Annotated in this window: 50 protein-coding genes, 1 other RNA gene, 1 pseudogene and 2 riboswitches; of the genes and pseudogenes, 32 read left to right on the top strand and 20 right to left on the bottom strand. The window is 46.4% G+C overall.

The window, feature by feature from the left end; translation table 11 throughout:
* Positions 1-814 (top strand): sodium:calcium antiporter (locus ON063_RS04855; protein WP_274664414.1); only part of this gene is annotated, 814 nt, incomplete at its 5' end.
* A 91-nt stretch (positions 815-905) separates the two neighbouring features.
* Positions 906-1,967: a bifunctional glycosyltransferase family 2/GtrA family protein gene (locus ON063_RS04850; RefSeq protein ID WP_274664413.1), complete on the top strand. Its 1,062-nt coding sequence runs from the start codon at positions 906-908 to the stop codon at positions 1,965-1,967.
* Between the two features lie 23 nt (positions 1,968-1,990).
* Here ON063_RS04850 and ON063_RS04845 read toward each other — a convergent pair whose 3' ends face one another.
* Together ON063_RS04845 and ON063_RS04840 are read right to left on the bottom strand one after the other, a co-directional pair.
* Positions 1,991-2,557 carry a 3'-5' exonuclease gene (locus ON063_RS04845; RefSeq protein WP_274664412.1) on the bottom strand — a complete coding sequence of 189 codons (567 nt, stop codon included), beginning with the start codon at positions 2,555-2,557 and terminating at the stop codon, positions 1,991-1,993.
* A 61-nt stretch (positions 2,558-2,618) separates the two neighbouring features.
* Positions 2,619-2,951 carry a four-helix bundle copper-binding protein gene (locus ON063_RS04840; RefSeq protein WP_074033158.1) on the bottom strand — a complete coding sequence of 111 codons (333 nt, stop codon included), beginning with the start codon at positions 2,949-2,951 and terminating at the stop codon, positions 2,619-2,621.
* A gap of 259 nt (positions 2,952-3,210) precedes the next feature.
* Between ON063_RS04840 and ON063_RS04835 the strand changes: the two genes are divergently transcribed.
* Both ON063_RS04835 and ON063_RS04830 read left to right on the top strand, forming a co-directional pair.
* Positions 3,211-4,074, top strand: coding sequence for a GRP family sugar transporter (locus tag ON063_RS04835; RefSeq protein WP_274664411.1), 864 nt, complete (start codon positions 3,211-3,213; stop codon positions 4,072-4,074).
* 206 nt (positions 4,075-4,280) lie between these two features.
* Positions 4,281-4,703: an SRPBCC family protein gene (locus tag ON063_RS04830; RefSeq protein ID WP_274664410.1), complete on the top strand. Its 423-nt coding sequence runs from the start codon at positions 4,281-4,283 to the stop codon at positions 4,701-4,703.
* A 963-nt stretch (positions 4,704-5,666) separates the two neighbouring features.
* Here ON063_RS04830 and ON063_RS04825 read toward each other — a convergent pair.
* The 3 genes from ON063_RS04825 to ON063_RS04815 form a co-directional block, all read right to left on the bottom strand.
* Complete coding sequence (locus tag ON063_RS04825; protein WP_274664409.1) at positions 5,667-6,188, bottom strand: DM13 domain-containing protein; 522 nt, start codon at positions 6,186-6,188, stop codon at positions 5,667-5,669.
* A gap of 100 nt (positions 6,189-6,288) precedes the next feature.
* Positions 6,289-6,813, bottom strand: a complete 525-nt coding sequence (gene msrA / locus ON063_RS04820) for a peptide-methionine (S)-S-oxide reductase MsrA (protein WP_274664408.1) — start codon at positions 6,811-6,813, stop codon at positions 6,289-6,291.
* Positions 6,814-6,881: 68 nt separating this feature from the next.
* Positions 6,882-6,981: riboswitch (SAM riboswitch) on the bottom strand.
* 44 nt (positions 6,982-7,025) lie between these two features.
* Positions 7,026-7,187, bottom strand: a complete 162-nt coding sequence (locus ON063_RS04815; RefSeq protein WP_274664407.1) for a hypothetical protein — start codon at positions 7,185-7,187, stop codon at positions 7,026-7,028.
* A 113-nt stretch (positions 7,188-7,300) separates the two neighbouring features.
* Here ON063_RS04815 and ON063_RS04810 point away from each other — a divergent pair, with 113 nt between their 5' ends.
* Both ON063_RS04810 and rlmN read left to right on the top strand, forming a co-directional pair.
* Positions 7,301-8,707 carry an amidase family protein gene (locus ON063_RS04810; protein ID WP_274664406.1) on the top strand — a complete coding sequence of 469 codons (1,407 nt, stop codon included), beginning with the start codon at positions 7,301-7,303 and terminating at the stop codon, positions 8,705-8,707.
* A 65-nt stretch (positions 8,708-8,772) separates the two neighbouring features.
* Positions 8,773-9,834: a 23S rRNA (adenine(2503)-C(2))-methyltransferase RlmN gene (gene rlmN, locus ON063_RS04805; RefSeq protein WP_214692573.1), complete on the top strand. Its 1,062-nt coding sequence runs from the start codon at positions 8,773-8,775 to the stop codon at positions 9,832-9,834.
* 182 nt (positions 9,835-10,016) lie between these two features.
* Here the strand turns inward: rlmN and ON063_RS04800 are convergent, their stop codons facing one another.
* A complete protein-coding gene (locus tag ON063_RS04800) occupies positions 10,017-10,472 on the bottom strand; it encodes a class I SAM-dependent methyltransferase (RefSeq protein ID WP_274664405.1) in 456 nt (151 codons plus the stop codon).
* Between the two features lie 148 nt (positions 10,473-10,620).
* Here ON063_RS04800 and ON063_RS04795 point away from each other — a divergent pair, with 148 nt between their 5' ends.
* The 7 genes from ON063_RS04795 (at position 10,621) to ON063_RS04765 (ending at position 16,545) form a co-directional block, all read left to right on the top strand.
* A complete protein-coding gene (locus tag ON063_RS04795; protein WP_274664404.1) occupies positions 10,621-11,502 on the top strand; it encodes an SMP-30/gluconolactonase/LRE family protein in 882 nt (293 codons plus the stop codon).
* Positions 11,503-11,514: 12 nt separating this feature from the next.
* Positions 11,515-11,781: a hypothetical protein gene (locus ON063_RS04790; RefSeq protein ID WP_214748911.1), complete on the top strand. Its 267-nt coding sequence runs from the start codon at positions 11,515-11,517 to the stop codon at positions 11,779-11,781.
* Positions 11,782-11,892: 111 nt separating this feature from the next.
* Positions 11,893-13,092 (top strand): GTP-binding protein, encoded by a 1,200-nt coding sequence (locus ON063_RS04785; RefSeq protein ID WP_274664403.1) that lies wholly within the window; start codon positions 11,893-11,895, stop codon positions 13,090-13,092.
* Positions 13,093-13,151: 59 nt separating this feature from the next.
* Positions 13,152-13,252: riboswitch (TPP riboswitch) on the top strand.
* A gap of 82 nt (positions 13,253-13,334) precedes the next feature.
* Positions 13,335-13,925 carry a YkoF family thiamine/hydroxymethylpyrimidine-binding protein gene (locus ON063_RS04780; RefSeq protein ID WP_274664402.1) on the top strand — a complete coding sequence of 197 codons (591 nt, stop codon included), beginning with the start codon at positions 13,335-13,337 and terminating at the stop codon, positions 13,923-13,925.
* On the top strand, positions 13,918-14,493 hold the full coding sequence (locus tag ON063_RS04775; RefSeq protein ID WP_074034359.1) for an ECF transporter S component: 576 nt from the start codon (positions 13,918-13,920) through the stop codon (positions 14,491-14,493). The genes ON063_RS04780 and ON063_RS04775 overlap by 8 nt, the downstream gene beginning before the upstream one ends.
* Positions 14,486-15,829, top strand: a complete 1,344-nt coding sequence (locus tag ON063_RS04770) for an ABC transporter ATP-binding protein (protein ID WP_274664401.1) — start codon at positions 14,486-14,488, stop codon at positions 15,827-15,829. The genes ON063_RS04775 and ON063_RS04770 overlap by 8 nt, the downstream gene beginning before the upstream one ends.
* The gene (locus ON063_RS04765) at positions 15,811-16,545 is read left to right on the top strand and encodes an energy-coupling factor transporter transmembrane component T family protein (protein ID WP_274664400.1); all 735 of its coding nucleotides are present in this window, start codon (positions 15,811-15,813) and stop codon (positions 16,543-16,545) included. The genes ON063_RS04770 and ON063_RS04765 overlap by 19 nt, the downstream gene beginning before the upstream one ends.
* 14 nt (positions 16,546-16,559) lie before the next feature.
* Here the strand turns inward: ON063_RS04765 and ON063_RS04760 are convergent, their stop codons facing one another.
* Both ON063_RS04760 and ON063_RS04755 read right to left on the bottom strand, forming a co-directional pair.
* A complete protein-coding gene (locus ON063_RS04760; protein ID WP_074035263.1) occupies positions 16,560-17,150 on the bottom strand; it encodes a DUF1643 domain-containing protein in 591 nt (196 codons plus the stop codon).
* A gap of 28 nt (positions 17,151-17,178) precedes the next feature.
* Positions 17,179-17,862 (bottom strand): lytic transglycosylase domain-containing protein, encoded by a 684-nt coding sequence (locus tag ON063_RS04755; protein ID WP_251125600.1) that lies wholly within the window; start codon positions 17,860-17,862, stop codon positions 17,179-17,181.
* Between the two features lie 86 nt (positions 17,863-17,948).
* Here ON063_RS04755 and ON063_RS04750 point away from each other — a divergent pair, with 86 nt between their 5' ends.
* Positions 17,949-18,578 (top strand): CPBP family intramembrane glutamic endopeptidase, encoded by a 630-nt coding sequence (locus tag ON063_RS04750; RefSeq protein WP_274664399.1) that lies wholly within the window; start codon positions 17,949-17,951, stop codon positions 18,576-18,578.
* Here ON063_RS04750 and ON063_RS04745 read toward each other — a convergent pair.
* Positions 18,554-19,477 carry an alpha/beta hydrolase gene (locus ON063_RS04745; protein ID WP_074034369.1) on the bottom strand — a complete coding sequence of 308 codons (924 nt, stop codon included), beginning with the start codon at positions 19,475-19,477 and terminating at the stop codon, positions 18,554-18,556. The genes ON063_RS04750 and ON063_RS04745 overlap by 25 nt on opposite strands.
* 179 nt (positions 19,478-19,656) lie before the next feature.
* On the opposite strand from ON063_RS04745, the gene ON063_RS04740 reads away from it, so the two are divergent.
* Positions 19,657-20,067: a hypothetical protein gene (locus ON063_RS04740; protein ID WP_274664398.1), complete on the top strand. Its 411-nt coding sequence runs from the start codon at positions 19,657-19,659 to the stop codon at positions 20,065-20,067.
* Here ON063_RS04740 and ON063_RS04735 read toward each other — a convergent pair.
* The 5 genes from ON063_RS04735 to ON063_RS04715 form a co-directional block, all read right to left on the bottom strand.
* Complete coding sequence (locus ON063_RS04735; protein WP_214748942.1) at positions 20,057-20,695, bottom strand: ABC transporter ATP-binding protein; 639 nt, start codon at positions 20,693-20,695, stop codon at positions 20,057-20,059. The genes ON063_RS04740 and ON063_RS04735 overlap by 11 nt on opposite strands.
* Positions 20,692-21,705, bottom strand: a complete 1,014-nt coding sequence (locus ON063_RS04730; RefSeq protein WP_274664397.1) for an ABC transporter permease — start codon at positions 21,703-21,705, stop codon at positions 20,692-20,694. The genes ON063_RS04735 and ON063_RS04730 overlap by 4 nt, the downstream gene beginning before the upstream one ends.
* Before the next feature lie 68 nt (positions 21,706-21,773).
* The gene (locus tag ON063_RS04725) at positions 21,774-23,120 is read right to left on the bottom strand and encodes a sensor histidine kinase (RefSeq protein WP_274664396.1); all 1,347 of its coding nucleotides are present in this window, start codon (positions 23,118-23,120) and stop codon (positions 21,774-21,776) included.
* Positions 23,117-23,782 (bottom strand): response regulator transcription factor, encoded by a 666-nt coding sequence (locus ON063_RS04720; RefSeq protein WP_274664395.1) that lies wholly within the window; start codon positions 23,780-23,782, stop codon positions 23,117-23,119. The genes ON063_RS04725 and ON063_RS04720 overlap by 4 nt, the downstream gene beginning before the upstream one ends.
* 70 nt (positions 23,783-23,852) lie before the next feature.
* The gene (locus ON063_RS04715; protein WP_214782836.1) at positions 23,853-24,746 is read right to left on the bottom strand and encodes a hypothetical protein; all 894 of its coding nucleotides are present in this window, start codon (positions 24,744-24,746) and stop codon (positions 23,853-23,855) included.
* Positions 24,747-24,915: 169 nt separating this feature from the next.
* Here ON063_RS04715 and ON063_RS04710 point away from each other — a divergent pair, with 169 nt between their 5' ends.
* Positions 24,916-25,323 carry a hypothetical protein gene (locus ON063_RS04710; RefSeq protein WP_214782839.1) on the top strand — a complete coding sequence of 136 codons (408 nt, stop codon included), beginning with the start codon at positions 24,916-24,918 and terminating at the stop codon, positions 25,321-25,323.
* A gap of 94 nt (positions 25,324-25,417) precedes the next feature.
* On the top strand, positions 25,418-26,866 hold the full coding sequence (locus ON063_RS04705) for a S8 family peptidase (RefSeq protein WP_274664394.1): 1,449 nt from the start codon (positions 25,418-25,420) through the stop codon (positions 26,864-26,866).
* Positions 26,867-26,910: 44 nt separating this feature from the next.
* Here the strand turns inward: ON063_RS04705 and ON063_RS04700 are convergent, their stop codons facing one another.
* Complete coding sequence (locus tag ON063_RS04700) at positions 26,911-27,315, bottom strand: hypothetical protein (RefSeq protein ID WP_214692531.1); 405 nt, start codon at positions 27,313-27,315, stop codon at positions 26,911-26,913.
* A 120-nt stretch (positions 27,316-27,435) separates the two neighbouring features.
* Between ON063_RS04700 and rnpB the strand changes: the two genes are divergently transcribed.
* The 8 genes from rnpB to ON063_RS04660 all read left to right on the top strand — a co-directional run bounded on the left by rnpB (position 27,436) and on the right by ON063_RS04660 (position 33,686).
* Positions 27,436-27,803, top strand: an RNA gene (gene rnpB / locus ON063_RS04695) — RNase P RNA component class B.
* A 125-nt stretch (positions 27,804-27,928) separates the two neighbouring features.
* On the top strand, positions 27,929-29,095 hold the full coding sequence (locus ON063_RS04690; RefSeq protein WP_274664393.1) for a THUMP domain-containing class I SAM-dependent RNA methyltransferase: 1,167 nt from the start codon (positions 27,929-27,931) through the stop codon (positions 29,093-29,095).
* 115 nt (positions 29,096-29,210) lie between these two features.
* Positions 29,211-29,393: a hypothetical protein gene (locus ON063_RS04685; RefSeq protein WP_074034388.1), complete on the top strand. Its 183-nt coding sequence runs from the start codon at positions 29,211-29,213 to the stop codon at positions 29,391-29,393.
* A gap of 53 nt (positions 29,394-29,446) precedes the next feature.
* The gene (locus tag ON063_RS04680) at positions 29,447-30,349 is read left to right on the top strand and encodes a Gfo/Idh/MocA family protein (protein WP_274664392.1); all 903 of its coding nucleotides are present in this window, start codon (positions 29,447-29,449) and stop codon (positions 30,347-30,349) included.
* A gap of 59 nt (positions 30,350-30,408) precedes the next feature.
* Positions 30,409-31,827: an alanine/glycine:cation symporter family protein gene (locus ON063_RS04675; RefSeq protein WP_274664391.1), complete on the top strand. Its 1,419-nt coding sequence runs from the start codon at positions 30,409-30,411 to the stop codon at positions 31,825-31,827.
* Between the two features lie 148 nt (positions 31,828-31,975).
* Positions 31,976-32,731, top strand: a complete 756-nt coding sequence (locus ON063_RS04670) for a YihY/virulence factor BrkB family protein (protein WP_274664390.1) — start codon at positions 31,976-31,978, stop codon at positions 32,729-32,731.
* A gap of 79 nt (positions 32,732-32,810) precedes the next feature.
* The gene (locus ON063_RS04665) at positions 32,811-33,365 is read left to right on the top strand and encodes a hypothetical protein (RefSeq protein WP_274664389.1); all 555 of its coding nucleotides are present in this window, start codon (positions 32,811-32,813) and stop codon (positions 33,363-33,365) included.
* Between the two features lie 15 nt (positions 33,366-33,380).
* A complete protein-coding gene (locus tag ON063_RS04660; protein ID WP_083600139.1) occupies positions 33,381-33,686 on the top strand; it encodes a hypothetical protein in 306 nt (101 codons plus the stop codon).
* Between the two features lie 63 nt (positions 33,687-33,749).
* Here the strand turns inward: ON063_RS04660 and putP are convergent, their stop codons facing one another.
* Both putP and ON063_RS04650 read right to left on the bottom strand, forming a co-directional pair.
* The gene (gene putP, locus ON063_RS04655) at positions 33,750-35,231 is read right to left on the bottom strand and encodes a sodium/proline symporter PutP (protein ID WP_214874429.1); all 1,482 of its coding nucleotides are present in this window, start codon (positions 35,229-35,231) and stop codon (positions 33,750-33,752) included.
* 337 nt (positions 35,232-35,568) lie between these two features.
* On the bottom strand, positions 35,569-36,540 hold the full coding sequence (locus tag ON063_RS04650; RefSeq protein WP_274664388.1) for a D-alanyl-D-alanine carboxypeptidase family protein: 972 nt from the start codon (positions 36,538-36,540) through the stop codon (positions 35,569-35,571).
* A 193-nt stretch (positions 36,541-36,733) separates the two neighbouring features.
* Here ON063_RS04650 and ON063_RS04645 point away from each other — a divergent pair, with 193 nt between their 5' ends.
* The 5 genes from ON063_RS04645 to ON063_RS04625 all read left to right on the top strand — a co-directional run bounded on the left by ON063_RS04645 (position 36,734) and on the right by ON063_RS04625 (position 42,134).
* Complete coding sequence (locus ON063_RS04645; protein WP_274664387.1) at positions 36,734-38,266, top strand: FAD-dependent oxidoreductase; 1,533 nt, start codon at positions 36,734-36,736, stop codon at positions 38,264-38,266.
* Between the two features lie 74 nt (positions 38,267-38,340).
* Complete coding sequence (locus ON063_RS04640) at positions 38,341-39,792, top strand: carboxypeptidase M32 (protein ID WP_274664386.1); 1,452 nt, start codon at positions 38,341-38,343, stop codon at positions 39,790-39,792.
* Complete coding sequence (locus tag ON063_RS04635) at positions 39,789-40,496, top strand: glycerophosphodiester phosphodiesterase (protein ID WP_274664385.1); 708 nt, start codon at positions 39,789-39,791, stop codon at positions 40,494-40,496. Before ON063_RS04640 ends, ON063_RS04635 begins: the two co-directional genes overlap by 4 nt.
* A 248-nt stretch (positions 40,497-40,744) precedes the next feature.
* Positions 40,745-41,542 carry a DUF4397 domain-containing protein gene (locus ON063_RS04630; protein ID WP_274664384.1) on the top strand — a complete coding sequence of 266 codons (798 nt, stop codon included), beginning with the start codon at positions 40,745-40,747 and terminating at the stop codon, positions 41,540-41,542.
* Between the two features lie 34 nt (positions 41,543-41,576).
* Positions 41,577-42,134 (top strand): class F sortase, encoded by a 558-nt coding sequence (locus tag ON063_RS04625; RefSeq protein ID WP_274664383.1) that lies wholly within the window; start codon positions 41,577-41,579, stop codon positions 42,132-42,134.
* Positions 42,135-42,227: 93 nt separating this feature from the next.
* On the opposite strand, the gene ON063_RS04620 is transcribed toward ON063_RS04625, so the two are convergent.
* A complete protein-coding gene (locus ON063_RS04620; RefSeq protein WP_074034413.1) occupies positions 42,228-42,665 on the bottom strand; it encodes a MarR family winged helix-turn-helix transcriptional regulator in 438 nt (145 codons plus the stop codon).
* A gap of 88 nt (positions 42,666-42,753) precedes the next feature.
* The gene (locus tag ON063_RS04615) at positions 42,754-43,812 is read right to left on the bottom strand and encodes a GTP pyrophosphokinase (RefSeq protein ID WP_274664382.1); all 1,059 of its coding nucleotides are present in this window, start codon (positions 43,810-43,812) and stop codon (positions 42,754-42,756) included.
* A gap of 84 nt (positions 43,813-43,896) precedes the next feature.
* Here ON063_RS04615 and ON063_RS04610 point away from each other — a divergent pair, with 84 nt between their 5' ends.
* Entirely contained in the window at positions 43,897-44,115 is a 219-nt protein-coding gene (locus ON063_RS04610) for a hypothetical protein (protein ID WP_214782883.1), read from the top strand.
* Positions 44,116-44,203: 88 nt separating this feature from the next.
* Positions 44,204-44,524, top strand: a complete 321-nt coding sequence (locus ON063_RS04605; RefSeq protein ID WP_214782886.1) for a general stress protein — start codon at positions 44,204-44,206, stop codon at positions 44,522-44,524.
* A gap of 27 nt (positions 44,525-44,551) precedes the next feature.
* Here ON063_RS04605 and ON063_RS04600 read toward each other — a convergent pair.
* Positions 44,552-44,888 (bottom strand): annotated as a pseudogene (locus ON063_RS04600) (SDR family oxidoreductase); the annotation flags it as partial.

Below are 44,888 nucleotides of genomic sequence, written 5' to 3'. Positions count from 1 at the left end.
CATGATTGACAATCCGGACATCGCCATCGGAAACATGCTCGGGTCTAACTTGTTCAATATTTTTATTTTAGCGATGTTCGACCTTTATTTCCGTCAAAAGCAACTCTTCAACTATGCGAGCCGTGATCATCTATACACGGCAGGACTTGGGCTGTTGCTGACCGTGACGACGTTGGTCGCCTTAATTGTCCGAGTCGATATGACCTTCATCGGAATTGGTGTCGACGCACTTTTAATTGCCCTTCTTTACGGGATCGGGATTTACTATATCGGGAAGCAACCGAAAGAGCCGGTCGCTGAGCATGAAGTGGAAGAAGAGGTCGTCGTCAGTAAGTATGAAGACATCACGTTGAAACGAGCTGGATTCGGGTTTCTAATTGCCGCTGTCGTCATCATGGCAGCCGGAACGGCACTCTCCATCACAGGAGATCAAATCGCCGTCGTCACGGGACTCGGTTCTAGTTTCGTCGGGAGCTTTTTGATTGCCGCATCGACATCATTACCTGAGGCAGTCGCCGTGTTTATGGCGCTCAAACTTCGAAACGTCAACTTGGCATTCGGTTCGATTCTCGGAAGTAACATCTTCAACATGCTCATTATCGCCATGTCGGACGTCTTCTATCGAAACGGTTCGATCTTGGCAGACGTATCGACGTCACACCTTGTTTCGGCGGTCGGGATTACGATTCTATCGATTCTCGTGATGTATAGCGTCCTGCGTCAAAACGTCACATCGAAGGTACGTTACGTCATTCCTTCGCTGCTCGTCGTTGTCGTGTACTTTGTTTCGTCATACTTGATCTTTATCGGGTGAGTTCATGCATCAGTCTCAGGACTGGTGCATTTTTTAATTGAGAATGCGAATCCGTTGCTTCGGGTATAAGGGAATTGAAGGAGGGGTGGCGATGCAAGTGCAAGAAGTAGAAAAACGTCAAGCGTATACAATTTTGATTCCGGCCTACAACCCTGACGATGCACTCGTCACACTCGTGGAAAGGCTGAGGGCGAGTGGGTTTTCGACCATCGTTGTGGTCAATGACGGTAGTGATGAGTCGACGGTAGGCATATTTGAAAAGGTGGCATCATTTGTTGACCAAGTGCTAACGCACGAACAGAATCAAGGAAAAGGGGCAGCTCTGAAGACTGGACTACAGCATATTGCAGAGACCTATCCCGACAAGTTAGGTGTCATCACAGTTGACGCCGATGGACAACATTTACCTGAGGACGTCGTCAATGTGTATGAGGAGGGGGTGAGTAAGCCGCATCATCTGATCATGGGTTGCCGTGACTTCAGTGGGGATAAGATTCCGCTCCGAAGTCGATTCGGCAATCAGGCGACACGACTCGTCATGTTGATCGGGAGTGGATTGAAGTTAAAAGATACTCAGACAGGACTTCGTGCCATCCCGATGCGATACGCACGACAACTGATTGACATTCCGGGGAATCGATATGAGTTCGAGATGAATATGCTGACGTTCACAAAGCGGTTACAGGTTCCGATTCAACAGACGACCATCCAGACGGTATATGAAAACGAAAACGTATCATCCCATTTTAGACCGATTTTAGATTCGATTTTAATCTATCGTATGTTTTTGATGTATTCGGCATCGTCCGTCGCTTCATTTCTTGTCGACGTTGGGATGTATGCAGGTTTTATCTTTTTATTATCGCCGTACTTCGATACGGCTCACGTCGTCATCGCGACGGTCGTCGCTCGAATTATCTCCTCTCTATTCAATTATTTCGTCAATCGGAAAGTCGTCTTTCATTCAAAAGCGCGACGATCACTTTCCAAATATTTTTCGCTCGTCGTTCTCCAGATGGTAACCTCGGCATTGTTGGTCTATCTTCTTTTTCTTTTATTTAGACAAGGAGAAGTCATCCTAAAAATTATCGTCGACAGCTTTCTCTTTTTTGTCAGTTACTATGTCCAAAAACGATGGATTTTCAAAAAATAACCGGTCATGGGCTCATGACCGGTTTAATATGCGAGTGTTCCTGTTTTGACGGACGTATAGCGATGTAGCTCTCTCGAGCTTGTAATGCCGGTTTTCTGCATCATATCACGCATGAGTAGAGCGCATACGCGAGCGTCTTCTGCTGCATCATGATGAATAAAAGGCACGTTCAGGTATTCTGCCATCGTGTTCAACTTGTGGTTCGGGAGTCCAGGATACAGTTTACGTGACAATTTGACAGTGCACCCGTACTCAATTGTAGGGAAATCGAATAGATCATATTTCAAAATTGCCTTTCTTAAGGCACCCATATCAAATGAGGCGTTATGTGCGATGACGAGGTCGACTTCTCGTAAAATCGGGTAAAGAGAGGCAAGTACTTCCGGTAACGCAGGGGCATCCCATACGTCACTCGGACGAATGCCATGAACCCGTATGTTCCCCATATCAAAGTCTTCCTCTGGATTGACGAGTCGTTGATCAGTTTCAATCACTTCTCCATTTTGCAGGATGCTCCACCCGACAGAGCAGATGCTAAGGCTATCTCGATTAGCGGTCTCCACATCGAGAGCGAGAATGGTATGATTCATAATTTACCTTCTTTCTTTTGCAATAAAAAAAGTCTAACAGAAAGTTAGACGAATGTCGTGCTTAAGCGGCGACGAGGGTACGGCAAGCTTCGGCACAGCGCTCGCACGCTTTTGCACAAGCCTGACAGTGGTCATGCAAGTGACGGCCACATTCGACGGCACATGTATCACATACCTGAGCACACAAGGCAACGATTGGTTTAGAGAAGGCCGAATCTGTTTCTAAAGCATTTAAAGCCAACGTACAAATGTCTGAGCATTCTCGTGTCAGTCGAATGCATTCGGTAAACATGTGTAAATCCTCTTCTTGTAAACTTTTTGAGAAGCAATGGTTGCATGCGCGCATACATTCAATTACGCTCGCCAATGTTTCTTCTACAGATGTTCGTTCCATCAAAATTCCCCCTTATATAAAAAAGTCTATCTTTCATTACCCGTTCATATAAAGGTTGAATCGCACCATACCAATAAAAAAGTAACACGACCTCTACGCTGCCAGCGTAGCGCTCTCCCAGCTGAGCTAATGCCCCGTTCGAAATCATTATATCATCGTAGTATTCGACATGGCAATTCCCTTTTGCAATTTAGGTTTATAAAATTGGAGACGTGGGAATTTCATGTTAGACGTTATATTAAGAAAGCAGGTGTGCTTTATGGAAATGATTCTTTTGGCACTCTTACCGGCACTCATGTGGGGAAGTATTCCACTCATCGTGTCGAAAGTGGGAGGAAAACCGATTCAGCAGTTAATCGGAACGACCATCGGGGCGATGATCATGGCGGCCGTGATTGCCCTCGTATTCCGACCGGAGTTCACGACACTCGCCATCGTGACCGGATTTATCTCAGGGGCGTTCTGGGCGCTCGGTCAATATTTGCAGTTCCAATCGTTCCAAATCCTAAGCGTCTCCAAAGCGATGCCAATTAGTACAGGAATGCAGCTTGTCGGAACGTCACTCTTTGGGGTCATCGTTCTCGGGGACTGGCAGACGACGACAGAGCTGTGGTTAGGGTTCTCAGCGCTCGTCTTGATTATCATCGGGGCGACGATGACATCGTATCAACAGAAAAAAGACAAAGATAGCGCCGGTGCGTTGAAGAAGGGATTACTCGTCTTATTCGTTTCAAGTATCGGTTACGTCACATATGCGGTCTTAACGAACTATTTTGAAGTAGATGGTATCACGGCAATTCTTCCACAATCCGTCGGAATGTTCATCGCGGCTCTTCTTTTCAGTCTCCGTGAGAAGGACGTGAAGAAAATCGATCCACGTACGTTTAAGAATATTTTAGCCGGGATTGCCTGGGGGATCGGGAACTTCGGTCTCTTCGTCTCGAGCGGAGAAGTTGGGATTGCGACTTCGTTCGCTTTATCTCAATTGAACGTCGTCGTGGCGACACTCGGTGGGATCTATCTCTTGAAAGAAGAGAAGACGACAAAAGAGCGCGTCTATGTCTTTATGGGAATTGGTCTGATTGTCGTTGCCGGATTTATGCTTGGGATTGCCAAGAGCTAAATTTCGATTATGAAATGATAAGAACCCTGAATGAGCACTCATGCTAGCGTGCCATTCAGGGTTTTTTTGATTAGCGATATTAAGGGAGAGCAGGAGATGATGTGACAGATAGGGAAGTAATGCCTACTCATGTAATCTACATGGTACAGGGTACGTACCACATTCATGATTGCTCGGAAAATTGCAGAGTAAAGGGGAAACGAATTATGGAATCAAACGTAGTGACGATATCAACGGTCGTCGATGCACCAATCGACACTGTCTGGAAACTGTGGACAGACCCAGATCATATTAAACAGTGGAATCATGCGTCTGACGATTGGCATACGACCGAAGCGGAAAACGACTTACGGATTGGCGGCAAATTTCGAAGTCGGATGGAAGCAAAAGATCAAAGCATGGGCTTTGATTTTGAAGGAGTGTATGAAGAAGTTAAAGTAAATGAGCTCATTCAGTATCGTCTTGACGATGAACGGAGAGTTAGAATTTCATTTGCTTCAGAAGGGAATCAGACGAAAGTGATTGAGGTATTTGATACAGAATCGATGAATCCGATTGAATTGCAACGACAAGGCTGGCAGGCAATTCTCGATAATTTCACCCGATATGCGAATGGATCTAATAAGTAGGTCGAATAATTTAAACTAAATATCGGCAGGGTCCATGTTGAAGTTGATATGGATTCTACCGATTGTCATTATAAACATCCAAAATTACTCATTACATAGAGGGTGAAAACTCTAAGTTTAAAGAGGGTGTATGACAGTTTGAAGTTTCTGTAGGATATCAATTATTAGAGAAAATTTTAATAGATAGTTTAAGATCGATTCTTCATTTTTACATATAAAAGGATGAATTCATTTATCACAAAAAAGATAAAAGCACTAAACACTCCCGTTACAGTTGCAAAATTAATGGTTCCTTCTGTAAATACTGACAAATCGAATATAAGGCCGTAAGGGAAAACGAAAAAGGCACCAAACATCAAGTGCATCAAAAATGAAGTTATTTTTTTGATTTTGAATGTCATACGTTGACTTAGAAACTCCGAAAAAATAGAGGTCATTATTCCATAAGTGAAAATAATAGGTGAGGCATAAAACACATACATAAAAACATTCTGAAAATAAGTAAAATCTTCAAACACAGGCATGAAGACTGGAAGAGAAAAACTCAGAACAATTGAAGATAAACAGGCTACCATCAATTTTGGAACAATCATTTTCTTCTCCATACGAAAGAAATGGCAAACGCAGTAAAGCCTCCGATTACAACAATATAGAATAGCGAGTAGAAAACAAACTCGCCGATATCTTCAAGACTCTTAAACGTGTTCTCTACAATCATTGGTTCAGATAAAATCCCAATCGTCACGATCGGCAGAAAAAGAATCCAAAACCGTTTCCAAAAATATGAGCTGTATGATGTCGATTGATGTGAAGTCAAATAAAAACCCTCCTTATAAAAAGTTCCATACTTTACCATATTGTAACACGTGAATTGCATGAATAAATAGATAGAACTGATAGAAATAATTTTTCTAATACAAAAAAACAGCGAGGACGTCAAACGTCCAGGCTGTTTGATATCAGTTATTCATTCGATGCGCTTAATTCACCCGTCCCGAACGTCGCGCTGAACGCACGGCACCAGATGACGACTGTGTTGTACTCTTCTAGATTCACATCCGCAGGGACTAAATAATTTTGATTCCCGATGTTTCCTTTTAACGATCCTAGACTGACGCCTTCGGTTGTCTCTTGTCCTGGCTTCGTCAAATAGACGAATAAGTCAGGTCCGTTCGTTGTTTCGAACTCTTCAAATCGTAGATACGTCCCGTCTTCTGCCTCGACGGAGCGTATCGTGCCCGTCGTCTCATAATTTTTCTCCCCGTCCATGAACACACCCGCTACTTCGGTTTGACTCGGTTGTGCTTCCGGTGTCTCAGTTGTCTCTTCCTCTGTTTCTTCTTCTGAAGCAGGCGTCTCAACAGCTGTCGGTGGTAGTCCTTCATCGACGGTCTCTGTCAAGAAAAGCGGTGAGATGAGCCACCAGGCGACGGCGATCACGGCTACGCCGATCACACCGATGATGAGTTTCGTACTTGTTTTCATGTATGAGTCCTCCTTTTCGGATGTATGAACCATTAATACCCTTTTCCCGATTATTGGGCTTATAAAAGACGCGAATGTTAAAATTCGCGTCTGATAATCGTTATACGGTTTCGGTCCAGTTCTCTTCGATGAACGTGTCTCGTCCTGAGATGGCTCGGTCTTCTTTATAATGTTTCGGATTCTTTTTATGGTAATCCTGGTGATACTCTTCCGCTTCGAAGAATGTCGTCGCCGGAGTGATTTTTGTGACAATCGGTGCCGTGAAGCGACCACTTGCTGCTAATACGTCTCGACTCGCTTCAGCCGCGATTCGTTGTTCCTCCGTGTGATAGAAGATGGCTGGGGCATACTGAGGCCCACGGTCTTGGAATTGACCACCTTCATCGGTCGGGTCGGTCTGAATCCAATATAGCTCGAGGAGACGCTCATATGAAAACAGAGATGGGTCATATGTGATTTGAACGACTTCTAAATGACCAGTCGTTCCCGTTTTGACTTCTTCATACGTCGGATTGTCGATCTGTCCGCCCATATAGCCGGATACGATTCCTTCAATCCCTGGTAGTTCTTCAAAAGGTGTTACCATGCACCAAAAACAGCCACCTGCAAATGTTGCTTTTTCCATCTTGTCGTTCCCTCCAAATCGTATTTCAACAAAAAAAGCGCTCACGTCGGATGACATGAGCGCTCTCGTCATATCGTCCAAGGTTTCCCTTGCTGGTCGTAGCACCTTGCCTGTGGCAGGTTGCTGTGAAGTCATGGAGCCAGATCTCTCGTTCACTCTTGATATCGATATGTAGTTGGTGAGAGCATCATACCACCCTCAAAATACTTTCGTCAATGATTCGGTTTTCGTTTTAACTGAAAAATCGTCAAGACGATGATGAATCCGATCAACCCGATGGAAATGAACGGACCATAAGGCACATTCTCGCCGTATAACTGCAAGAAAAATAGACCGAACACAGCCAGCAACACAAACACATAGGAGCGTGTCATAGGAACCTCCTGTTTTTTCTTAAGTGTAACAAGAACACATCGACTTGGCGATACGAAAAGGAAATCAGGCATAGAGCACGAATAGAGTGGGAGAGATAAAGGAGGAATGTAGGATGGAACAAATCCAATTACATGAACTGACGATTGAACGTGCACATCGTGGGTATAAAGAAGGACAATTCACGGCACGAGACATAACTGCGTATTATCTTAGAAGGATTGCTGCATATAATGAGCGACTTCATGCCGTCATCCAGGTGAATCCGGACGCCCTGTTCGAGGCAGAGGCGGCAGACCGGGCCTATAAAAAAGGAGTACGCAAACCGCTCCTCGGCATCCCCGTCTTAATTAAGGACAATATCGAGACATCCGGTCTGATGCGTACGACAGCGGGTGCCGCCGCCATGCGACATCATTTTGCGGGTCGAGATGCCGAACTCGTGAAACGATTACGGGATGACGGGGCCATTATTCTTGGGAAAGCGAACCTGTCCGAGTGGGCGAACTTTTTGACTGAAGATATGCCGAACGGTTGGAGTGCTGTTGGCGGACAAACGAAGAACCCTTATGGCGACCAATTAGATGTCGGGGGATCGAGTTCTGGATCGGCTTCGGCGGTTGCGGCAAACTTGACACTCCTTGCCGTTGGATCTGAGACGAGCGGCTCGATTGTACACCCGAGTGTGCATAATAGTATCGTCGGAATCAAGCCGACCGTCGGCTTGATCAGTCGTTCAGGAATCATTCCGATCTCACGTTCTCAGGATACGGCTGGACCGATGGCGCGTACCCTTCGTGATGCGGTCGTTGCCTTGCAGACCATGTGTGGTGAAGATTCGGCTGATCCTGCGACATGGGAAACTCCAGTCGGACCGCCTTATGTGACGTGTCTCGATGTCCGTCAAGCGGTCGGGATGCGTGTCGGATTTATCAAGCCAACTATTTCAGACGAAGAAATCGGTTTGTATGAACAGGCACTTCGATTGTTGCGTCAAGCCGAAGTTGAACTCGTCGAAATCACGTTACCGAAACACGATGCATTAGAACAGGCAGATATTTTGTTTGATGAATTCAAGCTTGGGATTGAGGCGTATCTTGCGAACACAACTGTGCCATTTAAGACGCTTTCAGACTTGATCGAATGGAACGCGGACCATCCCGAATCGATTCCGCACGGGCAGACCATCTTTGAACAGTCAGATGCACGTTCAGGGCGTCTCGTCGAAGCTAGTTATCTCGACCGTCGGATTGATGATGTTCATTTCGCAAAAGTGGACGGAATGGATGAGCTATTAAAAGGGCAAAAACTGGACGCGATTGTCCTGCCACATGACATGAACTATGACATGGCTGCGAAAGCAGGACACCCGACAATCACGGTCCCTTATAAACGAAAAGAGAGCGGGACCCCGTTCGGTCTATCGTTCACGGGAACGAGCTTCGCGGAACGAGATTTGATTCGTGTCGCTTATGCGTTCGAACAGTTCATCACACGACCGACGCCTCCAGATTATTCGTAAGTTGCACCCGTCTCTGACGTCCGCTACAATGGTACGTATGCGGATTAGAGAAAGGACAGGTTAGAATGAAATCATCTATATACGGGTTGACGTTCGATCAGCTCACAAACGAGTGCACGGAAGCAGGATATGGTGCCTTCCACGCACGCCAAGTCTGGGACTCGCTCTACATCGATCGAGTCAAATCGATGGACGCGCTGAACGTCCGTGACGAAGTACGCGATTACTTAACTGAGAAATATGTCATCTCGACACAAGAACTGTTCGTCAAACAAGAAGCGGGAGATGGAACGGTCAAATTCTTACTTAAATTGCATGACGGTCACTATATCGAGACTGTGCTCATGCGTCATAAATATGGTCGCTCGGTCTGTGTGACGACACAGGTCGGTTGTAACATCGGCTGCAGCTTCTGTGCGAGCGGCTTGTTGAAAAAGACACGTGATTTGACGGCTGGTGAGGTCGTTGAGCAGATCATGACTGTCCAACATTTCCTCGATGGAGAAGGAGAAGGGGACCGTGTCAGTCATATCGTCGTTATGGGAATCGGTGAACCGTTCGATAACTTCGATAACTTGGTCGACTTCTTGCGCGTCGTCAAAGATGAGCGTGGTCTTGCAATCGCCCCACGTAAAATCAACGTGTCGACGAGTGGTCTTGCGGACAAGATTTATAAGTTTGCGGACCTCGACTTACGCATCAATTTGGCGCTATCTCTGCATGCGCCAAACGATGAATTACGTACACGCATCATGAAAATCAACCGGGCGTTCCCGCTTGATAAACTCATGCCATCGATTCGCTATTACGTCGAGAAGACGAATAAGCGAATCACATTCGAGTATATCCTGCTCTCGAAAGTGAACGATTTACCAGAACATGCGGAAGAACTCGCGGACTTGATTGAAGACATCAAGGACAAGTCTTACATCAACTTGATTCCATACAATCCGGTCAACGAGCATATTCAATATGAGCGAAGCACACCGGAAGATATCATGGCGTTTTATGATATCTTGAAAAAGCGTGGCGTCAATACGGGTGTCCGTCTCGAACACGGGACAGACATCGATGCAGCTTGCGGTCAGCTCCGCAGTAAGCATATGAACGTCGAAGGCGCGAAGTAATCAAATGGCCTCTCCGAATTTTCGGGGAGGCCATTCGCTTATCGTTTTTGTCCGACATATTGAATCACAGCTGATTCACCGTGATGCAGTCTTCCTTCTTCTCGCCATACGACATTCTCATTTAAAACGAGAGGAATGAAATTGTCTTCGAGTTGGTGAAACATCTTTTCAGTGTATAGAAGTTAGAGGTCTTTTGGTCCACCTGTCCTGTAGGCGAGTTGATGTGTAGAGTACACCTCGGTCAGGAATACGCCACCAGGTCGCAGTGTTTTTTGAATACCGGCGAGCACCTTTTCTCTGACATGTGGAGGAAAGTGGCCGAAGATGCAGATAACTAGGTCATACGTTTCTTGCGACCAGACCGCTTCATTCAAGTCAATCTGCTTCGTCTGAAGGGAGACGTTTCGTGAAGTCGCCAAGCGCTTCGCTTTTTCGAGTCCCACTTTCGAAGCGTCCCACATCTCGACGTCGAAGCCGAGCGTGGCGAGCCAGACTGCGTTTCGACCTTCCCCCTCAGCGATGGCCAATACACGTTTTCCTTCAATCTGATGAGAGGTGATCCATTTTTGTAAAAACTCGTTCGGATCTGTCCCATACACATAATCCTCCGAGCTAAATCGTTCATCCCATTTAGACAAGACATTCACTTCCTCTCTACTTTTCTTTCACTATAGCAAATCGAACGGACAACGGTGAAAATCCATCACGATTTTCTGAATTCATGCATAGTCGAGATGGGAGAAGGGAATAGATTTCTGAACTAATGGATAGAGTGGAGGCTAAGTAATGGAGAAAGTAGATGCGTCGTTATGGATTCGGGTACGAAATACGCTTGGTGAAGGTCCTTGTTGGGATGCTGAGTTAAAGCGTTTTTATTGGGTAGATATCGAAGGTCATACGTTATGGTGGTATGACGAGCGAGAAGACGAGATTTCTTCATTCGAGGTCGGAAAACAGGTCGGTTTTGTCATACCAAAAGTGACGGACGGTGTCGTCCTTGGATTGAAAGATGGAATCTATGAATGGGATGAAATCAATCGAGATCTAAATAAGATTGTTGAGTTGGATGACCCGGATGGTCGATTACGTTTCAACGATGGGAAAGCCGATCCATATGGTCGTATTTTTGCAGGTACGCTCCATCTTGAGGATGAAGAAAACCAAGCGACATTGTATCGAGTCGATCGAGATGGAACGACAACATCACTCATGGATGAATTGACACTTTCGAACGGGTTGACATGGTCGCCTGACCATTCCGTTTTTTATCATATCGATACACCGACTGAAAAAATTCGGAAATATGATTTTGATTTGAAGTCAGGTACGTTATCAAATGGAAAGGTCGTCATCGATTTCGCGGACGAGGATGGCTTCCCGGATGGTATGACATCAGATACGGAAGGATGTTTATGGATTGCACATTATGCTGGTGGACGAGTGTCACGTTGGGACCCATCGACAGGTAAAAAATTATTGGAAGTGCATGTTCCTGCGCCGAATGTCACTTCATGTGCCTTTATCGGGGATGGACTGAATCGATTAGCCATCACGACGGCTCGTGAAGGAATGGATGAAGAGGCGCTTTCCGAATACCCGGATGCGGGATCGGTATTTATTATAGACACAGAAGTGAAAGGGATGCCATTGTATCGTTTCGGTCGCTGAGGAGGAAATACGATGGTGAAACGACTGTTGGTTCGAGCAGGTATTGGGTTGGCAGTTGCTGCAGCAGTTAAGATGGGGATTCAAAAGATTCAAGAAAATCGAGCACGTGAAGAAGATCATTCGTACCTCGACCCGAAGTGGGATGAGGTGCCGAGCGTCGATTCAGACAAAGATGAGGATGAAGTCGGATTGACTCAACTCGACTCGATTTATCGGGCTGAATGGCAGGCGAATGCTTACCCGCGTTCAGAGGCAGAACGAAGAGCGTTGGAAGAATGATTATACTTTCTTCGAAAACACGTCCGTGTGGCGTGTTTTTTTGTTGACAAAAAGATGTTACCATTCCATTATATAAAAAGTAATCATTACGATTTAAATGGAGGATATATCATGAAACGAATTCCAATTACGGTACTCTCGGGGTATCTTGGTAGCGGCAAGACGACGCTGCTTAACCACATCTTACATAACCGAGATCACAAGAAATATGCCGTCATCGTGAACGATATGAGTGAACTGAATATCGATGAGAAGTTGATCGAGCAGGGAGGATTCTCCCGGACGGATGAAAAGCTAGTCGAACTTTCGAACGGATGTATCTGTTGCACGCTTCGCGAAGATTTGTTGACAGCCGTCTATGAATTAACGAAAGATCGTGAGCTCGACGGCATCATCATCGAGTCTTCTGGTATCTCTGAGCCGATTCCTGTTGCGCAGACGTTCACGTATGCCGACGACGCGCTCGGGATCGATTTGACGAGCCGTGTCTATATCGATGCGATGGTCACCGTCGTTGATGCGTACCGCTTCTTCAAAGATTTCAATTCCGGTGAATCGCTTATGGAACGCCAACAAGCCGTCGATACAGGTGACGTACGTGAAGTCGTCGACCTTCTCGTCGACCAAGTCGAGTTTGCGGACATCATCGTATTGAACAAGGCGGACAGGGTATCTGAAGAAGAACTGCAGGAAATGAAGGGCTTACTGAAAACGCTCAATCCGAGTGCTAAGTTGTTGACGTCGACCTACTCGAATGTGGGGTTAGACGACCTGCTTGACGTCCGGTTGTTCGATTTTGACCAAGCGATGCACGCTGCAGGTTGGATTCAAGAACTCGAGTCGGAAGAACATACACCGGAAACAGAAGAGTATGGCATCAGTTCGTTCGTTTACCGTCGGCGTAGACCTTTCCATCCTGAGCGTTTGATGAATTGGATGGAACATTACCCTGAAGAAATCGTTCGTGCCAAAGGTTTCTTATGGATTGCGACACGAAACGACCTCGCTTGTCTGTTTTCACAAGCTGGGTATGCATCAACGCTCGAACATGCGGGGCGTTGGTTAGCGACACTTCCGGAGAGCGAACGAGAGGGTATGTTTGCAACCGAACCGGAACTGCGCGAAGACTACATCGAACCGTACGGAGACCGACAGAACGAATTGGTCCTCATCGGTCAACGAATGGACCGTGAGACGGTCGAGCGGTCACTTGACGCTTGCTTGTTGACGGATGAGGAGATGGAAGAATCGTGGGATTCGTTCCATGACCCGCTCCCTGGTACAGGTCAATTCGTCACATATTCAGATTGACCGTTTACAAAGCTTCGAAACATCGCTATACTGTGACTGCATAAGTAACCGCATATTAATGACTGCACTAGGGGTGCTTCGGCTGAGATGAGAGCACGGCTCCGATCCCTTATAACTCGATCCAGATAATACTGGCGTGAGGAAGTGCGGCACTTTCTCTATGCAAGTTTGTATAGATTTTGCTGCTGCATTCTCATGAATGCGGCTTTTTTTATGCAAACACATTTAGAGGGGGAAATAGAATGAATGAATCATGTGGTACGAGTCCGATTGTCGGGTTTCGATTCACACTAAGCCCGATGACAGACGATTTTGTCGGGACAATCAAAGGTGCACTAGAACGAACGGATCTGTCAGGTGTGTGGAGACATACGGATGACGTGTCGACGGTCATCCGTGGACAAGTCGAGCATGTGTTTGACGTCGCTCGAACGGTCTTGAGTCTTGCTTCGGAAGAAGGGAAGCATGTCTCAATGAGCGGAACGTTCTCTGTCGGTTGTCCAGGGGATTCGGCGGGAGATGAGGTACTCAAGGCTCCGAGCGAACCATTAAACGGTGCATCAAGAGACCAGTATGTGTCATCGCAGTTCGCACTCTATCCGATGGGTGCTGACGATTACATGGAGCTTATCTATGAGGAAATCGAACAAGCAAAACAGGCTGGTGTCTATAACGAGTCGATGCATTATGCATCAGGCATCCATGGGAACTTAGATGACGTGTTCTCATACTACGAGGCGGCCTTTAAGCGGACGCGCGAAAAGAACCGACACGTTGTCATGACGGTGACGTTCAGCGTAAATAGTCCGTCACATGGAGGGCGACATGCTTAAATCGTGGAAATTGAAAGAAGTCGTCCTTGTCTCCGTACTATCTGTTGTCTTCGCGGTCGTCTATTTATTGTTCGTTCATATCGGTAACTTGTGGGCAGGGTTGATCGGTCCCATCGCCTACGAGTGGATCTTTGGCATCTGGTTTATCGTATCGATTATCTCCGCATACATCATTCGTAAACCGGGGGCGGCATTCATCTCAGAAGTGATGGCCGCAACGATTGAGATGTTGATTGGCAATGCCATTGGGCCACGCATCATCTTGGTCGGCATCGTTCAAGGTTTAGGGGCAGAAGCCGTCTTTGCAATGACGGGCTATAGACGTTATGAGCTATGGGTACTCATGCTTGCCGGATTTGGGTCGGCTGTCACGAGTTTCGTCTATACATATTTCATGAGTGGGTTCGCGATGTTAGAGCCAGGCTATGTGGCGACGATGTTCGGGCTGAGAGCCGTCAGTGGGATGGTCATCGCTGGAATCGGTGGGAAGTTGCTCAGTGACCTATTGCTGAAGACAGGATCACTTCGCGGTTATGCGATTTCACGAAGTGGGAACGTCCATGGTTGAGACAGAGTCACTTCATTTTCGATTCCCAGAGAGTTCTGAGGCGATTCTTGAAGACGTGACCGTTTCAATCCGTCAAGGTCGTACGATTCTTAGTGGGGCGAGCGGAAGCGGGAAATCGACGCTTCTCGCGCTATTCAACCGTCTCTATCCGGAGAATTGTGACGGAATCCTTGATGGTAGACTCGAACTACTTGGACGATCATACGACGACTATGCACCTGGCGAGATCAATCAGCAGGTCGCAACGGTGTTTCAAGACCCGGATACGCAATTTGTCATGGAGCGGGTGGAAGAAGAACTGATTTTCACACTTGAGAACTTGTCGACACCTGTCTCAGACATCGAACAACGCGTGACGGAAATCCTCGAATCGTTACAGTTGAGTGATTATCGAAACCGCAAAATTGATTCGTTGTCAGGCGGACAGAAACAGCGGATCGCTGTCGCTTGCGCTTTAGTCGGAAGGCCTCAGTGGCTACTGCTCGATGAACCGTTGACGCATCTAGACCCAGTGACCGCGCAAGAATTTGTAAAATGGCTCGACAAGATGAAAGATTTGAATGTCATTGTCGTCGAGCATCGTCCTCATCTATGGGGGGATTACTTTGACTGGCATATTGAGTTAGAGCGAGGGTGTATCGTTAGGCATGAATCATTCCGTCCGGTCGAGGATTTTGCATTCGTGAAGTCGAACGCGTCACTCTCAGCTATTCAACGCTACAAGGTTAAAGAGGTCAGACGTGATTCGTTTCAGCTTAAGGAAACGTTACTTCATGTCCGGTCAGGAGAAGTGATTGCCGTTCTCGGACCGAATGGGAGCGGGAAGTCGACATTTTTGAGAAGCTTAACAGAACACGATCATCGGGTCGGACTCGTGCCACAATCACCAGAACATCTATTTTTTATGAACTCCGTTGAGCGAGAGTTGCAGTTTGGTCACGAAACATCAATTGAGACCGTGTTATCTGACATGGAGCTTCATAATCAGAGATTCCTCCATCCGTTATCCCTTAGCCATGGTCAAAAACGAAGGCTCGCAGTTGGAATCCAGTCGCTATCGAATAAGCAATTGCTTGCATTCGATGAACCGACTGCAGGTCAGGACGAAGCGTCACTCCATGCACTCGAGGCGCTGATGAAGCGGCATGCGGAACAAGGGCAGACCATCCTGTTCGTAACCCATGACCTATCGTTCGCCAATATCGCCAATACGTTCTATTTGATGAAGGACGGGGAACTTTCGGGACCGTTCGGGGATGAACTATGGCAGAACACAGAGATGCTCCTTGATTATCGATTGCAAGGGAGGGGAGAACGATGTCACTCCATGACATGAATCCGACGGTGAAATTTGTGACATTGACGCTCATCATGTTCGGTCTGGCACTGTTTTACAACCCTTGGACCCCGCTTGTCATCATTGTCGGTACGCTACTGATTCAGCTGGTGGCGACAGACGTATCGTGGAAAAGATGGGGGCTGTTCTTAATCCCATTTCTCATCACGGCGCTCGGCACGTTTTGGACGACGCTCGTGTTTGGGAAAAATCTTGAGGGAGAGACGTGGATGACCATACTCGGTCAGGACATCACAATCGAAGAGAGACGTGTCGCCGTTGCCCTTAGTCTTCGCGTCCTGGCGTTCACGGTCCTCTCCCTTCTTTTCATGATGACAACAGATTCAAAGCGATTCGTTATGAGTTTGATGCAACAGGCGAAGTTATCGCCAACAATCGCCTATAGTGCCCTTGTCGGGTTCCGCTTCATCCCTTTGTTGCAGCGTGAGTTGCAGCAACTCCAATATGCACATCAGTTGCGAGGAATTTCGCTCAACACGAAATGGGGACGCCTACGGCACGTTCCGAAATTACTGTTGCCACTCCTGGCAGGTTCGATCCGACGGGCAGAACGCATCGCCTTTTCGATGGAAGCGAGAGGGTTCACGAGTGGAAAACGAACGATTTATGACAAGGTTGAGGTCAAATCAAGTGATTTTGTTTGGTCAGGTGTATTACTCACGTTATTTGGAATCGCCATATGGGCGGGCATATAAAAAAGGAAGGTGACTCACATGGAGTCATCTTCCTTTTTCGTTTCCTTCACAATCCGAAACTTTGGTTTTACCGATTCATTGTTGAACGCCTCGAGTACCGTGTTCTCGTTGGCCATACGAATCTGTTGCGGTTCGCCTTTAGCAGTCGTACCAATACAGTACATATTCGACTCGTAATCGGCAAAGAGTGATTTATAGGATGTCGCATGGTGCATCAATCGACCAGGCGATCCCCAACCGACGATGATCATTCCGCCGCTCGCCTCCACCTCTTGTAACGTCTCTTCGACATAGTGATAATTCGTCTCGTCGAGCTGCGATTCCACATAGGGAAGATTATCATTGATGGCAAGTGTTGGCACGAGACTGATGACACGCATCTCTCGAATCGGTTGCGACAAATGATTTTGCATCAACATATAAGCACGTTGCGTTGTCGTACCTGATAAAAAGGCATCGCTCATACGCGGTGAATAGATGATGACGGCACAAATCACTCCATCCTCGACATCCGTAAACTCATACGTTCGCAAATAACGTTTCGTTTTGTCTTCGTTGAAAATCGATTTTACGCGGATGGTTACTTCTTCTATATGCGTATTCATTTCCATTCCTCACTTTTTCATGTAAACATCAGCCGAGTGTCTTAAACCATTCGACGTATCGAATCGTATAATAAGCGACATGTTGACTAAACGTATCCCGCTCATCCGGGATGACCGTCACACTTGATTCATAATTCTCGTAGTATGTCATGACATCAGTGACATACTGCTCACTTCGATTGTACTCGAAGATGGCGTTCCGTATCGATGTGACTGAATCCGTCTTTTTCCCGCCGTGTTCACTTAAATAATACGCCGCCGTATGGGCAGAATCAACAAGACTATGCGGGTCTGCCTTGCCATCGCCATTTCCGTCACGCCCGAGACCTCCGTATTGATCGATTAAAGCCAGATCTGTCAGATCGACTTCGTCTTCTGGAACATCGCCTTTTTGATCATCCGTATCATATTCCCAACCTAGCCAAGTGCGAGGCATAAATTGAAATGGTCCGATTGCGCCAACAGAGGAGCGCATCGAAGAACTGTGTGAGAAGATCGTCTCGACGCGATGTACAGCAGCAAGCAGACGCCAATCCACGTCATATGCCTCCGCGGCGTCCTGATACACAGAGAGATTAGCGTTCGGTACACCGTGCTCGCCATAATAGGTTCGATACAATCCATTGTTTACTTTATCATGTTGACCGAGCCAGCCAATTGCCCCGAGCAAAAGCACGAGTACAATGATGAAACCGGTCAGTCGCAGCATCATACGTTTCAAGATACCGCCTCCTAGCTTTTAGACAATACCCGAATAGTGTAGCATATAGCTAAGAGGAAGGACAGGAGTGGATATGGATGCTCGAACGATTGATTTTTACAGCCATTATTGGGTATATGTTGGTCGTCCAAATCTTTAACGCAAAACTGATTCGTCCATTGATTGAGACGAAAGGACGGACGTGGGTATACGACCAAACCGTTAAATCAGCATGGGGACTGACCTTGTTGATTGTAGCTCTCATTTTTTTATTTCAAGTACCGCCATCGAAAATAGGTTTGACATTTTCGCCAGAACCAGGCAACGAACAGGCGTGGCAAGTCTTTTTCCTATCATGTATTCTCGTCACAGTGACACTCGTTTTTTATTTGTTAGTCAAGACCTCATCCCGACTACGAGGTGTCCTACGTCCGTACTATGAGCTTGATTTAGAAAAGCTTCTCCTGCCTAGAACGAAGAAAGAGGAACAGGAGTGGAGTGCCGTCTCGGTCACAGCAGGTGTGACTGAAGAGTTCATCTTTAGAGGCGTTCTACTTTATACGATCACACTATATATCGATGGGTCGAACATCACTCTTGCACTAATTGGCGGAGCTCTCTTTGGCATCGCGCATGCCTATCAAGGCGTCAGAAAGTTTAGGTCTTGGTCTACTATATTTAGGTATGGGTGTCTTATGGCCGGTCATGGTCTTGCATGTACTGCTTGACTTGATTGCTGGACCAATCCATGTCGGTGCAAAAAGCGATTGACTGCGTCTTCATATGCAGGGGCGTCCTTGATCATACAATCTGTGTGTTCTGCTCCGTCAATCAAGAGCAAATCGTTTTGGCGGTTCAACGCGTTCATCTCGACTGACATCCACGTCGGGACAAAATCATCTTTTGAGCCGTGTACGAATAAGATTGGGGTCGTCGTTTCAGTGACGGCCTTTTTTGGTTGTACTTGCTTCATGGTGAACCCGGCACGAGACCATAAGAAATAATTGATTCCGGGAAGGAAGAACTCTGCCGGTATCCGATGCAGTTCTTTCAATTGGTATCGCATCAATTGCCCCATATCGTCAAACGGACATTCTGCGATGACAAAATCGACGTCTGTGAGCGGAGTCGTTTGAAGGACCGTCGCTGCACCCATCGAGACTCCGTGAAGACCGATTTGTTCGACTGTTTCATTCGTTTTCAACCATTCGACCCAATCGATCATATCGATTTTTTCATGATATCCGTAAGAGGCATAAACGCCTTCGGATTCCCCGTGTGACCTTAAGTCGACAGCAAGCATGTTATATCCGAGACGATGGAACATGGCTAGATGAGGCGCCATGAAGCTATGTGAAGCGGTATAACCATGTACAAACACAATCCATTTCGTCGAAGCGTCATTCCGATAAATTCGACCATAGAGTCGAAAATCGTCCCTCGACTGTATGGAGACGTGTTCAAATGGGACATCATGATAGAAAGCACGGTCCTCTTCCGTGTATGGAGCAAGTAACATCTCCGGTGTTTTCCGTTTCCCTCGAGTCATCCGTTTGAAAGCATAGTAGCTGATTGCGTAATAACCAGTGAAAAGTGAAGCTAATCCGATTTGCCATTTTCGTTGCATATGATCGACTCCTTTCAACGTAATTGTACCCGAAACGAAGAGAAATCGTGCTGTTTTCTGACGTAAGTTGTGCTCTTACGTGCCATAACCTCAAAGTTTGTATGACGATACTCTTCTCGCATCACCTAAGGATACACGCTATGATCGATAAACAATCTATAAAGGGGATCAGAACAGTGATGGAACGAGCGGATAGCTATCGAATGATTCAATGTGTGTTGAGTAATTCAAATGGAACACTCGAAAGCGGTGTGACCTTTAAATGGACATGTGACGGTGACGAACGAATCGTCGGTCTCGTGTTTGATTTGTTGCTCGATCGTTATTTTCTACACAACAAAACGAGCCTACACACCGAGGTTCAGGAAATCGCAAGGTCGACGGGATGTCGACCAGAAGAGGTCGTCCGTGCGTTTGCCTGTCTCTCGGGTATACGACTCGAATCAAATCATATTGCGGAGCGGTTCATGACCATTGAAGGTGCCAAAATCTCTCGGCAGGGGGAAATCGGGGTCACCGTACGTTTTGGTGGCTGGCTTACGCATCAGCTTCGTCAAATCTGTCAGCGTGAACCGATGCTCAGCTATTGACCTCGGTCAACGTACCATCGATGACGCGCAGTATACGATCACATACATCGAGCATACGTTCATCGTGCGTGATGACGACGACGCTACGTCCTTCACGATGTGCTTGTTGTGACAGCAACTCCATCACACGACGTCCGTTCTCGTAATCCAGACTCGCCGTCGGTTCATCTGCCAAAATGAGTTGTGGTGAATTAATCAAGGCTCTAGCGACGGCGACGCGTTGTTTTTCTCCTCCAGAGAGTGTCGTCGGGAGATGATGTAATCGATGTTCTAATCCAAGCTTCACTAGTAACTGTTTTGCGTCGGTATCTTTGTTTTCTTGAATGAGCTCGAGCTGTTCGAGTACTGTCAGATAAGGGATCAGATGTGCTTGCTGAAATACGAACCCGACTTCATGTAATCGGAGAAGCCGTCGCTGTTCTTCGTCTAAATCAAACACATCTTGTTCATTCATGGAGAATGTTCCTTGATCTGGTTTTCGGAGCAGACCGAGAATATATAATAACGTACTCTTTCCACTCCCACTTGGACCGACGATGGCGATACATTCTCCAGGTGACACGTGTAAATGAATATCATTTAGAACGAGTTGACCATCGAATTGATGAGATATATGTTCTAGTCTCATGATGCTTTCCCTCCTATAATTTCAATCGCGTCGATTTGGCGAAGCTTCCAGAGCGGAAGGAATGCACCAAGAATCGATAAGATGATGAACATGGAACCAAATAGTGAAACGTGACCGATGTCGACGATAAACGGCATTGACGATGGAATCACGGCATCAGCGATATACATCATCCCGATGGACGCCGCGACAGCGGATGATACGATGACGATGACTTGGAAGAGCAATGCCTGTCCGATGATTCGTGGGGAGAGACCGATTGCTTTCAAAATACCGAGTTCCGGTAGCTTTTGTAAGGTGAACAGATAAAAGAATGCGGTCAAAATAAAGGTTCCAATCACCAGTAAGAATGCCCGCATCATCGTAAATGTGCTCTGCTCGGCGCTATAACCGGGAACAGATTCGATGATTTCCTGTTGACTCATTGTGAGTGTATCGGATGCCGTAGCGTTTGCTCCAATCTCGGCAGATACATATGGACGTTGTTCGGAGTAACGTAAATAATCGAACCACGTTTCATTCGTTGTATAGAGGACGGGCCCATGGCTGTATCTTCCAAGGGCCTCACCAACGATTGTAAATTCATACGCTGACACGAAGTCGGTCAGCGTATCGCCAATCTTTACGTTCTCCGAAAGGCTCGAATCGAAGACCACTTCACCTTTTCGTAGACCTTCGACTGGTCCAATCTTGGACCCGCTAGGAAGGGCGAAGAGGGTCACCTCTTCTTTCTTTCCATCAATTGTGACTGTGAGCGGGCGGACACTCATCGTTTTAGTTGAAGCATCAGTTGGGACGTCCAAGAAGGAACGCGTCAACTGACCATCTGAATCTTTGTCCAGTCTATATGTTGAAACGTTCAATTCGTGTAAGGCAGAACCGTTGTCATATGCTAGTCCGTCGGCAAGCCCCGTGATCAAGGTCGTTAACATGACGATCATGAGGGTGATCACGAACAGCATCGAAAACTTTCGTTTTTGTCGCCACATCTCTTTCCATCCTAATTGCATAAAAAAAACCTCCTTCATGTTCTATGAAGGAAGTGTAATCGTTCAATATGAACGGAATATGAACAATGTCAAAAATGAAGGTGGAACGTCGTCCCGATTCCTTTAGTCGATTCAAGGGTGATTTGTCCACCGTGCAAGGCGATGATATCTGATGTGATGGCGAGCCCTAACCCGGTTCCCTGAGTCGTTCGTGCGGCATCACCTCTGAAAAATCGGTCAAATACATGACGTTTCGTCTCCTCATCCATTCCGATTCCTTCATCGATAAAGGAGACGCATATCCAAGGATTGACGGTGCATGTGATTCGGATCGTCCCACCATCGTTTGAGGCATGGATGGCATTGACTAGTACATTGTTCCACACTTGTGCGAGGAGGACGGGGTCACTCTTCAATTCGACATCAGACGGAATGTCGGTCATGACGGCAATCCCTTTTTGATTGAGCAAAAAGGCGTTCATCTGTATGACCTCTGAGATAGACTGTAACACGTTCACATCCGACGCAAGGGTCGGTGGATGTTCATCTAAACGAGATAACAGTAAGAGTTGTTTGGTCAATTGAGATAAACGTCTCGTTTCTTGTTCGATGACGCGTGCATATTCTTTCGATACACCGTCGGTACCTTCAGCCAACTTTTCCGCATAGCCGACGAGTGACGTCAAAGGTGACTGAAACTCATGAGAGACGTTCGAGACGAATCGACGTTGTCGTGCTTCGGTCTGCTTGATCACATTCGTCATCTCTTGGAACTGTCTCGCTAACGTTCCGATTTCATCTTTTCGTTCAATAGGCAGATGTTTCGGCTCTAGTCTCATGGCCACGTCAGTCGTCGCGGTTGTGAGCGTTTTTAACGGTCGAACGAGCGAACGAGTCGACATCGCAATCAAGCTGAACGCGAGAATGGTTACGAGTGCGAAGAACATGCCTACAAAAAGGTGAAGCTCTCGGATTTGGGCACTCAGGTCAGGTCGAATGAAGACGACATCTCCGTTTTCGAGTGTCCATCCGTACGTATTCGTCAATTCATTATCAAACAGCCCTAAAAGGAACAGGTGAAATGGGAAATCACGCATTCCTTGATAAGGTGTGCCTGAACGGACAGATGAAATCACATCGTCAGGAATCGATTCATCTCTAAACGAACCACCATAGCGCGATCGTGTATTTGTCGAATCAATCACAACCAATTGGTAACCTGTCGCAGCCAAAAACGAATAAAATGCGTCTTCGTCTGCATCGGTATGCTCCGAGAAATAGGTCGACGCCTGTTTTGCGATTGTCTCAGTCTTCTCACTATAGGAAGGTTGCCACCACGTATAGTAAGCGACATTACTGATTAATAACGAAATGGCTCCAGAAATAAGCAGAATAAAAAACATGGTGAGAATGATTCGAGTATATAATGTCTTCATTTCAATACCTCTAGTGAATATCCGACACCGCGCACTGTCCGAATCGAGAGTGCGCGGTGGTCGAACCTGTGACGAAGTCGTTTGATGTGCACATCGACGGTTCGTTCATCTCCTTCGAAATCAAAACCCCATACGAGTTCAATCAATTCTTCGCGACGATATACCCTGCCTGGGAATGAAGCGAGCTGAAACAATAGTTCAAACTCTTTTTTGGGAAGGTAGAACAATTGGTCGTCGAGCTTCACTTCATATTCGGTTAAATCCAACTGTAGCGGTCCTGCTTGAATACGCGAAGCAGATGAGCGGTTATATCGCCGTGAAACGGCTTGTAATCGGAATAGTAATTCTTCCGGGATGAAAGGTTTTGTCATATAGTCATCTGCCCCGTGCTCAAACCCTTGACGTTTATCTTCCCATTCGCCAAGTGCCGTCAATAAGATGACCGGAATATCAAGTTCCGTTTTCAGGCGGCGACACAATTCCCGACCATCTATACCTGGTAGCATGATGTCGATAATCGCTGCATCAATCGGCTGAGTCCTATATAGCTGCTCGCCTGACTTCCCGTCTGTTGCAATGAAAACATCGTGACCTGCATCTTCAAACGTCTCTTTCACAAGACGTAAAATTGAAGGGTCATCTTCCACGATGAGTAAACGCATGTCAATCGTTCCTTTCTATAAAACTTACACGCGAAACGAGGTGACCCATACGAAGTCACCTCGAGTCGAATCAGTTCAATTGTTTCGTCATTTCCTCGTGCAAGGCGCGAAGCGCACGGATAAATGCATCTTTGAAGTACTTATCTTCTTGTGTCTCTAATGTCTGAATCGCTTTTTGATCGCCCGTTGATGCTTTTAAGAGCAAATTCACGACTGTTCCCCATCGTTTGACGTGTTCTGGTCTTGGATGATTAAGGGCGGTTGTCAACGTAAACCAATACGGTTGATCGCGACGTTGAAGGGTGGCAATCATTTGTTTTGCAAGTAGAGCCTCTTCTTCGGAAGGAAGGGTCGCCGTCGCGAACCATCCGAGTAATGAGGCACTCATCGATTCGAGTTCTTGCTTCATCGACTGTTCCATCGGCAAACGTCCGAAATCCGTGACGTTGACAAACACTAAGCGGTCTTTTGGATCGATATGAGTGACCCATCCCGTGACCGATTTCATTTTGTCCCGTTCTTTAGATTGTGCCTTACATGTATACCCTTGTTGTTTTCCGATATAAATACGGAACTGCCCCCGGTCGACATGTTTGTCCACCTTGAACTCAATGTCTTGTCCGACTTGAAACGGTTGGTTCCGCTTATTCAGCGTCTGTCCTTTTTTCAACTCAGGTCGTTTCGAGATGTGACGCAGCGCTTCTTGTTCGGTGCGGTCATCTAACGTCCAAAGGTTGTGGGGCGTCACATTTTTGAAACGATGGCGTCGTACATAAATATATTGGTCAAGCGCGTCAATCGCGTCTGCGGCAGGTAGTGTACCATTCAAATAGTCATCAGCGATGTCTCGTAACGTGAGTGATTCGAGACGGTCGATATATCCTGCGTATGGAATCGTCTCGACGACATATAAAGCGGTCGCAATCAATTCACTTTCACGAGGGGTCAACGGTCGTTTGGCCATGGTGCACTTCCTCTCTAGATTCATACGAATAGTATATCAAAAACCATGCAATCGTTGCGAATTCAACTGAGATTTGGAAAAACATACGGAATGGACAGGATTTCCACATCCCATCACGAATAGTAACGTGTAGAGAATCGGATGAAGGAATGAAAAGTGAGGTGAGACAATGAAGCTCTCCATCGAACCTGGTGATTATGTTGTCTTGATTGAAATCAATAAAGAAGTATTAAAATGTGTCTCCCTCGAAGAAGCGGATCAGGCAGACCGGATCAGATACGAACTAGTCGGACGGATGAGTGAACGGTTACCAGCTGAAGTCATCGTCCCGTCCATCATCGACTACATTCGCTTTGGAAGTGGATATATCGGGGATCGTATCGTCTGGGATGCAGAAACAGAGTCTTTTTTTTGTCAGCAGTTTGAGACAATCGACGGCTCTCCGCTCGGAGAAGATTTAGAAGGATTTCGTCCTGACCCAAGTCGAGTTGAACTGGCGCGGTATTATACGTATTTGACAATCGGACGAATTGTCGAATATGAGATGTTACATCCCGATGAACCAAGCTATTGGTAAACTTGTCGACAACTTTTTATTCAAAAAAAGGGAAATCTAATCCAAAGTTTGAGATAATGAAATCACTTTATCAGTTTGGAATGGAGCGGAAGGAATGAAAAAGATTGCCCTTTTGACAGCAATTGCGCTGTTATTGCCCGTAGGTGTGGATGCAGCGAAACCTGTCGTGCTTGAAAAACATGGCTACGTCGTCTCAGAGCCACGAATCACGAATCAATATTATGTACGACAAATCGGGACAGACCTGGCGTGGAGTAAAACGAGAGGTGCCTCAGATATCGTCGTGGCGCTAATCGACTCATCTGCTGACCGTAATCATACAGATTTAAAAAATGTTCCACGCGTCGTGAATTCGATGAAAGGTCCCTATAGCGCGGACACACATGGAACACATACTGCCGGCATCATGGCAGGAAAGCATAATCGTTTTGGAATTGCCGGACTCGCCCCGAACGTGCGATATCATTTTTATAATGTTTTCTATGGCAGAAACTCTGAATATACAGATTCATGGACGGTTGCAAAAGCTGTAGATACAGCTGTGGCAAAAGGAGCCACGATCATCAATTTATCACTCGGTGGAGATGACTATGATCGTCGCTTAGCTGCTTCCATCAAACAGGCGAGAGCCAAAGGTGTGGTTGTGGTTGCATCTTCAGGTAACGATGGGATGACTAAAACGTCGTTCCCGGCAAACATGAAAGAAGTGATTGCTGTCGGTGCGATTGACTCTCGTCATCAAGTTGCTGACTTCAGCAATATGGATGCGAGTGTAAAAATCGTTGCTCCTGGTGTGAATATCCTTTCACTCGGGGTGAATAATCGTTTTATTTATATGGACGGTACATCAATGGCCGCACCGATGGTCACAGCGAGTCTCGCGCTCATTAAATCAATCAATCCATTTTTAACACCTGACGAGGTGGATGCCCTAATCGCGAAAATGCCACGTTCTCAAGGGAAAACGTATACGGAGTTGAATACATCTAAACTACTTGATGCGACCCCGCGACCATTGACACTTAGTGCTGATTCTTTATGGAAGCAACGGTATATTACCGATGTGAGACTGAATGTCATGCAGCGTCCGACAATCAAAACGACGTATGGACTGTATATGGGCAGTAAGAAAATTAAAACGTTAAGTCCGAATACAAATTTCACGATGTTTGCATATGGTGATTGGCTACCGAGTGGGCAGTATCGACTTGTCGCCCAAATGACCGATGGAAAATACAAACGGTCTACGAGTAAGACGATTGATTATATCAATACGGTCAAAACGTCCATCTCCGTTGATGCGGCAGATGCTCAGACGTTCTCCTTACAGACTACTCGTAAAGGAATCGTCACCGTTCTCGATGCGGATGGCAATAAAATGTATGAAGCCCTCCATATCGCCGGGACGTTCCCAGTGAGAGGAGATACGACAAAACCGTTGACGGTGATTCTAAAGCCGACAGATGTACGTGAAAAAGTCGTATCGACGAGTTATACACCGCCCGCGGTCGAGGAAGAACCGCCATTTGTCGAATCATTATAAAGAAAAAAGCCGTCTACTCCGAAAGGAGAGACGGCTAATCTAATTTAATCGATGGTGATGGCTTCTCCACACCAACGGATACTCGCTTCTAATACATTTCCTTGGTCGTCAATATGCTCAAAACTGAGTTTACCATCGCGGATGATTTCGCATAATCCGACACGAACCCGATCACTCCAAGCGCGACGCGTTTCATGGGTTTCGTCGAACACCGGAATCGCGTCAGGGAAACGCTCTTCTAAGTGTGCTAAATTATGATGGTCAAAATGATAAGATCGTTTCGAGAGTTCGTTCGGTGCTTTAATATCGAACGGTTCGAACCCTCGGACGAGACGATTATTTCGGTAGAAGGCGAACACGCCGTTGTTCGGGTGGAGCACTTTAATGTCATCGATTTCTATTACATAAGTCAGACGTTGAATCCAACCGTTTTTTGCATCTTGATGCATCAAAATCCCTCCTTATTCAATGAACACGCCTTATTTTAGCGCTGACTGAACGTAAAATCAAGTTTCGAATTTCAGTTGTCAATCGTTGAAATTTCCGCTACAATGGTTGAAGTGACTATGAGGTCTGGACAATCGCGGGACGCAAGTTTTGAGGAAAGTCCATGCTCGCACAGCCTGTGATGGCTGTAGTGATCGTGCTACACGAAAAGATAAGTGTAGGCAACGCAAGTTGACGGCAGAAGAAACACCTAAGTCCTCGGATATGGTGTACGCTTCTTGAAAGTGCCACAGTGACGAAGTCTGATCGGAAACGTTCAGAGTGGAACGAGGTAAACCCCACGAGCGAGAAACCCAAACTATGGTAGGGGAACTTCCGAACCGGAACCGAACGGGACGGAGGGCGCCGATGTGCGCAGATAGATGATTGTCACTCCATCGTGCCAGGGAGACCGCTATGAGCACCGGAGTACAGAACATGGCTTACAGGACAACATAGTCTCAACTAACAACGACAAGGAGTTCAAGCACATATACTTGAGCTCCTTTTTTCATGATTTTTTTACAATTTACAACATGAATGAAAGATTTTAATGTAGAAAGAAGGCGATTGCAGATGGCAAAACGTAAACTGATTGCGACAGCAGCGATGGGAATCGAGGCGCTCGTTGCAAAAGAAGTAAGAGACTTAGGATACACATGTGAAGTGGAGAATGGTCGAGTTTACATCGATGCGGAGATGGAAGACATTCCACGATTAAATATGTGGTTGCGCACGGCAGACCGTGTCAAACTCGTCGTAGCGGAGTTCAAGGCGACAACGTTCACAGAACTATTCGACGGGGTTGTGGCATTGCCGTGGACAGATCTCATGCCGTGGGACGCTGCGTTCACGGTTGACGGTCGCTCGGTCAAATCGAAACTGTTCTCAATCCGGGACTGTCAAAAAATCACGGAGAAGGCAATCGTCGAAGCGATGCAACGTGGCTATCATAAGGGAGGGGAATGGTTGCCGAAGTCAGGTGCGAAATTCCCGATTGAAGTCGCTTTGTTAAAAGATGTAGCGACGATCACAATCGATACGTCAGGACCGCTCCACCGTCGAGGCTACCGTGAGTTGCATTCACAGGCACCACTTAAAGAAACGATGGCGGCTGCAATGATTCAATTGACGAACTGGCGTCCAGATATGCCGTTTTATGACGTCTTCACAGGTTCAGGGACACTCGCAATCGAGGCGGCGATGATCGGACGGAACATCGCGCCGGGTATCAATCGCGAATACTTCGCTCAGGACTGGTCATGTATCCCGAAAAAAGCGTGGTATGCTGCCATGAACGAAGCGAACGAGAAAGCGGAGTGGGATAAACCGCTCAAAATCTATGGAATCGACCTCGACCCGCGTATGGTGAAACTTGCGAAAGACAACGCGGAACTCGCCGATGTCCGTGATGCAATCACGTTCGTCCATAGTGATGCGGCCGCATTGAAACCGAAAGAAGAGTACGGCGTCATCATCGGTAACCCGCCTTACGGGGAACGATTACAGTCAGAAGAAGAAATCATCGACTTGTACGAGCGCATCGGCGCACAATATGCGAAGTACCCTGGATACAGCGTCTACATGTTGACGAGTTATGAGGACTTCGAAAAAGCATACGGTCGCCCGGCGACGAAGCGTCGGAAGTTGTACAACGGTAACATTGAAACTCAATATTATCAGTACTTCGGAAAGCGTCGTCCACGACCAGATCGTGACGCATCACCAAAATCGGAGTCATAAACGAATGACCGTTCTAGCGAGCGGTCATTTTTGCTTCTGAGGAACAAACTCACTTGTTTCATCATTCGATGAACAGGTTATACATAACATATGTATAATTAGAGGGGGACATGTGATGCAAAAGTATACCGTTGAATATCAATTACATGCGAAAGAACAGAACACTCGGACGGTCGAGGTGGAAATGGACCGGGTGCCAGATTTAAATAACCAAGAGGAACTAAACGCGGCTTACCAGATTGTATCCGACGCGATTCGTGAACCGATCACAAGTTTTGAGATTGTATCTATTACGTGAGCCCGAGGCAGTCGCTTCGGGCTTTCTACATATAACATAAAGGAGTGGACCGATTGAATATTTTAGTAGTGGGCATAGGTGACGTGGCAAAAAAAGCGTATCTGCCAGTATATGCCGGATTAAAAAACGTGAACGTGTATCTTGTCTCAAGAGATGAACAGAAGTTACAAGACATCCTATCGACCTATCGTTTTGAAGGAGGATATACGGACCTTCAAGCCGTGTCGATGACACAAATCGATGCGGTCATGATTCATTCGACGACAGCTGCCCATTACGAGCAAGCCGAATATTGTTTACGGCAAGAGAAGCATGTCTTCATCGACAAGCCGATCACGTTCTCACTTGAAGAGACAGAACGTCTTGTTGCACTTGCGAAAGAGAAGGGTGTTCATCTCGTCACGGGTTTTAATCGCCGATTTGCTACGGCGACAAAGGCGCTTAAACAAGTCGAACAAAAGAACATGATACTTATTCAAAAGAACAGAACGTATAAACCGGCGACACTTCGAGAATTTATCATCGAGGACTTTGTGCACGTCGTCGATACGCTTCGTTATTTGACGGACCTTCACCCTGTCGAACGCTTGTCTGTCACGCCGCGATATGAAGGAGATGTGTTGAAACAGGTGATGATTCATTTTCAGACGGGTGGGATTGAAGCAATCGGCTGGATGAACCGTGATAATGGATGCACGGAAGAAGTGATGGAAGTCATGTCTTCATCTGTGAAGCGTGTTACACGGGACGTCGAACGAGTCATAGACTATGGCGTCGATGGGATAAAAGAGTGGCCGCTCGATCCGTGGGAGTCAAATTTAAAGCGTCGGGGCTTTATCGACTTGATTGATGACTTTATCAAACTGTTAAATGGGGAAGCGAACAAGTCAGTCCTAGCTGAGGATAGTTTAGAGACACATCGTCTATGTGAAGAGATTCTTAAAAACGTGCAGTGAACCCACTGTTTCTGTCAGATTCATAGCGGGTAAAAACCCGATAAAAGGAGGCGATTTCGTTGGATATCCGTGAACTTATTATGCAAATCAATGACTATTTATGGTCGTACCTTCTCATCTTCGTCTTGATTGCAGGAGGTCTTTATTTTACGATTCGGATGGGGTTCGTCCAGTTCCGAATGCTACCTGAGATGTTCAAACTACTATTTGTCAAAGGGCTCAAACACGAGAAAGGTCAAGTTTCTTCATTCCAAGCGTTCGCAATCGGTACCGCAGCACGTGTCGGCACAGGGAATATTGCCGGTGTATCGACGGCGATTGCATTAGGTGGTCCTGGGGCCGTGTTTTGGATGTGGCTCATCGCCTTGATCGGAGCGGCCTCGGCATTTGTTGAGAGCACGCTTGCCCAAGTGTATAAAGTGCATGATGGCAAGGCTTGGCGTGGGGGACCGGCGTATTACATCGAACGGGCGCTCGGAGCACGGTGGCTCGGCATCGTGTTTGCGATTTTAATTACGTTTGCGTTCGGTTTTGCCTTCAATTCGGTACAGGCCAACACCATTGCACTCTCCGTGAACAATGTGTTTGAGGTCGACACGGTATGGGTCGGCTTGATTCTGTCAGTCGTCACCGCTATCGTCATCTTCGGTGGGATACGTTCTATTTCAACACTATCGGGAATCATCGTACCAATCATGGCAGGAGGCTATATCTTGCTGGCCATCTGGGTCGTCTTGACGAATCTTGATGTCGTGCCACAAGTCTTCTCGGCCATCTTCTCTGAAGGTGTACTCGGTTTCCAACAATTGTTCGGTGGTGCGGTCGGTGCGGCTGTCCTTCAAGGAATTCGACGTGGGCTATTCTCGAACGAGGCGGGGATGGGTTCCGCACCGAATGCGGCAGCTACGGCTGAAGTCAGTCACCCTGTCAAACAAGGATTGATCCAATCGCTCAGCGTCTTTGTGGACACGTTGTTCATTTGTACAGCGACGGCGATGATCGTCTTGATCTCGGGTGTTGAAGGGTCCGAGTCGTTCCAAGGGATTGAACTTGCGCAAGAGGCACTTCTCGTCGAGATTGGACCGATTGCGACGACGCTCATGACCATCGCCATCTTACTTTTCGCCTTCAGTTCCATTCTGGCGAACTACTACTATGGTGAAACGAATATTGAGTTCATCTCGGAAAAGAAACGCTATCTCATCATCTATCGGATTGCAGTCGTCGGTATGGTCATGTTTGGTTCAGTACGGTCGGCAGGGCTTGTCTGGTCCATCGCTGACATTTTTATGGGACTCATGGCGCTCGTCAACATGTATGCGATCTTCCGCTTGAGTAAAGTCGCGAAGACGTTACTCGATGATTACATGGCTCAGAAGAAAGAAGGGCGAGACCCAGAATTCTTTAAAGAAGGCGTCGATCTTCCCGGAAAAGAACACATCGAGGCGTGGGAAGCGAAAAAAGAAGAAATCAGTTAACCCATATGAGAGTGCTTCCGTTGCCGGAAGCCTCTCCTTCATTTTAACAATAATATTTCAAATACCGCATTTATATTATACTAAAGAAAGTAGAGAATGAAGATGAAACAAGTTTTATCGACAGTCGTCAAGCGTAGACCAAGCTGCCATGTTGGCCTATTACTTCATATTATCCACGTTCCCATTCTTATTATTCGTATTAGGGATTGTGGGGTTTTTACCATTTACGAGCGGTGATGTGATTCAAGCGTTATCACTCATTATGCCTGAAGCGAGTTATCGGCTGTTAGAAGGGAACATCGAAGCGATTTTCGATAACTCTAAATTGAAATTGGCATCATTCAGCATCTTACCCGCACTTTGGATTTCATCGATTGCTGTGCAGTCATTGGTTCGGGCATTAAACGATGCTTATCGTGCGGTCCGAAATAAGGCGTTTTGGAGAGGTGTCTTGCAAGATATCGCAATCACATTGGCACTCATGTTCGTACTCCCGTTCTCATTACTCGTACCGGTGATCGAAACCGCGTTACGTGAAGTGTCTTCATATATCTTGTTCATCGATGAGATCGTCACGACCTATGCCCAGATATGGTTTTACTTTAGATGGATTGTAGGGACTGGCTTACTCTTTACCGTATTTATCTTCGTTTATAAGTGGTTACCGAGTGTGTCAGGTACATTCAAGAATAGTTGGGCTGGGGCGGCATTTGCGACTATAGGAATCCTCATCGTTTCAAACGTGTTCAGCTACTATTCCCAGTTTGCGAACTATGAACAGTTCTACGGTCAACTTGGAGCGTTCATCGTCTTGTTGATTTGGTTTTACCTTGCTGCTTCTGTGATTTTGCTAGGAGGACTCTTAAACGCAACATTAATCGAGAGAAAAGAAAAACTTCGTTAGACGTGTAAATGCTAGTTATCATTTAAAAGAATAGGGAATGGTAACGTAAGGTCACATCATCTAAGCGGAGGTGGGAAACATGGATATGCAACGGCTCGTACACAATCGTCGTTTCATCGATCAATCATTGTTTTACCTCGCCTTACATCTGTGGAAATGGATCCTCCTGTTACCTGTCTTGTTCTATTTGGATGTATCGTTTCGCCAATCGCCATTCTCGGAGTTTCTAATTGTGAGTATCATATTGTATCTCATGTTTCGTGTGATACAATATGTCATCGCCAGTCGTGCTTCTTTCATGGAATTGGTTGAGTTTGGCTATTCAGTTTTGTCACTCGTTCTCGTCTTTTCATTCCTGATGGAAATTGGGGCTCCACCTGTCACCATCGCAATCGTTGGAGCGGCATATTTGAGCCATCCGATGCTTGCGCTACATCACTATCAGAATTTTTCAGAACGGAAATGGCTCAATAAACAATTTCAATTGTTTAGCCCGATGTTACGCCAAGGAGAAGTGCCTGTTCACGTCCTTGTATTGACGGAAGATGAAATTGTGATTACTGTAGAGAGTGGAAAAGAGTTTACGTACCGTCATATTTATTGGGGCGGTTTTTATGTAGAAAATGCTTTCTAAAAGGTGGTTACTCAGTTGTTTAGTGGATTCGACAATATCATTGTCATTTTGTTTTGGATTGCGACATTCATTGCGTTCTTCAAAGGGGCATATGACATGTGGCGTGAATATCGATCAACGAAGGAAAAGTCGGTTCTTTATTACTTGATTGTCCTGATCATCACATGGTTCTGGTTCAACCCATATGAACTGGTCGCACTTCATCCATTCGTGTTGATGGCGTACTATTGGAATCGAAGCAAATGGATGCGTAATGCGATGCTCGTATTGGTGCTCGTACCGTTTGTGATTCGTGTCTGGTTAATCGCAGCATCGATGTAATAAAAAACGTAATACAAAAACTCGGTCCCTCTGAAGGGAACCGAGTTTTTAAATTGGTCTGGATTATTCTTTTTTCGCAGCTGCCAATTCAGCTTCCATCTCACCGAATTCACGGTTGATGCGTTTCTGTTCTTTCTGGCTTGTAAAGTTACTGACAAGCACGATTGCCAACATACTTAAGAAGAAACCAGGAACCATTTCGTAAAGGACAGTTGAGAGTCCAGTCACGATCCAAAGGATAACCGTGATGGCACCTACAAGAATACCAGCGAGGGCACCTTGGCGTGTCATCTTGCTCCAGTAGAGTGACAACAGGATTGCTGGTCCGAATGCAGAACCGAAACCGGCCCAAGCATAACCAACGAGTGTCAAGATTGTACTAGACGGGTTAAGTGACATAAGAGTCGCCACAAATCCGACGAGCAAGACACCGATACGTCCAGCAAGTACCATTGTTTTTTCACTTGCTTCTTTGTTGAAGAACTTACGATAGAAGTCTTCTGTCAAAGCAGATGACGTAACGAGCAATTGTGATGATACAGTCGACATGACTGCAGCAAGAATTGCAGCTAACAAGAATCCAGTGATGAACGGGTGGAACAAGACTTCTGAGAATTGAATGAAGACTGTTTCCGGGTCACCGAGTGGATTACCTTGTCCACGGAAATAAGCGATTCCGACGAAACCTGTCATGACTGCACCGATGATCGATACGGTCATCCAGCTCATTCCGATGCGACGTGCTGTTTTCAATGATTTCACATCACGGATGGCCATGAAGCGAACAATGATGTGTGGCTGACCGAAGTAGCCAAGTCCCCAAGCGAGGAGACCGATAATCCCGAGTGTCGTTGTCCCTTTGAAGAGATCAAACAAGTCGGCATTGATTGTCGTTGCAGAGTTGACAGCAGTGTCTACTCCACCAAGATCCGTCAAAGCAACAAATGGAACGAGCACGAGTGCCAAGAACATGATGACACCTTGTGCGAAGTCTGTCCAACTAACTGCCGTGAACCCACCGAAGAGGGTATACAAAATCACGACACTAATTGTAACGATAACACCTGTCTGATAGTTTAATCCGAATGAGCTTTCAAACAACTTCCCGCCAGAAACGAGTCCGGCTGACGTATAGAACGTAAAGAAGATGATGATGACGGATGCAGATAGGATCCGTAGCCAGTTCGAGTGATCTCGGAACCGATTCTCTAAAAAGTCTGGAATCGTAATCGAATCGTTCGCCATCTCTGTGAAGACGCGAAGCCGTGGAGCAACTAACAAGTAGTTCAAGTAAGCTCCGATGACCAATCCAACGGCTAACCAAATTGCTGATAGTCCAGTTGCATACATTGCACCCGGTAGTCCCATTAACATCCAACCACTCATATCCGAAGCTCCGGCTGACATGGCTGTAACTCCTGGCCCCATTTTACGGCCACCTAACATATAATCTGATGAATCGGTCGTTCGTTTATACGCAACGTATCCGATAAGAAGCATCATCACGAGATAAAGCGCGATTGATACCCATTCTTGCCATAGCATTGAATTACCTCCTATTAAGTTAAGAAAATCTATTTTATCAAACTCGTTCGCGATTGTGTGAACACATCACACAGTCAATAACAAAAGTTGAAAAGGCGAACTTGTGTCTTACCTTACCGAACGATTTAAATGATTGCAAACTGTCACCTTTTCAGAAAAATGGCTCTAAAGCCCATCATATCAACGGATGAGAGTGAAAAATAGACGTTAAAAAGTTTAAATATTCTGAATATTTGAAATGTTGAGGACTTCCTGTTGTAACATTGCTGTAACATTAGGTGTCTTTTTTTCAGAAAAAGCGAAAAAAGAGCATGGATTTACATGCCCTTTTCTGACATTATTGAAAAGCCTTCTCTTCGACCAAACGCATTGTCGGGAAAGTTTGCCCGGATTTTGCCTGCATTGTGACCAAAATATACGTCTCGTTTTGATGTTTCATGATAAACACCATCGTATAGCCCGACTCGTCGGTATACCCCGTTTTCGTAGCGGTCACATACTTTGAGTAGTGGATACTTCTCTCATTGACGGAGGAGCCAAGGTGATACCACCAGCGTCGTTTGCCATTTCCGTCTTTGTCATTGAATTCCGCTTTGAATTCATATGTACCGGCAATCTCAACAAGTTCAGGATATGTACTAAATGCGTATGTGATTTTGGCCATATCATTCGCCGTCGTGTAGTGATTTGGATCGGAGTATCCGTGCGCGTTCACAAAATGGGTACCTGTCAATCCAAGAACTTTTGCCCGTTCATTCATCAATTGAACGAATGCTTCGGTCGAACCGCTCGTATATTCTGCCAGACTGTTTGCGGCATCATTCCCTGATTCAAGAAGCGTGGCGTATAGCGCCTGGCGTACCGTTAATGTATCACCAATCTCAAGATGCGCGATGTGGCTGTCCCAAGGGATATCGAGTGTTGAGGTCTGGATCGAAATGAGCGGCTGGTCGAGTTCGTTTGCCGCCGATGCTTTCTCGTAGGCGAGTAAAGCTGTCATCAGTTTTGTCGTGCTGGCAGGGAAGACGCGGTCGTCAGCATTTTTGTCAATCATGATCTCTTGTTTGTCCACATTTACGAAAGTCATCGCGCCGACTGGAATGTCTTTGTTATGGAGTAACATCGTTTCACTTCTGTGCCAAGTTCCCATCTCGATGTCGGGGAATACGGGACCTTGTTTCATCGGTTCTACTTTTGGCGCCGCAGTTTCAGTGGGTGTCGGTGCTTCTTTATCCTGCTTAAATCCGACCAATGTCGGGATCAGTGCGACGATTCCAAGCAACACTACCGCTGCAACCATTCTTCGCATGATGTACGTTCTTCTTCGGTGTCTCCTTCTACGGGTCAAAACAAGTCCCTCCTTTATCGTTACTCTATAAAGATAATAGAAAACGCATATTTATTGCGCCGATAAAATAAAGAACTAGGTCAATGATTGATGATGAAACGATGGTGTATCGGGTATAGAGGTAAGAATGCCATTAATGAGAGGGGAATAAGCCATGCAACGTTATCCGTTCACAAACTCCATCTGGCGACAACATGACACAGGGACACTTTACCCACCGTTAACCGCTTCGGAATCATCTGATGTCGTGGTCATCGGAGCCGGAATCGCCGGGCTAGTCTGTGCCTATGAACTCCAAAAGCGAGGAAAACAAGTAACGCTCCTAGAAGCATTAGAGATTGGACACGGCACGACAGGACACACGACGGCGAAGTGTTCTGTCCAACACGGAGCGATATATCAGAAGCTGATTCGACATTTCGATGAAACGACTGCCCGACTATACTACGAATTTAATGCAGAGGCACTCGGCTATCTCCAAAAGCAAATCGATGAAGGATTTGAATGTGACTATTCGATAGAAGACTCGTTTTTATATTCAACGGAACCGAGTGAAGAACTGTCCAGAGAATTGGATGCTTATCGTCGGTTGAAACTTGACGGAGGGGATGCGACGGAGGAAGTCAGAAACACGCTTCCCTTCTCAATTAATCAAGCGCTAGTCATTCGAAAGCAAGCACAGTTCCACCCAGTTAAGTACTTACGTGAATTGGCAGATCGATTCGTCCGACTGGGTGGGAAGATTTATGAACAGACGAGGGCGTTAGATGTGAGTCAAGGCCCACGCCCGATTGTCACGACTGCTACAGGAAGAAGGGTTCAGGCCAATCAGGTCGTGATTGCGACCCATTATCCATTCAATGACCTACGCGGCCTATACGTGTCAAAATTTTCAGTAGAGCGCTCCTATATCGTCGCTTGTGAAACGGATACAGCTCCGCTGAAAGGGATGTATTTAAGTGTTGACCAAAACAGTCGATCGTATCGGTCATATGTAGATGATGGAAAAACGTATTTATTAATTGGCGGAGAAGGACATACAGCGGGACAGGTGACGGACACCCGAAGTCGCTATGATCGTCTGGAGAGTGATGCACAACACTATTTTGGAACGAATCGGGCGTCGTATCGCTGGTCTTCTCAAGATCTCATCACGTTGGACTCGCTTCCCTATGTCGGGCAAATGTTCAAACGGGAACCAGACATCTTACTAGCTACAGGATTTCTAAAATGGGGGATGACTAATGGGATTGCAGCAGGGAATTTACTCGCAGACCAGCTTACCGGTCAGTCGAATCGATTTTCGGAGTTGGTGTCGCCACTTCGGAAAACCGTCAAACCAACTGATGTCGGCTCATTTGTTAAAACGAATCTCGATACGGCGACACAATTCGCAAAAGGGACCGTGGAACGCGTACTCGAACGCAGGGACGTGGAGGACCTTCAACTAGATGAAGGTGGAATCGTGCAAGTGGACCATCAGACAAAAGGGGTGTATCGAGATTTAGACAACCATTGTCACGTAGTCAATCTGACATGCACCCATCTCGGTTGTACGGTGAAATGGAACAATGCGGAACGGACTTGGGACTGTCCCTGTCATGGGTCTCGTTTTGATGCTAAAGGAGCCGTCCTAGAAGGTCCTGCGACAAAACCACTTCCCTACAAGATGCGAGAAGATTTGTAAACTAGTATAGGCAAAGGTTGACAGCTATAATAAAGTAGAAAGAGAACAGAACAACACATAGGGGTGAATGACAGATGGAACTAACAAAAGAATGGCGTGAACATTTTAAGCAATTGCGTGCGTTCGATGAAGCAATCTCTCTCTTATATTGGGATATGCGTACTCAGATGCCGGAACAGTCGGCACCGCTCCGTGCGGAAACAATCGGATATTTGTCGACCGAGGCGTTCAAACGACAAACGAGTGAGTCGTTCGCTTCTTTATTAGGACGCATGTCTGAAGAAGGTGGATTGTCTGAAGTCGAATCGCGTTCGCTTGAAATCGCAAAAACGCAATATGAACGAAACGCAAAGATTCCTCATGATGAGTATCAAGCGTACGTGACGCTCGTATCTGAAGCTGAACACCAAAACGATTGGGACATGTTTGCTCCATATTTGAAAAAGATTATCGGATTCCAACAAAAATTTGCGGAATATTTCGGCTATGAGAAGCATCCATACGATGCCCTGCTTTATGATTATGAGCCGGGGATGACAGTTGAATTGTTAGATCAGCTGTTCGCTTCTCTCCGAGACGAGCTGGTTCCGCTCATTCAACAGCTTCCAAAAGAATCACTTTCACTAGATTGGTCGATGCCGGCAGACATTCAAGAAAAGATTTGTCATGATTGGATGAATGTCGTTGCATACGATTTGTCCCGTGGTCGTCTTGACGCGACGGTGCACCCGTTTGAGATTACGATCAACCGTCGCGATGTCCGAATCACAACGAAATATGATGAGGCGGATTTCCGTAATGCCTTGTTCGGAACGATGCACGAGGCAGGGCACGCGACGTATGAACAACAAATCGACCCAATGCTTGACGAGCTCGGGCTAGGCGGTGGCGCATCGATGGGAATCCATGAATCACAGTCGCTCTTCTTTGAAAACTTTATCGGTCGTAGTGAAGTGTTCTTGCGCCGCGTCTATCCGAAACTCCAAGAGCTCTACCCGGTATATGGTGACATCGATTTTGATACGTTCTATCGTGGAGTAAACGAGGCAAAACCTTCACTTATCCGAATCGAAGCGGATGAACTGACGTATAGCCTTCACATCATCATCCGCTATGAACTCGAGAAAGCACTCATTCAAGGAACGTTATCCGTCGACGAGCTTCCGGCCGCGTGGAATGAGAAGTATAAAGAGTATCTCGGACTCGATGTTCCAACAAACGCTAAAGGCGTACTTCAAGATGTACATTGGGCTGGTGGTTCGTTCGGATATTTCCCAAGTTATGCGCTCGGTCTCATTTATGCAGCCCAGTTAACGGAGGCATTGAAAGCAGACCTTCCTCAATTTGAGACACTAATTCAAGATGGTGAGATTGAGCCGATCAAAACATGGCTCCAAGAAAACGTCCATCAATATGGAAAACGTCTGACACCGAATGAACTCATCCAAAAAGTGACGGGGCAAGAAATCTCGGTTCAACCACTTGTTCGCTATTTGACGGACAAGTATCAGACTGTGTCCAAATGAAGCGGTTCGCGCACCGTGGTGTGATGGCACTACAACCGGAGAATACGATGTCGGCATTCAGACTCGCGCTGGATGCGGGGGCAGATGGGATCGAAACAGATGTTCATTTGACCAAAGATGATGAGCTTGTTCTCATTCATGATGAGACATTGGAACGTACGACGGACGGGAGCGGTTTGGTGTCTTCATACACGCTCGACGAATTGAGAAGGTTTAACGCCGGAGTTCGATCTTCTCAACAAGAGGTCATCCCGACCCTGCAAGAACTTCTCGAACTTGTTAGGGATGAATCGATTCGATTAAATCTTGAAGTGAAGACGGATGTGCTACGATACGTTGGCATCGAATCTCGGTTGCTCGATACAATCGAGTCGTCGGGCATCAACCCGTCTCGTATCCTCTTCTCTTCATTCAATCACGAGACAGTTCACCGATTGAAAAAGATGAGACCAGACATCGAGGCGGCCATCTTACTCGCGCAGCCACTATATGACACCGTTGGATATCTGGAATCGGTTGGTGCCGATTCAGTTCATCCGCATATCGATCGCATCACGAATGAGGAGATTCAATCGTTGCAACGACATGGTGTGCCCGTCAGACCCTATACGATTAAGACAGAGGCACAACTCGATCGCTGCCGAACGTTACAAGTCGACGCCATTTTCGTCAATGATATCGAATGGGCAAGTAAAACCCTTTAGTCACAGACTAAAGGGTTTTACTTTGTCGAGATTGGGAATCTACAATAATGTAAAGGTTGCGCTTTCATGCGCTAGCATATCGGAGCACATTCAGGACATAGTGTCCCCTTTACGTCATTGTCGGATTGTCTTAAGTTTAAGATGTCACCGAGCTACATAGCAATCAGATGTAGCACACCATGTAGCACTGCATCACACTTGTTGTATGCAATTCGTAGGTTACCGTAGACAAAAGGAGGAAATTTCACATGAAGAAGTTGATGTCTTTACTGGGTACACTAGCACTGGCCTTCGCTTTCATCCTACCGGTTAGCGCCGATGGACATGAAAATGCGATGGTCCGTGTGCTACATGCTTCACCTGATGCACCGGCAGTTGACGTGTATGTGGATGGGGAAGTCGCGGTCGAGGGAGCAGAGTTCAAGGATCTCACTGACTACTTGACACTTCCTGCAGGGGATTACAACGTTGAAATCAAGCCAGCAGGTGACACAGAAACAGTCGTCGTCGCAGCAGACCTTTCAATCGAAGCAGGCAAATTCTACACAGCTGCTGCGATCGGTCAACTTGAAAACATCGAAATCGCTGCAATGGAAGATGATGCGAACTTCGAAGACGGTAAATCAAAAGTCCGCGTCGCACACTTTGCACCAGATGCACCAGCAGTGGATGTCGCACCTAAAGGTGGAGACCCACTCTTCTCGAACCTCGAGTTCAAAGCAGTAAGTGATTATGGCACACTTGATGCTGGTACGTATGACCTTGAAGTTCGTCCAGCAGGTGCGACGGATGTCGTGAAAGCACTTGACGGAGTCGCACTCGAAGGTGGTAAGAACTATACAGCATTCGCGATCGGACTCCTTGAAGGAGAACCAGCGTTTGAAGTACTCCTTGCCGCTGACGGTGGAGAGATGGCAATGGCCCCTGAAACAGGACAAGGTGGTCTCGCTCAAACAGCATCAATGAACTGGTTGCTCGCAGCAGCAGTAGTTGGAGCAGCAGCGGCTGGATTCTACGTCTTTCGTCGTCAGAAGCAAGACGCTTAAGCTGTTCTTTCTAGGTACCATCACATTTCTAGTGATGGGTGCTCAAGCTGAAGCACCAGACAAACCATTTGTCATGCCGACGGCCGAATTCGCTGAACCACTCGTATTGACCTCTAAACAGGTCGACAGGCAATCGTTTCATTCGAAAAGTTTCACCCCGAAACGACTCGTCATTCCATCAATTGATGTCGATGCATCGATTGAAGCGGTCGGGAAAGATGAGGCTGGTCGGATGGATACACCGTCTGAAGTGGATCAAGTCGGTTGGTATCAGTATGGTGCGAAAGCAGGGGCGACCGGAAACGTCGTCTTGTCGGGTCATCTTGATGACTTGAACGGTCCCGCCATCTTTGCGAATCTTGGTCAACTTCCGCTAGGAGAACTGGTGACGCTCCAGGGGGAAGATCAAGTCGCTACGTATGAAGTAGTCAGTGTGAAGCAATATCGCCTTGATCAAGTCCCGCTCGCATCAATCTTTGCGGCGACTCAGGCGAAACGGATTCAACTGATTACATGTGCAGGGCCATACGATGAAAATCTTGGGTATCGTGACCGGATCGTCGTCACGGCACACTTGATTGAAACAAACTGACAGCAAGGAGATGCAAACACACGTTTTGCATCTCCTTTTTCATGCCTCATAAAAAATAGACCCCAACCAATATGGCTGAGGTCTGTTCATGGATTAAGCGTCCATGCGGTCTAACAATTTTGAAAGTAAAATGAGTTCCTCATCAGAGAAATCAGTAAATACATCCATCAAGTATTCGATTTTCATGCTCTCTAACGTCTCGAACAACTCGCGACCTTCGTCTGTCGCTTGAAGTTCGACGACACGGCGGTCACGTTCGCTGCGTTCGCGAGAGATCAATCCTTTCTTCGTCAACTCATCAGCGAGTGCTGTGATCATCGAAGCTGAAAATTGAAACTCATTCGACAAAGCAGAGGCGATTTGAGGACTCTGTTGACAAAGAGAACGTAGAATGAAGAATTCATTACGAGTCAAATATTGTGAGAACATCGAACGGAGATTTTTTTTCACTCCGCGATAGTTCATCCGGATCCCACGTTCAGCATCAGCGACGAGCTGACGACGTGAAGCAGTTGGTACAGGTGTTGTCATCCTCGAAACTACCTCCTAGTGATAATATTATTCATATATACTTCAGAACATAGAAACATTCTACATTAAAAACATGTTGTCTGTAAAGTTATAAAGGCTCGTCTTTTGAACGGATTTGTTGAATGATTTCCTCATAATGTTTCAAATCTGGATAGAAACGTCTAAAGAAGAATTCAATCTGCGGATCATCACCTTCTGCCAATAGTTTGGCCAGGACGGCATAGACGACACCCATCCCTTGTCTTGGTAAAAGGGAAGAAGGGAGTAAGGTCGCACATTGAATGGCTTGCGTGAAGTAGGTCGAAAGCGTGTCGTTCAAATCTTTGAACGTTCGAATATCTGCATAATGGAACATCCGAGTCAGTTCCACGATTGCCGAAAGATCAGTTTCGAGTAACCATTCGCTTTGGAAGATGGCTTGATCCAATTTTTCAACGGTTTGGTCGTTGGCAATATAATAGTTTAAATTGTCCCGAGTAATGGCTACTTTCTCAGGAGAATCGAGGATTTGTTCAACTGTTTCTTGTTCAAATGTCCTTAGTTGTTTACGGATGTTCACAAACTCAGAGTCAGCAATCTCAAGAAGCCCGGCGACACGACTGAAACTACGCTTGATTTCAGGAGGGACGGCATTTGGATTTTTGTAACCGAGATCATGCTCAATTTCAGCCCAGGCATGTTGTAGAATCGAACGGACCTGAATCTCCGCTTCTTTTTCTGCAAAGCGTCGGTACTCCCCGAGCGCAAGTCTTTTCTCGCTTAGTTCCACGACGTAGTGCACCGATAAATAACCGAACTCATTCGCATCGAGTAAAGTCGATTTATCAATCGATTGTTCTCGATCAATGGTAAACTCGTCCTCTAATATTTGCGCGACTGCTCGAACATCATCATGAAAGTATGTGACGATCCGAATCCCGGCAAGGTCTTGTACGTCACGTAACGAACGGTATTGGTATGGTTTACGCGAGAGTTTGGCATAGAGACTGTCCGCTTCTTTCGCTCGGGCGACAATCGAATGAAACTGGATCCCGGCTTCCGTCAATAATTCACTGAGGAGCGCTTTCAGTTTTGTGGCAAACGCTTCATAATCTTCTTTTTCATTCAAGTATTCCAGCATGATTGTATTCAGATCTTGTTTAGGCACGTCACTCACTCCTTTTCGCTGTCTTTAGTATATCATCTCCATCACGAAACGATATGGTAGCATATATACAGAGGGGGAATGAACATGAACCATACATTTCGGTCATCCGAGAGAGAAAAGTTGGAGATCATCGCTGGTTTATTGCAACAGGCGGATTACCGGATATCGCGTATCCGAGAAGATGGGAATCAATTCGTTGTGACCGCGCGATTATTGGGTCGTGTCACCATGGAAGGGGAACGTGAGCGCATCGGAGGAATCGTGCAGCATTTTGATGTGGAAGAATGGACTTTTCATGATTAGCCGATGACGATTTATGTTTACCACCTCATTTTTCGGGAATAACAAAAACAGTGAAAACCACGACTGTGAACGTTTAGGAGGATGGTGCATGTTAGAGACAAGGGTAGTAAATGATATGACAACGGTAGACCATGAAGTGAACGAGATGGTCTCAGGTGGGTGTGTGAACGAACACATCTATTTGTTTGCTAAAGATGAAGAACTGACGATTCGACTGGCAGCGGAAGCTGGTATCCAACCGTACCGCATCCCGGAAAAGGGAATGTTCGAATCGTTGCTCTCGAAATTCACGAGCAACTCGGAAGATCGCATGGAACAGATGGAAAGCCTCGGTCTTACGAAAGAGATGGTCGACTCACTCGAGCGCGAAATCAAAGATGGAAAAATCGTATTAGTCTGTGATAAATGACAATGGACCGGAAGCCCGGTCCATTTTTTAATGTTTTGTTTGATAATAGGCATTCACGATTCGTCGCAACGACTGCTGGTCAAGTCGAAGTGGAGAGAATCCCGCATCTTTTAACAATTGTTTTGTGTTTTCATCATGGAAGGTGATGTTTCGATTCAAATAAGGATTGAATACTTTCACCATGTCGTTAAATGACTGTTCGACAGAGCTGAGTGTAGACGATGGCGTCTCCGTGATCGTCAAATGCGGGAAAGAGAGCGATTCTTTCATATAGTCAAGCATCATCTCATTGTGCGGTGGCTTATCATTCGTGACATTGTAAATCGTGCCCGCTTTCGCATGCTCGATAGCGGCCAGAAGTACG

The sequence above is a fragment of the Exiguobacterium sp. B2(2022) genome (genome assembly GCF_028823655.1).
GTDB classification, from domain to species: Bacteria; Bacillota; Bacilli; order Exiguobacteriales; family Exiguobacteriaceae; genus Exiguobacterium; species Exiguobacterium aestuarii_A.
Note: the sequence above shows the minus strand (reverse complement) of the source record. Positions and strands in the feature narration are given on the sequence as shown.

What these genes read in the sequence shown, in the direction of transcription:
- ON063_RS04835 (WP_274664411.1), top strand. Translation starts at nt 3,211, where the DNA reads ATGGAAATGATTCTTTTGGCACTCTTACCGGCACTCATGTGGGGAAGT.
- ON063_RS04720 (WP_274664395.1), bottom strand. Translation starts at nt 23,782, where the DNA reads ATGCGTTTACTCATCGTGGAAGATGACCCTTCAATTTTACGTCTTGTG.
- ON063_RS04745 (WP_074034369.1), bottom strand. Translation starts at nt 19,477, where the DNA reads ATGCAACGAAAATGGCAAATCGGATTAGCTTCACTTTTCACTGGTTAT.
- ON063_RS04610 (WP_214782883.1), top strand. Translation starts at nt 43,897, where the DNA reads ATGAACCATACATTTCGGTCATCCGAGAGAGAAAAGTTGGAGATCATC.
- ON063_RS04715 (WP_214782836.1), bottom strand. Translation starts at nt 24,746, where the DNA reads ATGGCCAAACGACCGTTGACCCCTCGTGAAAGTGAATTGATTGCGACC.
- ON063_RS04750 (WP_274664399.1), top strand. Translation starts at nt 17,949, where the DNA reads ATGCTCGAACGATTGATTTTTACAGCCATTATTGGGTATATGTTGGTC.
- ON063_RS04775 (WP_074034359.1), top strand. Translation starts at nt 13,918, where the DNA reads ATGCTTAAATCGTGGAAATTGAAAGAAGTCGTCCTTGTCTCCGTACTA.
- ON063_RS04780 (WP_274664402.1), top strand. Translation starts at nt 13,335, where the DNA reads ATGAATGAATCATGTGGTACGAGTCCGATTGTCGGGTTTCGATTCACA.
- putP (WP_214874429.1), bottom strand. Translation starts at nt 35,231, where the DNA reads ATGCTATGGCAAGAATGGGTATCAATCGCGCTTTATCTCGTGATGATG.
- ON063_RS04650 (WP_274664388.1), bottom strand. Translation starts at nt 36,540, where the DNA reads ATGCGAAGAATGGTTGCAGCGGTAGTGTTGCTTGGAATCGTCGCACTG.
- ON063_RS04635 (WP_274664385.1), top strand. Translation starts at nt 39,789, where the DNA reads ATGAAGCGGTTCGCGCACCGTGGTGTGATGGCACTACAACCGGAGAAT.
- ON063_RS04605 (WP_214782886.1), top strand. Translation starts at nt 44,204, where the DNA reads ATGTTAGAGACAAGGGTAGTAAATGATATGACAACGGTAGACCATGAA.
- ON063_RS04625 (WP_274664383.1), top strand. Translation starts at nt 41,577, where the DNA reads ATGGGTGCTCAAGCTGAAGCACCAGACAAACCATTTGTCATGCCGACG.
- ON063_RS04830 (WP_274664410.1), top strand. Translation starts at nt 4,281, where the DNA reads ATGGAATCAAACGTAGTGACGATATCAACGGTCGTCGATGCACCAATC.
- ON063_RS04735 (WP_214748942.1), bottom strand. Translation starts at nt 20,695, where the DNA reads ATGAGACTAGAACATATATCTCATCAATTCGATGGTCAACTCGTTCTA.
- ON063_RS04640 (WP_274664386.1), top strand. Translation starts at nt 38,341, where the DNA reads ATGGAACTAACAAAAGAATGGCGTGAACATTTTAAGCAATTGCGTGCG.
- ON063_RS04645 (WP_274664387.1), top strand. Translation starts at nt 36,734, where the DNA reads ATGCAACGTTATCCGTTCACAAACTCCATCTGGCGACAACATGACACA.
- ON063_RS04825 (WP_274664409.1), bottom strand. Translation starts at nt 6,188, where the DNA reads ATGAAAACAAGTACGAAACTCATCATCGGTGTGATCGGCGTAGCCGTG.
- ON063_RS04810 (WP_274664406.1), top strand. Translation starts at nt 7,301, where the DNA reads ATGGAACAAATCCAATTACATGAACTGACGATTGAACGTGCACATCGT.
- ON063_RS04620 (WP_074034413.1), bottom strand. Translation starts at nt 42,665, where the DNA reads ATGACAACACCTGTACCAACTGCTTCACGTCGTCAGCTCGTCGCTGAT.
- ON063_RS04690 (WP_274664393.1), top strand. Translation starts at nt 27,929, where the DNA reads ATGGCAAAACGTAAACTGATTGCGACAGCAGCGATGGGAATCGAGGCG.
- msrA (WP_274664408.1), bottom strand. Translation starts at nt 6,813, where the DNA reads ATGGAAAAAGCAACATTTGCAGGTGGCTGTTTTTGGTGCATGGTAACA.
- ON063_RS04760 (WP_074035263.1), bottom strand. Translation starts at nt 17,150, where the DNA reads ATGAATACGCATATAGAAGAAGTAACCATCCGCGTAAAATCGATTTTC.
- ON063_RS04850 (WP_274664413.1), top strand. Translation starts at nt 906, where the DNA reads ATGCAAGTGCAAGAAGTAGAAAAACGTCAAGCGTATACAATTTTGATT.
- ON063_RS04705 (WP_274664394.1), top strand. Translation starts at nt 25,418, where the DNA reads ATGAAAAAGATTGCCCTTTTGACAGCAATTGCGCTGTTATTGCCCGTA.
- ON063_RS04725 (WP_274664396.1), bottom strand. Translation starts at nt 23,120, where the DNA reads ATGAAGACATTATATACTCGAATCATTCTCACCATGTTTTTTATTCTG.
- ON063_RS04755 (WP_251125600.1), bottom strand. Translation starts at nt 17,862, where the DNA reads ATGATGCTGCGACTGACCGGTTTCATCATTGTACTCGTGCTTTTGCTC.
- ON063_RS04665 (WP_274664389.1), top strand. Translation starts at nt 32,811, where the DNA reads ATGGATATGCAACGGCTCGTACACAATCGTCGTTTCATCGATCAATCA.
- ON063_RS04795 (WP_274664404.1), top strand. Translation starts at nt 10,621, where the DNA reads ATGGAGAAAGTAGATGCGTCGTTATGGATTCGGGTACGAAATACGCTT.
- rlmN (WP_214692573.1), top strand. Translation starts at nt 8,773, where the DNA reads ATGAAATCATCTATATACGGGTTGACGTTCGATCAGCTCACAAACGAG.
- ON063_RS04730 (WP_274664397.1), bottom strand. Translation starts at nt 21,705, where the DNA reads ATGCAATTAGGATGGAAAGAGATGTGGCGACAAAAACGAAAGTTTTCG.
- ON063_RS04790 (WP_214748911.1), top strand. Translation starts at nt 11,515, where the DNA reads ATGGTGAAACGACTGTTGGTTCGAGCAGGTATTGGGTTGGCAGTTGCT.
- ON063_RS04700 (WP_214692531.1), bottom strand. Translation starts at nt 27,315, where the DNA reads ATGCATCAAGATGCAAAAAACGGTTGGATTCAACGTCTGACTTATGTA.
- ON063_RS04840 (WP_074033158.1), bottom strand. Translation starts at nt 2,951, where the DNA reads ATGGAACGAACATCTGTAGAAGAAACATTGGCGAGCGTAATTGAATGT.
- ON063_RS04630 (WP_274664384.1), top strand. Translation starts at nt 40,745, where the DNA reads ATGAAGAAGTTGATGTCTTTACTGGGTACACTAGCACTGGCCTTCGCT.
- ON063_RS04710 (WP_214782839.1), top strand. Translation starts at nt 24,916, where the DNA reads ATGAAGCTCTCCATCGAACCTGGTGATTATGTTGTCTTGATTGAAATC.
- ON063_RS04770 (WP_274664401.1), top strand. Translation starts at nt 14,486, where the DNA reads ATGGTTGAGACAGAGTCACTTCATTTTCGATTCCCAGAGAGTTCTGAG.
- ON063_RS04785 (WP_274664403.1), top strand. Translation starts at nt 11,893, where the DNA reads ATGAAACGAATTCCAATTACGGTACTCTCGGGGTATCTTGGTAGCGGC.
- ON063_RS04815 (WP_274664407.1), bottom strand. Translation starts at nt 7,187, where the DNA reads ATGACACGCTCCTATGTGTTTGTGTTGCTGGCTGTGTTCGGTCTATTT.
- ON063_RS04765 (WP_274664400.1), top strand. Translation starts at nt 15,811, where the DNA reads ATGTCACTCCATGACATGAATCCGACGGTGAAATTTGTGACATTGACG.
- ON063_RS04845 (WP_274664412.1), bottom strand. Translation starts at nt 2,557, where the DNA reads ATGAATCATACCATTCTCGCTCTCGATGTGGAGACCGCTAATCGAGAT.
- ON063_RS04685 (WP_074034388.1), top strand. Translation starts at nt 29,211, where the DNA reads ATGCAAAAGTATACCGTTGAATATCAATTACATGCGAAAGAACAGAAC.
- ON063_RS04740 (WP_274664398.1), top strand. Translation starts at nt 19,657, where the DNA reads ATGGAACGAGCGGATAGCTATCGAATGATTCAATGTGTGTTGAGTAAT.
- ON063_RS04670 (WP_274664390.1), top strand. Translation starts at nt 31,976, where the DNA reads ATGTTGGCCTATTACTTCATATTATCCACGTTCCCATTCTTATTATTC.